The organism is Acinetobacter sp. ANC5681 (genome assembly GCF_023488045.1).
Taxonomy (GTDB): domain Bacteria; phylum Pseudomonadota; class Gammaproteobacteria; order Pseudomonadales; family Moraxellaceae; genus Acinetobacter.
In genome coordinates this window covers 1-57,671 of record NZ_JAMFKZ010000012.1, presented here as the reverse complement: position 1 = coordinate 57,671, position 57,671 = coordinate 1, and the positions used below count along the sequence as shown (strand labels likewise).

The window sequence follows — 57,671 nt, the reverse complement described above, 5'->3', positions numbered from 1 at the left end:
GAGTCAAAGAATAAGTCAAAACTTTCGGTTTTGATGGATTCTCTTTCGCAGCAGCCAGCATCACGTTTGCATGTGCATCGTCGATGTTAATTACAACGACTTTTAAAGTGGTAAATTTAAATAATAGCGCCTTAGCTTCTGCATAAGCCTCTAAAGTACCGTGATAATCCAAATGATCACGACTTAAATTACTATAAACTGCTATCTCAAGATCACAACCATTCAGACGACCTTGTTCCAGACCATGCGAACTCGCCTCAAGTGCAACAAAATTAGCCCCTTGTTTAGCGTAATCATGCAATGCCTGCTGTAAGTGCAGCGCATCTAAAGTGGTGTGGGTTGAGGGGGTCAAGTTTGGCAAGATACCATTGCCTGTTGTCCCCATCACTGCACAGCCTTGCCCTTGCGAACTAATTAACTCTGCAATTAAGCGTGAAATGGTGGTTTTACCATTGGTACCTGTGACTGCAATACCACGTAATGACTCTACAGGATCGACCGCTTGTAAATATTGCTGCTGCCATTCACCCATAAGAAAACGTACTTCAGGGCAAACCCATTCGTTCGCAAGCCCCAAACTTGTTTCACTAATGACCGCCAATGCCCCTGCATTCAGCGCATTTTGTGCAAATTGACGGGTTTTTTCAGGTTGGCTATAACTACTTAAAGCAATAAAAATCTGCCCAACTTCAATCTTACGGCTGTCTAGACAAAAGCCTTGAAAGGGCTGAGTGAACCAAGCCGCATCGATATGAATCGGATATATCTGCTGAAAACTAATCGACATAATCTACCTACGGATTGGATTTTATAGAGGTATCAAGTGGTTTATCTAAAGGTACATTCAGTAATCGTAGCGATTCTTGCATAATTCTCGCAAAAACGGGCGCTGCAACGAGACCACCATAATAACGACCTTGAGGATTTTCAACGACGACAATCATCGCCAGACGAGGATCACTCACTGGAGCAACCCCAGCAAATAAGGCACGATATTCATTACTCGAATAACCTTTACGGTCAGCTCGTAATTTATGTGCCGTACCTGTTTTACCACCCACACGATAACCAGGAATATTGGCCTGTGTAGCTGTACCACCAGGCATAGTAACCTGCTCAAGCATCAATAACACTTGATCTGCAATCTTAGGATCAAGCACTTGCTTACCTTGGGGTGCTTGATCTAATTTTCTAAGACTTAATGGCATTTCCACACCATGGTTTGCGAGCATCGCATAACCTTGTGCAACTTGGAGAATGGTTGCGTTTAAGCCATAACCATACGCCATCGTACCCAACTGAGAGGGGTTCAACTTATCACCCGAATACAACAGCCCTGCGCTCTCGCCTGGAAATTTCACATCAGAACGATGCCCAAAACCGACACGACGGAAGAATGATGGAATCGCATCTTTAGGTAACGATAACGCAAGTTTGGCTGAACCCACGTTAGATGATTTAACAATAATACCTGTCAGGGTTAATGCACCATAGTTGTGTGTATCACGAATGGTATGCCATCCCAACTTCATTGAACCTGGTGAGGTATTCACGATTGTGTTTGGCGTGTATTTGCCACTTTCCAAGGCAGCTGCAACAGTAAATGGCTTCATCGTCGAACCCGGTTCGAACATATCGATTGCACCACGGTTACGCATTGCATCTTTGTTGGCTAAACCATTTTTATCATTTGGGTTATATGACGGCCAACTGGTCATTGCTAAAATTTCACCAGTTTTTACATCTACAGCAATAGCGGTTGCCGAACGAGCATTATTTGCAACACCAGCAGCGGTCAATTCACGATACATAATATATTGCAAACGTGAGTCGATACTGAGCGTGACATTTTCACCTGACTCGACTTCTTTAATCACTTCTGAGACTTTAAGACGATTACCTTTTTTATCCCGAATAATTTTTTGTTCACCATCGACGCCTGACAACTGTTTATTCAGTTGCATTTCTAAACCTTCAACCCCAACACCTTCACTATTGGTTAAACCAATAATTTGTGCATTCGGCTGTGGTTGCGGATAGTAACGCTTATACGTCTTTTCAGCATAAACCCCTTGAAAGTTTCGCTTGGTAATGAGGTCAGCTTGCTGCGGTGGGATTTCTTTTTGTAGTACCAAATAACGTGAGCGTGGACGAGCTTCCATTTGCTTTTTGAGATCAGCACGGTCTACACCAACCGCATCTGCCAACTCATCCAAATTCAAGTTTTTATCAGGTAATTGACGTTTTAATTTTCGGTTATGTGGATCTTTTTTTAATTCGGCTGTGATTTCATCAAATTGCTGTTTCGTTTCCCAATAGTCTCTTGGATCAATCACAATTTTCATGATCGGTGTACTAATCGCTAAAGGCACTCCGTGGCGATCACTAATCACACCACGCATTGCTTCTAGGCGTTCCGTACGCAAAATATTGGCATTCGCTTTATTTTGTAAAAAGTCTTTATTGACCACTTGCACATAAAATGCACGCGCAATCAACACAATAAAGCACAGTAACACCGTGCCCCAAAGCAAATAAAATCGCCACATGTCTAAAGCAAGTGTTGGTCTTTCAGAAATAGACTGCTGTTTTTTTCGTATTGGTTTACTTCGCTTATCTGCCATACAGCATGCCTTATTTGTCTTGCTTTGAAGTCATAGGTAAAGAAATCACAACCGTTTGTGCTGCGGGTGGTGAAAACATCCGCAATTGTGTAACAGCACGAGAGCCAATCTGCGCAGTTGCACCAAACGTTTGTTGTTCAATCAGCAAGCGCCCCCATTCTGCATTCAGATCGTCTCTTTCACGCATATAAGCACTTAAATCACGATAATCATGACGATATTCAAACACTTGAAAGACCACCATCATTGCGCTTGTGAATACCATCGCAATCAGCACAGCATACACTACAACTTTTTTCAGTCCTTTCTTGCTGCTAGATATGATCTCATCATCATTCTTTTTATTCATTATCTGCCTTTCTGCTCTAAACGCTCTGCTACACGTAACCATGCACTACGTGAACGAGGATTTGCTTTTACTTCTGCTTCACTCGCACGAATACGAGACACTTTCTTTAAACGTCGCGTATCGATCTGTGTTTGAGGCATTCCCCAACCATGATCTTCCGCTAAAGTTGATTCTTTTTGAATAAATTGTTTAATCAAACGATCTTCCAAAGAGTGGAAGCTAATCACAGCCAACTGTCCTTGTACTTTCAACAATTCTACAGCTTGCGGTAAAAACGTTTCAATATCATCAAGCTCTTTGTTAATTGCGATACGAATCGCTTGGAAAGTACGCGTTGCAGGATGTTTATGCTTTTCCCACTTTGGATGCGCAACCTTAACAATTTCAGCCAATTGCGCTGTTGTGGTGATTTCGCCTGCCGATTTAATCGCTTTGGCAATACGGCGACTATAACGCTCTTCACCATACTGAAAAATAATATTGGCTAATTTTTCTTCTTCGATTTCAAGTAACCATTCCGCCGCAGTTAAACCTTGAGAATTATCCATACGCATGTCTAGTGGGCCATCTTGCATAAAGCTAAACCCACGTTCTGCTTGATCAAGTTGCGGTGAAGACACACCCAAATCGGCCATAATGCCGTCAACTTCGGTAATCCCAATATTTGTCAATTCCGCCTGAATATCGGCAAAACTGGCATGAATAATTTTAAAACGCGGATCTTCTTGTTCTAATTGTGCGGCAACTTCAAGTGCCTGAGGATCTTTATCAAAGGCGTAAACACGTGCATTTTGATCCAATTTGGAAAGTAAGAGCTTGGTATGCCCTCCTCGACCAAACGTTGCATCGACAAAAATACCAGTATCGCGACCTGCCAATACGCCATCAACGGTTTCATGAAGTAAGACAGAAATATGCGACATAACAATAGGATCAATAGCTAAAAATGTAACTGCACATTATCACCTTGTTTTATCCCAGTACCAAACGACTTTTTGTAGAGAATTCTTAACTTTTCATAGATAAAACCGTTTTCTTATCATTTTTTATACAACAAAAAAGCAAATACTCCGTGTATTTGCTTTCCCATATTCAATCACAAATTTTATATATAATTTATTTACTGTTTATCTGTATAAATTTGATCAAAAATCGCACCATTCACAAAGTGGGTTTTTTGCGCTTTTGCCCATCCACCAAATACATCATTAATACTGAAGAGTTTGATCTTTGGAAATTGTTTCGCATATTTTGCTGCAATTTGCGGATTACGTGGACGGAAATAATGTTTTGCCGCAAGTTCCTGCCCTAAAGGTGAATAAAGAAAATTTAAATAACCGCGCGCTAAATTGCGATTACCATCTTTATCCACGGTTTTATCTACAATCGCAACTGAAGGCTCAGCCAAAATCGAAATTGATGGATATACAATATCGTATTTATCTTTACCTAAACCTTGGGTCGCCAATAAAGCTTCATTTTCCCATGACAGTAACACATCGCCTATACCTCGCTCAGCGAATGTAGTTAAAGAACCTCGCGCTCCCGAATCAAGTACCTTGACATTTTGGTATAACTTTTTCACTAAATCACGGGCTTTAGTCTCATTACCACCAGGTTGTTTCAACGCATAGCCCCATGCCGATAAATAAATCCAACGCGGTGCACCCCCTGTTTTCGGATTTGGGGTAATAATTTCGACACCCTCTTTAGTGAGATCATTCCAATCACGGATATTTTTCGGATTTCCTTTGCGGACAAGGAATACAACCGTTGATGTATAAGGTGCAGAATTATTTTTAAATTGTTTTTGCCAATCTTTACGAATGAGACCTGCATTGGCAATTTCATCAATATCATTCGCCAAAGCCAATGTCACAACATCAGCCTGTAAACCATCAATTACCGATCTTGCCTGTTTGCCTGAACCACCATGCGATTGTTTAAAATCGACCTCTTGACCTGTACGCTGTTTCCAATATTGACCAAATGCTTGGTTATATTCTTGATAAAACTCTCGTGTTGGATCATAAGATACATTTAAGAACGTTGTAGCTGCCTGCGCTATGCTATTTAAACCCAAAGCAAGCAATGCTGCGGCGATCACTGTTTTCATTTATTATTCACTCATTTTCTGTATATTTATGACCACTATATTTATTTAAAAATAATTTACAATCAAATAGTTATATCAATAATTTAGAAATTATTCTTTTTTTTATATATCGTAATATTAAGGATGTATTGCAGTTAAAATACTAAGTGTTTATTCATGTTATTTTTATTTTGAGAAAAATTATCATTCTCCACTTTTTCTACACATTTGCTTGTTAGATTTGATTTGCAGATATTCTAGCCATCAGGCTTACAATACCCAAAAGCATGTTTATTTATTATTTTTTGTAAAAAGTGTGACATAGTTATATTTTTTATTAAAATTTATGTTTGAATCGTATGATTAAAGCAATACTATAGTCATTTAGTTAGTCTTGTAGACTCGAAGTCATGAAGGGGATGTTACCGTGCAAGCATCAAAACTTAAAAAAACACTATGCTTAAGCTTATTTTTGGTGTTTTCTATTCAAGTTGGACATGCAGCCGCAATTAAAGAAAACAATAATATTAAAACGATAGACAAATCGTCTTCGTTAATTGTGAAAGCGCTTGATCAACAAAAACGTAATACAGCCATGTTGCCTTCAACAGATGACGAATTAAAAATGTTGAATACGATCCGTACAACGCCAACGCAAACGTTCTTTGCAAGCCAACACGAACGTTTTTCACGCTTTGTTCAGACTGTTTTTCAACCGCACACATCTTGATCTTTTAAATATGTAACGCTCTACATGTTTAAATAAGCCTAGTCATGCTGTGACTAGGCTTTTTCGTTATAATAGTTTCAATTTTAATTTAAGCTTCGATAATTTATGAAAGTTCGTACCCGTATTGCGCCTTCTCCTACAGGTTTCCCTCATGTAGGTACTGCTTATATTGCGTTATTTAATTTATGTTTTGCTAAACAGCACGGCGGTGAATTTATTTTACGTATTGAGGATACAGATCAACTCCGTTCAACACCTGAATCAGAAAAGATGATTTTAGATTCTTTACGTTGGTTAGGATTGAACTGGTCAGAAGGTCCAGATGTGGGCGGCCCTCATGCGCCGTATCGTCAATCGGAACGTATGGGAATTTACAAACAATATGCCTTAGATTTGGTTGAAAAAGGACATGCTTTCTATTGTTTCGCAACAGCAGAAGACCTAGACCAAATGCGTACAGAGCAGCAAGCACGTGGTGAAACGCCAAAATATGATGGGCGTGGCTTAAAACTTTCACAAGAAGAAGTACAACAACGCCTTGCTGCGGGTGAACCACATGTCATTCGAATGAAAGTACCTGAAGATGGTATTTGTAAGATTAATGATTTGCTTCGTGGTGAAGTGGAGATTCCTTGGGCACAAGTTGACATGCAAGTGTTGCTAAAAACGGATGGTTTACCAACTTACCACCTTGCTAATGTCGTGGATGATCATTTGATGGAAATTACCCATGTATTACGTGGGGAAGAATGGCTGCCTTCAGCGCCTAAGCATCAGTTGCTTTACCAATATTTTGGTTGGGAAATGCCAACTTTATGTCATATGCCATTGTTACGTAACCCAGATAAATCAAAACTGTCTAAACGTAAGAACCCAACTTCTATTAACTATTATCGCGACATCGGTGTATTACCAGAAGCATTATTGAATTATTTAGGTCGCATGGGTTGGTCAATGCCTGATGAGCGTGAAGTATTCACATTACAGGACATGGTTGAAAACTTTGATGTACAGCGTGTTTCATTGGGCGGCCCAATCTTTGATGTTGAAAAACTTAATTGGCTGAACGGTCAATGGATCAAAGGCTTAACACCGAGACAACTTCTAGATCGCCTATTAACATGGAAAAGTGACCGTCAAACACTTGAAGACATTGCGGCTGCGATTCAACCTCGTATCAATCTACTCTCAGAAGCTGTGAATTGGGCTGGTTTCTATTTCAATCACATGCCACAGATCAGTAAAGAACAGTTTGAAAGCAAAAAATTGACCGAAGAACAAGTTCGTCAAAGCTTACAATTTGCAATTTGGCGCTTAGAGAGTCAGTTTACGTGGAATAATGATACTGTCAGCCAAACACTGATGGATTTAGCCACTCAAATGGAAGTTAAACTTCGTGACTTTATGCCAGCATTCTTTATTGCGATTGCGGGTTCAACGAGTTCAACGCCTGTGATGCAATCTATGGTAACACTAGGTCCTGATTTGACTTTTGCACGTTTACGTCATGCCTTAGAAATCGTAGGTGGGCCAAGCAAGAAAGAACTTAAAGTTTGGGAAAAATTAAACGAATCACTCAAACTGCCGAAAAATGATGCAAATAGTGAGAATTAATTCAGTTTAATCATTGACGTGTGAGCGCATTCGCCCTAATATTGCGCTCACACAGACTGGGGTCATAGCTCAGTTGGTAGAGCGCTACAATGGCATTGTAGAGGTCAGCAGTTCGATCCTGCTTGGCTCCACCAAACTTCAATTTGTGTTGCCTCAATAAGTCCCTATCGTCTAGAGGCCTAGGACATCGCCCTTTCACGGCGGTAACCGGGGTTCGAATCCCCGTAGGGACGCCATATTTTATGCAAAATAATTAAAATTATAATTTTCAACTAAACATTCATTCATTCAGATTGCACATTTCAAAATTTTACATAAAATACCCGCTTCTCCACGCTTGGACAAATTGTGGTATGCAATCTTCCAACTCAAATGCTACCTCTGAATCAAAAACATTAAAACGTGCAATGAGCACCCGTCACCTAGTTATGCTTTCATTAGGCGGTGCAATTGGTACAGGTTTATTTTTAGGTTCTGGCGAGGTCATCGCTCAAACAGGTCCTATCGGCGCAATTATTGCCTACTTTTTAGGTGGTTTAATTGCCTATATGGTCATGCTCTGTTTAGGTGAGCTCGCAGTACATATGCCTGTGGCTGGATCTTTTGGCGCATACGCTCAAAAATATATTGGCCCAGGAACGGGTTATATGATTTCTTGGCTGTATTGGCTGACATGGACCGCAACGCTTGGTACAGAATTTACTGCCGCAGCCTTACTCATGCAAGAATGGTTCCCTCATATTTCAATGTGGATTTGGACCATTATTTTTGCAATTACAATTTTAGGATTAAATTTAAGTTCAACCCGCATTTTTGCTGAATCAGAATTTTGGCTTGCATTAGTCAAAATCATTACCGTTATTGTCTTTATCCTTTTAGGTTTATGCGCAATTTTTGGTTTCATTCCATTCCAAGGCACTGAATCAGCACCATTATTTCATAACTTAACGGCACATGGTTGGTTTCCACAAGGTCTTTTTCCAATTTTCACCACGATGTTAATTGTTAACTTTGCCTTTTCTGGAACTGAACTTATTGGTGTTGCCGCAGGTGAAACCAAAAATCCAGCTGAAAATGTTCCGAAAGCAATTAATGCGGCAATTTGGCGACTATTAATTTTCTTTGTGGGTACGATTGTTGTTATTAGTGCATTACTTCCTTTCCATGTAGCTGGCCTAGGCGGTGATGGAGTGAGTAGCAGCCCTTTCGTAACTGTATTTAAATACATCGGTATTCCATATGCCGACGATATTATTCGCTTCGTGATTATTACTGCCTTATTATCCGCTGCAAACTCAGGTCTCTATGCGGCTTCTCGCATGATGTGGTCTTTATCTGATCAACGCCAACTGCCAAGCATATTCTCAAAATTGTCTAAGAGTGGTACGCCTATCATTGCGCTAGTGGTAACCATGTTTGGCGCAATTCCCGGATTGCTATCTGAGCATTTTGCCCCAGAGGAAATTTTCAAGAATTTACTCGGTGTTGCTGCATTTACCATGGTCATCGTATGGATGAGTATTTGTTGGAGTCAGTTTAACTTTAGACGCCAATGGTACAAGGCTGGACATTCAGCAAAAGATTTAAAATTTGCTGCACCACTTTATCCAATCGTTCCCATCTTAGGTTTTGTTTTCTGTTTAATTACAGGTCTCAGCATGGCATACGATCCTGAAATGCAGGCTGGTTTTATTGGATGCTTACTGTTTATTGCCGCTTGTTATTTAAGTTACTACGTTTTATACCGTGATCGTAAATAAAATGATAATGAATAAAAAATGCAGCTTAGGCTGCATTTTTTATTTAACTTAAATTAACTTGCTTGATAATTTTACTTTAACTTCTTTATTTTGATTATTTATTCTACGATATGTTTTATTTTTAGACACTCACAAGATTTTTTTAGATTTTCTTTGGAAAAGTGTTTGACACCCTATCCAATTCACCCTAATATACGCCCACCTCTGAAACGTCCCTATCGTCTAGAGGCCTAGGACATCGCCCTTTCACGGCGGTAACCGGGGTTCGAATCCCCGTAGGGACGCCAATATTTATTATTGTTTTCAGATGTATGCCTCATATAAGTCCCTATCGTCTAGAGGCCTAGGACATCGCCCTTTCACGGCGGTAACCGGGGTTCGAATCCCCGTAGGGACGCCAAATTCTAAAAAGCCACTGCATTGACAGTGGCTTTTTTATTGCTTACTCACTTCCAATTCCAACTTGGACTTCTAAACGTCCAGACTGAACACGTAAGCCTCGGATCTCAAATTGATCAACTAATTGTTGTACCAATTCGCGGCTCTCTTGCAAAATATTAAGTCCTGGCAAAATACTAAAATCAGTCAAGCTTAATAGCTTATCGACCATCCATGAGCGGTTATTAATGAAATCAATAAAACCCGCTTCTTCAAGGTCGATATACCACAAACGATGCCCTTCTTTTTGAATCCCTGGCACATCACGAATGAGGTGATTGATCAAAAATGGGATCGGTAAGGAATTAATCACTTCAAAGCTGATATTACCAACACGTCTTGCTGCCCAATTTGTTAAAGTACCACCATGACGAATTTGTAAATCCAGATGCTCATCGACCTGACAAAGACGTAAATATTTTTCCTGCCCAATACGACATTCTAAAACATTGAATTCTAAAGACAGACGATATAGGAAACGGCGATAGTGGCCATCTAATTCAATATGAAAGCGATCATTGCCACATTCAATTTTTATATCATCAATTTCAGAACGATCCATACGTTTCCGAATTTGATTATTGAGCAGCATTTCAGGCAAATACAAGGTGAGGCTACTTTTCCCTAACGATGCACGTGCCATTGCCAACGCAACTTGACGCGCTGCTTCACTGGTTTCTGATACCATATCACGAACAGTATTTCGCATCCCTTCAACACCACGTTTGGTATGATGGGTAACTTGATCTAAGGCATCTAAGGCGGCATCTGCAACACCTGCAATATTACGAGAGGTATCACTCGCAAACTCAACAGCATCTTGTGCGTGCTGTAATGTCTTATTGATTAACCGACGTGATAAAGACGGTTTTTCATCTGATGATTCTATATCTGCAGGCATAATATCGAACATTGCCTTTTTGTCATCTTGTCGATTCAAGATGTTCTCCCTCTTCCCTTTCTCAGCAACTCAATTTTGATATGAGCAACAATCTGTTTTATCAACTTATTGGCTGTTTTTATGTAGATTAGCATGCTATTTAGCGCAATTTGCGTCTTTTTGTTGCACACTTTTAAATTAATTTAATCGTCCATTTTCTAAATATGTTTCATTGGTTTTCAATTAATTTGATGAGTTGTGATGTATATAGAATATCTTCATCTGTCTGATGCTGGAATTTCCATTGCTTTGGCAAAGACATCTTAAAGAGCCGTAAAAAAGAAATTGACACTAAGATCAGGACTTTCCATGCTGACCAACATTAGCTTGTCTTGGGTCGAAAGATGTTCCTTTCCTTTTTCGATTCGTGATAAGCGTAATTTTAGAAGTTTGGTAGGCAGCATGCGATTCCTTGCGCATTATTCAACACATTCAGTTCACAAATTAGCATGGCTGATTGTAGTTTTTCCAACAGGTTTAGACGAGCTGCGACCGATATGGATTGCTCGAATCAACTTAATATTTTAAAGATAGTACAAAATAAGTAAGTTTATGTATTTGAACAACGTAGGATTTTAGCTTTTGCATAATTTTCGCTAAAATAAGCAAAATATTATAGGAAATCTTTATGCAATATCGTTGCCCTAAATGTCAAAGCGTGAAAATTATGCCTGTCAGTCAAGGTGCCAACAGCCCTCGCCCAAATGTACCTAAAAGCTTGGTACTTTTAGTGCCTGCTATTTTTATTTTACTGGTGCTGGTGTTAATTAGTGTTGGGAAGTGGATTTTTGGTAATGGTGCAGGACAAACACTGCAAATCGCAACCGTTGCAGTATTTGGTGTTTGTGTGATTGCAGGTGTTCTGTTCTGGCGTGACCTGCCAGATTTTAAAATCTCCATGCAGGCTTTTATGCAGGCACAAAAGCACTGGAAATGCCGTGACTGTAATCACGAATGGCAAAACTAACACGTTGCTCTAAATTCCGATTCACATCAGCTCAGTGCTGATGTGAATGAGTGTGTTGTTCATCTTCAACATGTTGATGAGTATGCTGACAATTCATTTCAGCATCATCTTCGATCTGCAAAGTCACTTCGACAATACCATGTTCATGCAATAACATTTCAATCGCAGCACGATGCAACTGATTACGGTCAACCTTAGGTGCAAACAGATGTACTGTGAGATGAATATTCTTCGACGTAATTGCCCAAACCTTCAATTGATGGATACTTTCAACGCCATCTAAAGCCAATAGATCAGTGCGTAACTTTTCAATATCAACCTCTTCAGGTACACCCTCTAATAAAATATTGATACTTTGTCTGAGCAAAATCCATGTTCTTGGTAAGACCCAAAAACCGATCGCGACCGCAATAATGGTATCGACCCAATACCAATTGGTGTAATAGATAATCACAGCACCAATAATCACACCGACAGAACCTAATGCATCACTCAGCACTTCTAAATAAGCACCTTTCATGTTCAAACTTTCAGTCGCACTCGACATTAGTATTTTCATGGAAATCAAATTAATGATGAGTCCTATTGATGCGACCACCAACATGCCTACACTCTGAATCTCAGGAGGTTGTGTAAATCGTTGATAAGCTTCGTAAAGGATATAGATTGCAACAAAAAATAGCATGGAAGCATTAAATAACGCCGCCAAGATTTCAAAACGCTGATAACCAAATGTGCGTTTATTATCTGCTGGACGTTTAGCGATTTTAATCGCAGCCAAAGCAATCGCGAGTGCTGCCGCATCAGTAAACATATGCGCTGCATCGGACAGCAATGCCAAACTTTGTGTAATTAAACCTGCAATAACTTCGACGATTAAAAATGTTGTTGTCAGCACCAACGCAATCGTCAATTTTTTTGCGTTGCCTTCAGTGACGACAGCATGACTATGATCATGCCCTTGATGTCCACTCATGTTGGACTCCTTATCATTATTAGCGTAAAACCCAATTAGTTTTACAAGTCAGCCAAAGTTGAAATGCTTTGGCTGGTTTAGTTTCTTCTTAATAAAATGCTTTACTAAGAAGATAACATAAATAGATTAAATGGTGCTTTCCTGACTTTTGCTGGATTTCATCTCATTCATCCAACGATAAACGATTGGTAAAATGAGCAAGGTCAGTAAAGTTGATGAAATAATCCCACCAATCACCACAGTTGCTAAAGGACGTTGCACCTCTGCACCAGTACCAGTCGCAATTGCCATTGGAATAAAGCCAAGCGAAGCAACAAAAGCCGTCATTAATACAGGACGTAATCTTAAGATTGCTCCCTGCCATGTGGCTTTATGCACATCAAACTGCTCACGAAGTTCTTTAATAAAACTCAGCATCACAAGACCATTCAATACAGCGACACCTGACAGTGCGATGAATCCCACACCTGCCGACATTGACAGTGGAATATCTCGAAGCCAAAGTGCAACCAAACCACCAGACAATGCGAATGGCACGCCGCTAAAGACCAATAAACTTTCTTTAAAATTATGGAACACAGCCATCAATAAAACAAAGATGGTAATTAACGCGAGTGGAATCACGATCTGCATACGTGCAGCAGCAGAAGCCAAATTCTCAAACTGCCCACCATATTCCAACCAATATCCCGCAGGCAAAGGTTGTTGTTTAAGGGTTGCTTGTAACTCTTGGACAAATGAACCCAAATCACGCCCTTCTACATTGGCAGTCACAATGACACGACGTTTACCATTTTCACGTCCGACCTGATTCATACCTGAAATGGTTTCCACCTTGGCAATATCTTGCAACTGGATCAAACCACCATTAGGCAATTGGATAGGTAGTTGAGCTAGGCTTTGTGCTGTACGTTGACTATCAGGTAAACGGATTTCAAAATCAAAACGGCGGTCACCTTGTAAAATCTGACCGACATTCTGACCACCGACACTCGCTGCAACAACATCTTGAATCGATTTCACAGATAAGCCATATTGCGCTGCAAGCGCATGATTGATATCTACATTTAACACAGGTAAACCACTAGTTTGTTCAACTTTGACCGCTGTTGCACCTGAGATCTTTTGTACTTTCTGAGCAATTGCTTGTGCTTGTGTATTTAGCACCTCCATATCATCGCCAAAAACTTTGATACCGACATCACTACGTACACCCGAAATCAACTCATTAAAACGAAGCTCAATCGGTTGTGAAAACTCACTGTTGTTGCCTGGAATATTTTCCAGAAATGCCTGCATCCGTGTCCGTAACTCATCAATAGTTTCCTTTGGATTTTCCCACTGATCTCGTGGTTTTAATAAAATCACCGCATCGGAAATATTGGGTGGCATTACATCCGTTGCAACTTCAGCCGTACCTGTTCGAGCAAAAACAGCTTTAACTTCTGAGAAATTCTTTAAGATTAGTTTTTCAGTGTTTTCCTGCATTCTTAAAGATTGTTCCAAACCTGTACTTGGAGAACGCATTTGCTGTAAAGCAAAATCCCCTTCACTCAATTGTGGTGCAAACTCACTACCAATTTGCGTGGTCAATACACCAGTCAAAACTAAAATACTCACCGCTAAAGTCACAACCACCATCTTAAATTGATATGCCCAATCTAAGATTTGTTGATATTTTCTTTTCAGCGCTTGCATCCAACGAGATTCTTTTTCTTTCACCTCACCTGTAATAAATAAAGCCACAGCCGCTGGAACAAAAGTCACCGATAAGATCATGGCACCAAGCAATGCCATCACCACGGTCATCGCCATTGGATGGAACATTTTTGCTTCTACACCTGTTAATGCAAAAATCGGCAAGTACACAACAATAATAATCGCCTGTCCAAACAGTAACGGCTTACGTGCTTGTTTGGCTGCAAGGAATACTTCTTTAAAGCGCTCACGACGTGTTAATAATCGACCTGCATGATGTTGTGCTTCTGCGAGCCGTCGAATACAGTTTTCGACAATCACCACTGCACCATCGACAATAATCCCGAAGTCCAATGCACCTAGGCTCATCAAATTGGCACTAATATTTTGCTCAGCCATTCCTGTTAAGGTAAACAACATCGAAAGTGGAATGACACAGGCCGTAATTAAAGCCGCACGGAAATTACCTAAGAACACAAAGAGAATCACGATGACGAGGATCGCACCCTCAACTAAGTTCTTTTGAACAGTTTTAATGGCTTTATTTACTAAACTGGTACGATCATAAACCGTTTCAATTTCAACCCCTTTCGGCAAAGTCGGCTGAATTTCTTGGATTTTTGCATCTACCGCTTGGGCAACAGTACGACTATTTTCGCCCATCATCATCATGGCGATACCTAATACCGTTTCTTCGCCATTATAGGTTGCAGCACCCGTACGTAAATCATGCCCAATCGCAACCGTTGCAATATCGGCTACACGTATGGGTAAACCATTTTTGACACTTACGGTAATATTTTGGATATCTTCAACAGTGCTCAACATGCCTGGAACACGGACAGTAAGCTGCTGACCATTTTCCTCAATAAATCCCGCACCACGGTTTTCATTATTTTCCTGTAGAGCTGTTTGAAACTCTGTCAGTGAAATTTGAAGCTGCTGCAAACGTTTTAAATCAGGAGAAACGATATAGGTTTTGTTGTAACCACCAATACTATTGATTTCAGCAACACCTTTCACTCGCTGCAATTGCGGACGCACAATCCAGTCTTGGATCTCGCGCAAATCCATAGCAGTATATGGCGTACCATCTTCTTTTTTGGCATCAGGTTTAGCTTTAATCACCCACTGGTAAATTTCGCCCAAGCCCGTAGAAACAGGTGACATGAGTGGATCAACTGCATCTGGCAACTGCCCATCGGCTTCTTGCAAACGTTGATTAATTAACTGTCTCGCCCAGTAAATATCAGTGCCATCTTTGAAAATAATAGTGACTTGCGATAAACCATAACGTGAAATTGAACGAGTTTGCTCTAAGTTTGGAATCCCTGCCATGGCGGTTTCAATCGGATAAGTAATCCGCTGTTCGACTTCGAGAGCTGTATAACCATTGGCTTGGGTATTAATTTGCACTTGGGTATTGGTAATATCTGGCACTGCATCAATCGGCAGTTTTTGATAACTCCATATCCCAACCGCAATCCACGTCATCACAAACAACATGACCCAAATCGCATTACGAATCGCAAATTGAATAATGCGATCAAATAAGCCCTCTGGCTTCGGCAATTGAGAGGAATTAGTGTCCATGCGCAGCCTCTCCTTTCTCAAGCTCTGATTTCAGCAAGAAGCTTCCTTCAGCCACATAAGATTGACCTGCTGTTAAACCTTGGGTAATTTCAACCCATTGTCCATCTTGGGTACGCTGTCCAACTTGCACAGGTACTGCAACAAAATCAAAGCCTTTGTTTTGATTTGCTTTTGCAACAAAAACGGTATCTTTACCTTCAACCTGTTGAATCGCCTGTGCACTGACGCGGATAGCCGACTGTTTTGAGCCTGCTTGTAGCTCTACATTCACCATCAAATTTGGACGTAATTCGGCTGCATTTGACAAAACTTTAGCACGCACTTGTAAACGCCCTGTTTGTGCATCGGCTTCAGTCGTAAGACTTTGCACTTGTGCGTTAAATTGATTGCCCGTTTGCAAAGATTTGAAGCGAATTTGTTGATTTGGCTGAACATTAACGTTCGCCACCGTTGGCATAACAAATTCCAACCAAAGTTGATCGAGTTGATCAATAGTGAACAACTGATCTGCAAGTTGGACATTTTCCCCAATCACAATATCTTTATTACTGATCACACCATTAATCGGTGCTGTTAGAGTGTAACGACCACTAGAATTCGAACCTGCACCAAAAGCTGTTAAACGTGAGCGAGCGGCTTGCACCTGAATTTGCGCTTGGCGATAAGCATTATAAGCACGCTGATAATCTTGTTTTGCAGAAATTCCCTGCGACCACAAACTGCGTTCACGTTCATAATCTTGTTTTGCCAAATCCAAATTTGTCTGCGCAATTTGTAAATTGGCTTGTTGATCGACTAAATCGGGTACCAACAAATTTGCTAGAGCTTGACCACGTTTGACTTGCTGGCCCAATTCAACATACACAGACTCCACTCGCCCTGCAAAACTCGGCGAAACGTGTGCTTGTCTATCCGTATTGACCATTATCTTTGCTGGAAAGGTCTGAACTTGATTGACTGCACCCAAAGCAACTTGAGCAAGTTTGACGTTTTGCTGTTGCATTTGCTCATTGGTCAGAGTGAGTTTTTCCTCGTCTTCCGCCTGCTCTTTTGCACCTTCAGCACCTTCTTTTTCATTTTCTTGATGGGCATGCTCTTGCTCTGCATTCTCTGTGGTTTCAGCTTTTGAACCCCATAACACAGCTCCAGCAAGTATTCCTGTGACAACAATAATGATGCTAATCCAAACCCATTGAGAACGTGTCTTTAATGTGTTGCCCATGTTTATTCTCCTAATTGGTTTGGAAATGAATTACTTTGTTGCCAAACACGTTGATTCAATTGCATCAGTGCATCTTTGGTTGTGATTTGCTCGACAGGAAGACCCATACGTGCACTTTGTACTTCCACATTCAATTGCCAAGCTTGTTTAAGAAGTTGAACTTTACGTAAACGGACATCCTGTAACTGAGTTGTGGCTTGTTGCACATCTGTAACAGCAAATTTACCTAAGCGAAAACCTTGCAAAGTCTTTTGCTGAACCTGTATCGCTAAAGGCACTTGTTGGTCATTTAACTGTTTAAATTGCGTTTGTAATCCACGTAGTTCAGCAAGACGAACATCAATATCCAACTGATTTTGCTGACGATAAAAACGTTGTTGTTGTTGAATCAGTGTTTGCTTCGCTTCCGCAATCTGAATGCCGTATTTTTGTGAGTTAAAGATATTGAGCGGAATCTCTACCCCTAAACGAATTTGATTTTCAGTATTTTGATCTGCCGAACGAGTTCGATTCACACCCAAAGACATAATCGGTTGAGGACGAGATTTTGCCTTGAGCTGATCAATACTGGCTTGTTGACGCTGAGTTTCTAATTGCAAACTGCGTTCAAACAAATTTTCAATTTGTTGTTGATCAGTTTTCACTTGTGTTGCACGAGACCAAAGCTCATTCGCACTTGGAGCAATCACAAATTGATTGAGGTCACTTCCCCAAAAACTCGCTAATTGCTGTTGTGCAATCCGAAGCTGTAAATCTGCCTGTTGGTAAATCCGCTGGTTTTCTAAATGTGCAATTCGAACCCGCTCCACATCGACTTGAGCAATACTGCCAGCTTGATAACGTTTTACAGTGGCATCTAAATTTTGTTGACTCACTTGCAACTGTTCTGCGATCAATGACTTTTCCAATTGGAATAAAGCCACTTGTGACCATGCGTATTGCACAATCAAATCAAGTTTCGCATTGTAACGTTGCTGTTCAAGGTCAACTTGTGTTGAGGAAAGTTGAGCAACTTTTTGTGCTGCTCGACGCTGACCAAAAAGATCCAAAGCTTGCGAAACACCAATTGCTAACTCTTGATCTTTGTTACTTTGTAAGCCTGTTTGTTCAACAGAAATACTTGGATTCGCCCACAAAGCGCTTTGTTTAAGCTGCGCACTTGCCATTTGTTGCTGTGTTTGCCAACTTGACTGATTCGCTTGATAGCTACGAATCTGTTCGAGAATTTGCTCAAAGTTAGCATTTGATTGCACTAGGCGTGCTGCGTTTTTATTTGCATTCAATAACGACTCAGCAGAAACAGATTGACCAACAGCCATCACAGTTAAAGCTGTAGCCAATATCGACCATTTGAATGCTGACAATGAAACTTGATTTTTTAGCGCCAGAGTGCGCTGATTTAAACTTAAAGACATTTTAAGCCCCGCAAATTAATAAGGTTGCGGTGGGCTATTTTTCGGCTACCCCACCTATAGCGGGGTTAATACAGGAGGAGGATTTAATCCTGATAAATGCGGGGATTGATAAAAATTTGACCAATAATATTGTTGTTCTGACTGCTGAACTCGTAAAACAGGTGTATCAAGCAGTTGTTGTGCTTCAGTAACAACCACATGAAAACATGATGGTAAATGATCGTGATGATCTTGCAAGCTCAAAGGCATTGGTAAATCAGTCGTATCCTGATTAATCGAATGGATATGCTGTTTCGTTACAACCTCAGCATTCGCAGGAAGATGATGACCAAAATGACTATCTAAGATTGACTGTTGACTAATATTTTCATGTCCGCAATACGCGGCAGCCACATTCCAAAGACTTTGGAATATGAACAAACTCAGCAAGACGGAAATGAAAAGACTAGAATGGCGCAAAAGTTTCTCTTTAGACAAAAATTTCTCAAATGGACTATAGCAAGTAAGTTCGATGTAATAAAATTACATTTAGCAAGATAAAAATAGAAAACAAAGTAAATCTGACTGCTTTAAAAAATAATTTAACTCATCAATATATTTATCTTCATGAATAGGAAACTGATTATTTAAATAATCAGTTTCCTAAAAAATTATTTACATTCACAACTTAAGTGAGAATGATGATGCTGCTTTGTAGTCTTGGTTTTCATTTCTTGCTGAGACTGAATATTTTTTCTAGAAAAATTAATCCGCCATCTGCATTTGCGAGGGTTGCAGAAAATAATAAAACTACTAAGCCTAATTTTACATTTAATTGAATAGACATACTCATTACCTCATTTAAATATTTCAGATTTATTTAAGGATTTAATCCAAAAATAAAATTAATTTGACTTATGCTTTCATCAACCGACCTTAGTACTCATTAAAAGGTCTAAAAAACATAAGGATTTCTTTGCTACTAAAACCAACTGAACAATGAAGGAAGCACACCATGTAAACGTAGCTCTTCAAAAAGCTGAACTAAAGCTGCAACCCAGATAAACCAAACCACTTGCCCCAAAAAAATACGGAAATGTTTTGGAGATACTTGATAAAAATCAGGCTCTTTAAAGTTTTTGAAGCTTGGTAAAAAGCGAGGGGTTGTGCTTACATAATCTGAATATCTTGTTCCATATTTTTTACTCAAGAACACTTCTTCTTGACGCATAACATAATGGTAATAACCAAGAAAATAGATCGTAAATAAGATTGGGAAGACAAACGTCTCTGTCAGAAACATGATGCCAACGCCGCCTAAATAACTAAATAGATATAGTGGATTTCTACAAAGAGAATATGGACCTTCGGTCACTAATTTTGCATTCTTAAATCCTGAAATATAAAGACTGCACCATATTCTCCCCATCACACCAATGCCTACAAATAGCCATCCGAAGAACCATAAAATATGTTCTATAAATGAAGACTGGAAATGCCATTCACTAGAACTCAATGCAAGAATAATCGCCAATGTAAATCCAATAACTCTTGAACTCACAGTCCTAACACGTGGGGAAAATAAAATATTCATTTTATAAACCTCAATGACTGCAAATCATTAAAGATGAAATAGGAACTTCATTAAAATGATATTTTTGCTGATGAGGAATGGAGGATGAATACTGGAACAAATTGGATTCATGAATGAAGGAAACGTTCCGTAAAGATTTACAAAATCTTGATAAAACTGTAGATAGCATCGTCTTATCAGCATAATGATGAGCACGTTTCAGTGAGTAATCTACAGAGAAGATCGTTGTACTGTATTTACAAGTATAATTAAGCATAGAATAACCCTTTGAAATAGATATATTTCTAGTGGGTTATTTTTTGGCTACCCCACTAATAGCGGGGTTGATTCAGGTGGTGGATTAAATTCAGACAAATAAGGGGATTGGTAGAAATCTACCCAATAATACTTTTGTTTTAATTCATGTGCTCTGAAAATTGGCTCATTTAGTTGTTGTTCTGAAGCTAAAACGACTACATTCGTACAGGTTGGCAGATGATCATGATGATCGGTGACATTAATAGATTTCGATGTATCTGAAACCTTTAAAACAACCTCAGCATCACTGCTATTTTTGGTTGAGCTTTCAGAAAAATGATGACCAAAATGCGAATCTGAGATAATTTGTTCAGTTGAATTTTCGTGCGTGCAATAAGCTGCAGCCACATTCCAAATGCTTTGGAATATGAACAAACTCAATAAGACTGTCATAAATACAGCAGAACGTCGCACGTTTGATCAACTGTTCAAAATTTATTGAAGCATAGCAACGAAAGCTTATGTAATAAAATTACATTATTAAGTGAGATTGTTTTAATTACGTAACCAATCTTATAAATCCATTTTTTGTCCTTCAAATGATAATCTAAGCAATAAAAAAACCAGCCCGAAAGCTGGTTTCTTTTAGTTTACGGGCAATTAACCTGTAATCTTCTTATATTTGGTGCGTTTCTGGGCCGCATCTTCACCTAAACGTGACTGACGGTATGCTTCATATTCCGCATAGTTACCTTCGTAGAACTCAGGCTGTTCATTTTCAAACGACAAGATATGCGTTGCAATACGGTCAAGGAACCAACGGTCATGCGATACAACCATTACCGTACCTGGGAATACAAGAATTGCATCCTCAAGCGCACGTAAAGTTTCAATATCAAGATCGTTTGATGGTTCATCCAGCAGGATCACGTTCGCGCCCATTTGCAGGATTTTCGCAAGTTGTAAACGGTTGCGCTCACCACCAGACAGTTCACCTACGCGTTTTTGCTGATCTTGGCCTTTAAAGTTAAAGCGACCGATATAAGCACGTGATGCGATTTCATAATCACCGATTTTTAAGATATCCAAACCGCCAGAAACTTCTTCCCATACAGTTTTGTTGTTATCCAGGGTGTCACGAATCTGACCGACATACGCAACTTTAACCGACTCACCCAAAGTCACCGTACCTGTATCTGGCTGTTGTTCACCAGTCATCATACGGAACAGTGTGGTTTTACCTGCACCGTTTGGACCCACAATCCCCACAATCGCTGTAGGCGGTACAGTAAACGTTAAGTTTTCGTAAAGTAAGCGACCATCGAATGATTTACTAATGCCTTCCACTTCCACAACTTTGTTGCCCAAACGTGGACCAGGTGGAATGTAGATTTCAGAGGTTTCATTACGTTGTTGGAACTCACGCGAGTTAAGTTCTTCAAAACGCTCCATACGCGCCTTGTTTTTCTTTTGCTGACCTTTGGCATTTGAACGAACCCATTCAAGTTCTTTTTTCAATGCTTTAGCAAAAGATTCTTCCTGTTTGTTTTCTTGCTCTAGACGCGCATTCTTCTGTTCTAACCAAGAAGAGTAGTTACCTTGATAAGGAATCCCCATGCCACGGTCAAGTTCAAGAATCCACTCAGCCACATTATCCAAGAAATAACGGTCATGCGTAATCGCAACGATCGTACCAGGAAAATCTTTCAAGAAACGCTCTAACCAAGACACTGATTCAGCATCTAAATGGTTCGTCGGTTCGTCAAGAAGTAACATGTCTGGCTTAGACAGCAACAAACGACATAATGCCACACGGCGGCGCTCACCACCTGAAAGCAATGATACATCTGCATCCCAAGCTGGAAGATTCAATGCATCAGCAGCAATTTCAAGCTGATTATTCAGGTTATGTGCATCCCAAGCATGGATGATCGATTCTAATTTTTCTTGCTCTTTTGCAAGTGCATCAAAATCTGCATCTGGATCTGCATATTCTGCAAAAACCTGATCAAGACGTTCTAAAGCATCAAGTGCTTCACGTACGCCATCTTCAACGTTTCCACGAACGTCTTTGGTTGGATCTAATGGCGGCTCTTGTTCTAAGTAACCGATTTTGATTCCTGGTTGTGCGCGTGCTTCACCTGAGAAATCTTTATCTACGCCAGCCATAATACGGAGTAAGGTAGATTTACCTGCACCGTTCAAACCAAGCACACCAATTTTTGCGCCTGGGAAAAATGATAAAGAGATGTCTTTTAAGATTTCGCGCTTCGGCGGAACCATTTTCGACACTCGATTCATCGTATAAATATATTGGGCCACGCAGGACTCCTCAATTGAAAAAACAATAAATCGCAAAAAGCGAAAAATAATCGCACGTATTATACGCTGAAAACGGGATTAACATGAAGTTAAGATCATCTTTGTTTCATCCAATCAAAGGATTTTCTTTTTCAAGACATTACACAATTTTGTCTTCAAAACAGAATCATGGCTTTCAATCGCTTATTATTTTGTTTATATGAATAAAAACGCAATAAATCGCATAAATTATGCACCATTTTGGATAACTTTTCGGCTACACTCGATCAGTATATTTAACTCACGTAGATGATGTAATCATGACCTATAAAGATGAAACTTTAGCCATTCATGCGGGATATTCACCAGAAGCCACTACAAAGGCTGTCGCTGTACCTATTTATCAAACCACGTCTTATGCATTTGATAATACACAACATGGTGCTGACTTATTCGATTTAAAAGTTCAGGGCAATATTTACACCCGTATTATGAATCCAACCACCGCCGTACTCGAACAACGCCTCGCAGCGCTTGAAGGTGGTATTGGTGCATTGGCTCTAGCCTCAGGTATGGCCGCGATCACCTATTCGATTCAAACGATTGCTGAAGCAGGTGACAATATTGCATCTGTATCCACTTTATACGGTGGTACTTATAACCTATTTGCGCATACATTGCCGAAACAAGGGATTGAAGTTCGTTTCTTTGATTATCAGAATCCCGAAGCTTTACGTTCTATTATTGATGATAAGACCAAACTGGTCTTTGTTGAGTCGATCGGAAACCCTCTTGGGAATATCATCGACCTAGAAGCAATCTCTAAAATTGCGCATGAATATGGTGTCCCTGTTATTGTAGATAATACTGTTGCAACTCCTGCTTTATTGAAACCATTTGAATTTGGTGCAGATATCGTGGTTCATTCTCTGACGAAATACATTGGCGGACATGGCAACAGTATTGGTGGTGTCATTATTGATAGTGGCAAATTCCCTTGGGGCAAATATCCTGAACGTTTTAAAGCGTTGAATACACCAGACCCAAGCTATCACGGCGTGAATTATGTTGAAGTTCTAGGTGAAGCTGCTTATATCGCACGTGCACGCGTTGTTCCGCTACGCAATACAGGGGCTGCGATTAGTCCGCTGAGTGTGTTTTTGATCTTACAAGGCTTAGAAACTTTAAGCCTTCGTATGGAGCGCCATACGGAGAATGCTCTGAAAGTTGCAAATTATTTGAAACAACATCCAAAAGTAAAATGGGTCAATTATGCAGGTTTAAGTGACCATCCACAGCATCATTTGGCACAAAAGTATGTGAAAGGTAAACCTTCAGCGATTCTTTCTTTTGGCGTACAAGATGGCTTAGAAGGCGGTACTCGTTTTATCGATGCATTACAACTGTTTACACGTTTGGTCAATATTGGTGATGCCAAAAGTCTGGCCTGCCACCCAGCAACCACAACCCACCGCCAGCTCAATGCAGAGGAACTTAAATCGGCAGGGGTCAGTGAAGACCTTGTGCGCTTGTCTATTGGCATTGAGCATATTGATGACCTGATTGCTGACCTTGAACAGGCGCTTGCTCAGGTTTAAATTCAATGAAATCAATGAGCCCTTAACATAGGGCTTTTTTTCTATGCAAAATTCGAAAAATATAATATCATTTTCAACTATAGGTTTATTTTTTTAGAGTTTTTACTCTAAAAAAATATTAAATTTCAAACATTTACACTAGACAAACAAAAAATATCGGTTAATATTAATACAAAATAAAGTGCAATGTTTAATCGCAATAAAAAAGCATTGCAAACAACAGCTTGATTAATGTAGGTAACTTACATGAACGCAAAACTCAAAAAACTTTTTCAACAAAAAGTCGACGGGAAAACTATTGTTGTCACTGGTGCATCAAGTGGCATTGGTTTAACGGTATCAAAATACCTCGCTCAGGCAGGTGCTCATGTCTTGTTGCTTGCTCGTACTAAAGAAAAATTAGATGAAGTCAAAGCTGAGATTGAAGCTGAGGGCGGAAAAGCTTCTGTTTTTCCATGTGACCTTAACGACATGGAATCAATTGATGCAGTTTCAAAAGAAATTTTAGCTGCTGTTGATCACATCGATATTTTAGTGAATAACGCAGGTCGTTCAATTCGTCGTGCTGTACATGAGTCTGTTGATCGTTTCCATGATTTCGAACGTACAATGCAATTAAATTACTTCGGTGCAGTACGTTTGGTATTGAATATCTTGCCACACATGATGCAACGTAAAGACGGTCAAATCATCAATATCAGTTCGATTGGTGTACTTGCAAATGCAACCCGCTTCTCTGCTTATGTAGCGTCTAAAGCGGCACTGGATGCATTTAGCCGTTGTTTATCTGCTGAAGTTCACTCACACAAAATTGCAATCACTTCGATTTATATGCCGTTAGTGCGTACCCCAATGATTGCACCAACTAAAATCTATAAATATGTACCGACGCTTTCTCCTGAACAAGCAGCAGACTTGATTGCTTATGCGATTGTGAAACGTCCGAAAAAGATCGCAACCAACTTAGGTCGTCTCGCATCAATTACTTATGCGATTGCACCAGATGTAAATAATATTTTGATGTCTATCGGCTTTAACTTATTCCCAAGCTCTACAGCATCTATCGGTGAGCAAGAGAAATTAAATCTTGTACAACGTGCCTATGCGCGTTTGTTCCCAGGTGAACACTGGTAATCTTGTGATTCCGATTTTAAAAACAGCGTATCTCTAGATACGCTGTTTTTTTATGATTTAAATAATTTGTGTGGATGTTGTTTGTTTCATCCAATCTGTTGTTTTTGTAATGGCATCCGCTAAATCCCCTGTCTGGATATCCTAACGCTGTCTAAATTGTTTAAGCGGTTCTAAGTCCAGTTATTCAGTCCTCAAAAAACTTAACATCTCAGCCGACATTTCTAATTGATTTGCCAACCATGTCCAATTCGAAATTAATCGTAAAATAGTCAGCGGCACATGTTGTTTCGGTGCAGAGACATTGAATTGTTGAGCAATCATTTTCGTCAATTCAGACAAAAGAATGTTCTGCTCTGGGGCCACTAATAAGGACTGGCTCACTAAACCTGAATCTGTTGCAGCTCGCACTATCACTTTGCATAGATCATCTACGCTCACCAAAGGCAGATAATGTTTTGGTGTTGCAGGAATTGCTCTCATTTTAGAGCATAATCTATATGCTCCCAATCTTTTAATTTAACTAATTCAACCAGAACACCAATCCATAAAAACACGCCAAACTCAGAATAATCGTCAACAAGGTATGTCTAACATTATACGCAATCACAATGGTTACAATCGTGGCCAGAAAATACGGATTCAGTAAAGTCGAACGAAATGCCCCCTGCTCATCCATAAACACAATCGGAGTCGCAATTGCCGTCAGTAAACACGGTGCAGAATATTGCAAAGACTGCTGAAACCATTTGGGTAAACGCAAAGGAAGATTAGGTTCAAGCAAGATATAGCGATTCATAAACACCACAATTGCCAGAATAATCAGGAGAAACCAACTCATACTGTACGCTCCCGAATATTCTGTAGGCAGGTTGCGGTCAACATACCAATTACACCTGCCATGATTGCGGCACTTTTAATGCCCAGACTTAGAAAAACAACGGTTAAAAGCACCGAAACCAGTACACCCACCAACGTATTCAGGTTTTTAATAAAGGGAATCACAATGGCAATAAAGGTTGCAACAATGGAAAAATCGAGATGATATTGATCTAAATTTGGCAGAGAGGAAGCCAACACAATACCGCCTATACTAAACAATACCCAAGCCAAATAGAAAAAACTGCCAGCCCCAAGCAAAAAATAAATATAATATTCACGCTTATGAATACCAACAGCAAACAATTCATCAGTCAGCAAAAAACCAAATAACAAACGCTGTTTTAATGGCAGTCTGGCAATTTCTTCACGAAAATATAGAGCATACAAATAATGCTGTGTGGTAATCAAAAATACTGAAATGATAATGGTGAGTGCAGGTGTACCCGCCACAACCAAACCCAGTGTCATCAACTGCGCTGCACCAGCAAAAACCAATGCAGACATTCCTATGGCTTGCCCAGTGGTCAGGCCAGCCTGAATCGCCATTGAGCCTGCCAGCAAGCCCCACGGCAATACCGCGAAACATAGCGGCAGTATTTTGATCACTCCTTGTAAAAAAGCATGCTGGGGGGAAGAAAGATTTTCAGTAGAATCTGGGGACATAAGAACAACAAGTTTGCGTTGGGAACTGAGGAATTATAATAAAGTTCAACATAAAAAGCGGAAAAATCATCTATTTTGAATGTAAAAAACCTCCCCGAAGGAAGGTTTTGTAAGTAGATTAAATTAGGTTATTTAGAACCTTTAATCCCTGCTTGTAATAACAACGCACCTAAACCACCGATTTTTTGCTCTTGTGGTTTTTCAGTTTTTGGCTTGTTATTTTGTGGACGCTTAAAGTCACCTTCTTTACGTGGCGGACGTTGACCTTGAGGCTTACGTTCTGAACGCTCAGTACGCTCTTGCTGTGGACGCTGCTGCTGACGTGGTGCTTTAGTAGGCGCAGAACCTTCAGCACGCATACTCAAGTTCACACGATTACGTTCAACATCAACTTGCATCACACGAACTTGCACGATCTGACCTGGTTTCACGACTTTGTGTGGGTCAGAAACGAATTCATTTGCAAGTTCAGAGATATGCACTAAACCATCTTGGTGTACACCTACGTCCACGAATGCACCGAAGTTGGTTACATTGGTTACAACGCCTTCAAGCTGCATACCTTCAGTGAGTTGTGCAACTTCGGTAATGTCTTCACGGAACTTCGCTGTACGGAACTCAGGACGAGGGTCACGACCTGGTTTTTCCAATTCTGCTAAAACGTCTTGAATCGTCGGCAAACCGAATTTGTCATCGACAAACTCTTCTGCTTTTACTTGGCGAATAATTTCTGTATTACCAATGATGTCTTTTACAGTTGTTGCTTTTGCGGCAACAATTTTCTCAACCAAGCCATAACTTTCAGGGTGAACAGCAGATGCATCTAATGGCTCAGAACCATCTTGAACACGTAAGAAACCAGCTGATTGTTCAAAAGTACGCTCGCCTAAACGTGGAACTTTCTTCAATGCTTGACGATTATCAAAACGTCCGTTTTCTTTACGATATTCAACGATTTGTTGTGCAATCGCTTTGTTTAAACCTGCGATATAAGCCAAGATCGCTGGAGATGCTGTATTGACATCCACACCCACCGCGTTCACACAGTCTTCAACAACTGCATCTAGTGTTTTTGCTAAACCTGTTTGGTTTACATCGTGTTGGTACTGACCTACACCAATTGATTTTGGATCAATTTTTACAAGCTCTGCTAATGGATCTTGTAAACGACGAGCGATTGAAACCGCACCACGAATAGATACATCAAGCTCTGGAAGTTCTTGTGCAGCCAATTCACTTGCAGAATAAACAGATGCACCTGCTTCACTCACAGTAATACGTGTTAATTTCAGATCCGTATTTGCCGCCATCATTTCAGCAACAACTGCTTCTGTTTCACGGCTTGCTGTTCCATTACCAATAGCAATAAGTTCCACGTGGAACTCTCTGCACAAACGCGCAAGCTCCGCAATCGAACCTTCTTTATCTTCTTTCGGTGCAAATGGATAGATTGTGCTGTGTGCAAGGACATCACCAGCTTCACTAATCACTGCCAGTTTTACCCCTGTACGAATACCAGGATCAACACCTAAAGTAACACGTCCACCTGCTGGTGCAGATAGAAGTAAATGACGCAAGTTCTCCGCAAATACATCCATTGCTTCAGCTTCAGCAGATAGACGCTTATCTGTTAGCAATGAGTGTTCAATCTGCGGACGAATCTTACCTAGCCAGAATAATTTTGCAGTTTGCTTTAAATAATCTTGACGGCTCTGTGGTTGTACTTGGTCTAAGTTGTATTCAGTTTCAATACGCGCCAATGGTGCATCATCTTCACCATCCACTTTTAAACCTAATACATTTTCTTGACGACCACGTAGCATCGCTAACAAACGGTGTGAAGGAACTTTGTTTAAGTTTTCAGAGAACTCAAAGTAATCACGGAATTTCTTACCAACTTCTTTTTTCTCTTCAGATGCCACAGCACTCTTTAGCACAGCAGTTTTAGAAAAAGTTTGTTTTAATTCAGTGGTTAACGCAATATTTTGCGCCCAATCATCAATTAAAATATGCTGAATCGCATCCAACTGACTTTCAATATCTGGGTAATCTTCATGGCTGAAGCCTGATAATGCTTCTGTAGGATCAACTTGTTCAGCAAAAATCTTTTCTGCGATCGTCCCTAAACCCGCTTCTTTCGCTTTGAAAGATTTGCTTGTGCGTTTTGGACGATACGGCGCATAAATTTCTTCTAATGCATTCTTGGTTTCAGCCGCATTTACACGTGCAAGTAAATCATCACTTAACTTATCTTGTTCTTGTAAAGATTGAATCACTTTCTCACGACGTTCGTACAAATCACGTAGGTAAGCCAAACGTGTGTCGAGTTGACGCAATTGAGTATCGTCTAAGCCTTGCGTGACTTCTTTACGGTAACGTGCAATAAAGGGAACACTGGCGCCTTCATCAATTAAACGAATAGCAGCTTCTACTTGGTTTGGACGTACGGCAAGTTCATTTGCCAACTGCTGAACTAAGTCAGTCATCGTGATTGATTCCACAAGGGTTAATTCTAAAAGCACTGATTATAAAGTCCACGGCTATAAAATCCACCATTGTTTTTTTGAAAATTTTACGAGTAGATTATGCAAATTGATCAATGTTTCTAAAATCCCAAGATTTTTTCAGCTAAATATTGAAAAATAGATTGATTGTCATAATTTTACCTGTATATGTTTGGTATCTATCTCTTGATTTTATTGGCAATATTTGTTGCTTTATAACATAGCCAAACCTGTGCAATGAATCGTATACTGCCTGACATTGCATAATTACGATGACAATAAACGATAAAGGAGCACATCATGAGTTTAGTTGTACCTGCTGAATCGACGGAAACCGTACACCATGAGACAGACCGAGTCGAACGCATTTTAGTGGTCGATGACGATGTGCGTTTGCGTACGCTTTTGCAACGATTTTTAGAAGATAAAGGTTTTGTAGTCAAAACTGCTCATGACGCGACACAAATGGATCGTTTATTACAACGTGAATTGTTTTCGTTGATCGTTCTTGATTTCATGCTTCCTGTCGAAGATGGCTTAAGTATTTGTCGCAGATTACGCCAATCTAATATTGATACTCCAATTATCATGTTGACGGCACGTGGAAGTGACTCTGATCGCATTGCAGGTTTGGAAGCTGGCGCAGACGATTATTTACCGAAACCATTTAACCCAAATGAACTTTTAGCTCGTATTCGTGCTGTGTTACGTCGCCAAGTGCGTGAAGTACCGGGTGCACCGAGTCAACAAGTTGAAGTCGTTAGCTTTGGCCCATGGTCGCTAGATCTTTCAACTCGCACACTTACTCGTGAAGGTCAAGTCGTGACTTTGACGACTGGTGAATTTGCTGTATTAAAAGCACTGGTTCAGCATCCACGTGAACCTTTGACCCGTGATAAATTGATGAATTTAGCACGTGGTCGTGAATGGGGTGCAATGGAACGTTCGATTGATGTTCAAGTGTCTCGTTTACGCCGTTTAATCGAAGACAACCCTGCCCGCGCTCGCTATATTCAAACCGTTTGGGGTGTAGGCTATGTTTTTGTTCCAGATGGTGCTGAGTAAGTTCAGGAATTTCAACGTTGAAACTGGAACCCATTGACCCTCAAGCTTTTACTGAGTTTGTATCTTACTCTGAACGACCACGTACCAAGTGGGAACGTTTTTTAGATAAGATCAAACCACGTTCCACTGCGATGCGTACCACTATTTTGGTACTATTCACCGTATTCTTCAGCTTATTTATGTCTTTGTGGTTCTTCTGGCGAACTTTGTATTTGCCAGAGTTACAACAACATGCACGCTATCTCGCAATTGAATTAGAGCTGGTCAATAATCCTGATATTCGAATTTTGCATCGTGATACAGAAATCGATATTGATACATGGTTAAAAAACCGTATTGGTATCGAATACATCACTGATCCGAAAGAATTTCCAAAGATTGAAGACAAATTTCTAGCTGAATTATTTACTGATGAAATCGAAGCCAAACTTGCCAAAGAGTTAGGTGTTGATAACGTCACCGTTTATTTTAAATTTAAACCAATTCCTCGTATCTGGATTCAAACTCCAGAGATGAATGGTAACTGGGTGCGTGAACCACTAAAAACCTATACCAATTACAGTGTTGAACTGATTGCAACATGGTTGTTTGGTGTACCGATCTTATCTTCAATTATTATTCTAACCTTGGTTCGCCAAATGAATCGTCCATTGCGTCGATTACAAAATGCCGCCAATAGTTATAGTAAAACAGGTAAAGCACCTTATTTAGATACTAATCACGGGCCTTTAGAAATTCGTCAGGTCAACCAAGCTTTTAACCATATGATTTATACGCTTGAACAAACTGAGCGAGACCGTCAAATTATGTTGGCTGGGATTTCTCACGATTTGCGTACACCATTGACGCGTATTCGTCTCACTGCAGAAATGCTACCCGATGAATTCTTTCGTGAAGGTCTAATTTATGATGTTGATGATATGGATGCGATTCTTAACCAATTCATTTCGTACATGCGTGATGGATCGGATGAAGAACTCACTGATACCAATATCAACACATTGCTGCAAGAACTTGTCATTCAATTCAAACCATTAGATATACGTTTTGAAATGCAGGATTTACCTATTATTCCTGCTCGTAGTCTCTCTTTAAAGCGTCTGATCGCCAATTTAATCAATAATGCGAAACGCTATGGTGCCGAACCGATTGAACTTTCTGCAAGTCATGTAGATGATCATATTCTGATTACCGTCGCTGATCATGGTGAAGGTATTCCACCAGATCAAGTTGAAGAACTCATGCAACCCTTTGTACGTGGTAATTCAGCGCGCACTGTTCAAGGTAGCGGACTTGGCCTTGCAATCGTAAAACGTATTGTGGATATTCATCAGGGTAAAATTAGCATTCGCAATCGTGAGCAAGGTGGTTTAGAAGTTGTGATCTCTTTACCAATCGTGACTCCTCATGTTGAAGAGACTGAGAAAAATACGATTAGCAAGATTAAACAAACACTTAGTGAACACTTCTAATTCAATACAAGATCAATCAAAAATGTCTCGTATTTTTGCTCGCAAATCATCTTCTATTTCACATATTAGACCTTAGCCGTAGTCCAATTCCCTTTTGCTTTTTTAGCGCTAAAATCCATATCTAATGAAAAAGCAATATTGAGAATGGATGATGTCTTTAAGTCGTATTCGCCTTGCGTCTCTACACGACAAAGTGATGAGTGCAGAACAGGCTGCTCGCTTTATTGAAAATGATATGACGGTTGGTATGAGCGGATTTACTCGTGCAGGAGAAGCGAAAGCCGTTCCTCAAGCACTGGTTGAACAAGCCAAAAAAAATCCGTTAAAAATCACGTTAATTACTGGTGCAAGTCTCGGAAATGACTTAGACAAACAACTGACGGAAGCAGGTGTACTTGCGCGCCGCATGCCATTCCAAGTTGACAATACCTTACGTCGTGCAATTAATAACGGCGAAGTGATGTTTATTGACCAACATTTATCTGAAACCGTTGAACAAATGCGTAATCAGCAGCTCAAACGTCCAGATGTAGCTGTGATTGAAGCGGTCGCTATCACTGAAGATGGTCACATTGTTCCAACAACATCAGTTGGTAACTCTGCAAGCTTTGCAATTTTCGCGGAAAAAGTGATTGTAGAAATCAACACATCACTCAGCGAAAACTTTGAAGGCTTACACGATATTTACATCCCAACCTATCGTCCAACGCGTACGCCACTGCCTTTAACTCAAGTGGATGATCGTATCGGCTCTACTGCGATTCCAATCGATCCTGCAAAAATCGTCGGTATCGTGTTCAACGATACAGCTGACTCACCTTCAACAGTGACGGCGCCAGATGATGAGACTCAAGGCATTGCGAATCATTTGATTGCATTTTTTGAGAAAGAAGTTGCTGCTGGTCGTTTAGCGAAAAACTTGGGTCCTTTACAAGCGGGTATTGGTTCTATTGCAAATGCTGTTCTCACTGGTTTGAAAGATTCAAACTTCGAAGATCTTGTGATGTACTCTGAAGTACTTCAAGACTGTACGTTTGAGTTGATCGATGCAGGTAAAATGAAGTTTGCTTCTGGTAGCTCAATTACACTTTCAGCTCAGTGTGGCGAGCGTGTATTTGGCAATCTAGAGCACTACAAAGATAAATTAGTCTTACGTCCACAAGAAATTTCAAATCACCCTGAAATTGTGCGTCGCTTAGGTATTATTGGGATCAACACTGCCCTTGAATTTGATATTTATGGCAATGTGAACTCAACTCACGTTTGTGGTACCAAGATGATGAATGGTATTGGTGGATCAGGTGATTTTGCACGTAATGCGCACTTGGCAATCTTTGTCACCAAGTCAATCGCAAAAGGTGGAGATATTTCTTCGATCGTGCCGATGGTGAGCCATGTTGATCACTGTGAACATGATGTTGATATTCTAGTGACAGAACAAGGCTTGGCTGACCTTCGTGGTTTAGCGCCGCGTGAGCGTGCACGTGTGATTATCGATAATTGTGTACACCCACTCTACCAAGCAGCATTAAACGATTATTTTGATCGTTCATGTGAGCGTGGTGGACATACGCCTCATATTCTTCGTGAAGCATTGTCATGGCATGCAAATTTTGAAGAAACAGGTCATATGCTATCGAACGGTTCTTTAGCTAAAACAGCTTAAATTTCCTTTGTAGCAAATAAAAGGCTGAATCTGTTGATTCAGCCTTTTTCTATTTAGAACTTCACACCGTAAGATATACCTAAGATATGTTGATCCATTTCTAGATTTGCCTCACCCCCACCAAATGCTGTCGGGATAGACTGATTGCCTTTTACGGTTTCTTTTAAACCATAGGTATAGGCAACACTTAACTCTTGCGCTCGGTCAATATCCCACGTCGCGCCTAGACTAATATGATCTTTAATCACACCTGGTGCTAGAATATTTAAGAAAGTCTGATCTTGTGGGATAGGCTGATCATTATGGCTATAACCAGCACGCACTGTGAGTTGTGGATTGACTTGATAGCTTGCTCCCAACTTATAGACGTTAATATCTTTCCAACCGAAACCCTGTCCCTTTTCTGATCCGAAAGTATTCCCTTGCATCACAGAAGCTAAACTAAAAGGATTACCGACCGAATCAACATCCGAATAATTGATTCGCTGTACATCCGCTAATACAGTCAAAGCAGGGGTTAACCTGAAGCTCGCTCCAATCCCGTAACTCTCAGGAACATCAAAATCACCCGATTCAGCAAATAAACCGCGATACTTATCAAATTTATCTGCATCAATTTTTGACGCATAGTTTGCTCCGACAGTAACGACATCATTTAATTTCGCACTCCAGCCCACTCGCACCCCAATCCCTGTAGCAGAGTCTTTACCTTTATTGCTTAGATTTTTTCCATCATTTGAAAATGGGGCAAAACCAGAAATTCCTTTCGCTTCAAAACGTTGATAAAGAAAATTTGTCGCAATCCCGATTGATTGATTTTCACTATAGCGCCATGCAACCGTTGGAGAGACAAATATCTGAGATAAATCAACACCCGCTTCGCCTGTATTACCAAATTCAGCATAAGGATTGCGTTTATAGGTCGTATTCATACCACCATTGCCATAAATCGCTAAGCCTAAAGCAACGCTATCATTTACTTTCTTATTGATCGCAAATTCAGGCAGTACAAAGTATTCACGACCATTACCGCTGTATTGTCCATTGGCACCTGCTAAGTTCCCCTCAATCTCAGCAGAGCGTTTAGGATTAAATAGGGTCGCACCAACATCTACACGGCTATCAATCCAGCTCAAACCTGATGGATTACTCGCTATAGTGAGCGCATCGTTAAATGCAGCGATAGAGGCACCAGCTTGACCTTGGGCTTTCACGCCATAACCATGCATAAAATAGCCTGTAGTCGCAGATGCGTGCTGTGCTATACCCGATAAAAGAACAACTGGAAGAGCTACCCCAATAAACTTTTGCATAACTTATCTTCAATAAAAATAATATATTCACAAGTATATTGTTTTTCTTTTATTCATATAACTAAGTAAAATTGAGATGCATATTCTTTTTATTCATAAAGAGTTTTTAATATAGAACTTAGAAAGACTTAAATATGAATTACGCATAATTTAACCCATAAAAAAACCCCAAACATTAGTTTGGGGTTTTTGAATATGGTGGCGTGACCCAGGATCGAACTGGGGACACACGGATTTTCAATCCGTTGCTCTACCTACTGAGCTATCGCGCCAATGGCGTGTATTAAGCCGTATCTACAGCAAATAGTCAACAATTATCCTGAGCTTTTGATTTGATTGCCCATTTTTCACGCAATCAATTTTGGGTAAAAAAAATCCCCGATGGGATCGGGGATTGAAAATACAAATTATGGTGGCGGGACCCAGGATCGAACTGGGGACACACGGATTTTCAATCCGTTGCTCTACCGACTGAGCTATCGCGCCAAAGTGGGCGTATTAAACAATGTTTACCCACGTGCGTCAAGCAAATTTGTGGATTTTTCTATCAAACGTCTAATTTTACTGCAAATCGCAAACCAATTAGACTTTAATTCTAGATTTTGCCCAAATGTGATAAACAACGATGAATTGCACCACAACCTGGTTCAAAATGCTTTACACCTTGTCCCTCTTCCATACGGCACACTTCTTCAACCAAACGCTCTGCAACCCCACGTCCACGATTGGATGGATGTACGACAATATATTCTAAAACACGGCTTTCACCTTGTCCTGTTGCCCAAATTGCACCTATAATTTTGGTGTTAAATTCAGCGGTATAAACTGTGGTATATTGCTGTAGATTTTGCGCAAGTTGCTCCATTGCATCTTGCCCATCACCAAACTCTGGGCTGGTATCGTAGAGTCGCTCGAGCTGAGTACGAATTCCTAGATTATCTAGTGTACTGTAAGCATGTACGGTAATAGGCATTGATAAACCCTCCTGAGCAAACTATGATGCTGTCACTTTTTCGTCACAGCGAAATATTGGTTTTTAATTCAATCATTTTTGACGTTTTTTGAGGAACGTGTCCATGACGCAACGTATCAGTGAAGTGGTAAGAAATACCAACGAAACCAAAATTCGAGTTCGTCTCAATCTCGATGGTACAGGTCAAGGCACACTCAACACTGGAGTTCCATTTTTAGACCATATGATTGATCAAATCAAGCGTCATGGTTTATTTGATATCGATATTCATTGCGATGGTGACTTAGAAATTGATGATCACCATACTGTTGAAGATTGTGGAATCACCTTGGGACAAGCCTTTGCGCAAGCTTTAGGTGATAAAAAAGGCTTACGTCGTTATGGTCATTTTTATGCACCACTTGATGAAGCACTTTCTCGTGTTGTTGTTGATCTATCTGGTCGTCCGGGTTTATTTATGGATATTCCATTCACTCGCGCTCGTATCGGAACGTTTGATGTCGATTTGTTCTCTGAGTTTTTCCAAGGTTTTGTCAACCATGCGTTAGTGACCCTGCATATTGACAATCTAAAGGGTAAGAATAGCCATCACCAGATCGAAAGTGTGTTTAAGGCATTGGCTCGCGCATTGCGTATGGCATGTGAAATTGATCCACGTGCAGAAAATACCATTGCTTCGACCAAAGGTAGCTTGTAATGACACGTATTGCTTTACTTGATTATGGTATGGGTAATTTACACTCTGCAGCAAAAGCTTTAGAGCATGTGGGTGCAACTGTCGATGTGACCAATGATCCAAAACTGATTGCTAAAGCAGATAAAATTGTATTTCCTGGTGTAGGTGCCATGCGTGATTGTATGCAAGGCATGCATGAAGCAGGGATCGATGAAGTGGTACGTCAAGCCGCGTTTAACAAACCTGTATTAGCCATTTGTGTCGGCATGCAAGCACTACTGCAAAGTTCAGAAGAAAATGGCGGTGTCGATGCCTTGGGTATTTTTGACGGTGTTGTGAAACACTTTCCAGAAATTCCAAACTTGAAAGTACCTCACATGGGCTGGAATCAAGTCCATCAACTTAATCCAAGCCATCCGATGTGGAATAACATTGAACAAGATGCACGTTTCTACTTTGTGCATAGTTACTATGTAGAACCAAAAGATCCAGCGATCACGGCAGCAACTTGTGATTATGGCGTGAATTTTTGTACGGCGATTCACAAAGACAATTTGTTCGCGACCCAATTCCATCCTGAGAAAAGTCATACCGCTGGTTTGCAGTTGCTGAAAAACTTTGTGGAATGGAATATTTGATCATCCACACGACTTTAGTTTTTGATAATAAAGCCAATTTTAAGTTGGCTTTATTTTTTTTAGTTTTATTTTCTATTTATTTACCTTTATTTTTTGCATATCATGCAAATGTTTTGAATAAAAATCAAACAACACGTTGTTTCAAAATTAATTTTAAAAAATCAGTGACTACAGGAAAATAATATGTCATCTAGTTTTCAAGCAAATGATTCGGGTTTGAGTGCAAATGGGCGTTTTGGCAGACTATCCTATCTAGGATGGAACATGTTACTTGGCTTGTCTTTAGTATTGGTCGGTATTATCGCTGCAATATTAATCCCTAGTTTTTATAGCTCCTCAACAGGTACAGGTGCTCTCTTTTACATATTTGCTGGTTTTTTTATTATTCTTTATATCGCTGTCATCTACTATAGCTTTATTTTCTCTATTCGCCGTTTGCATGATAGAAATCAAACAGGTTGGTTATCTCTTTTAATGCTAATACCACTTTTTAATTTATTCTTTTTTATTTATTTAAGCTGTGCAAAAGGTGATGATAATTCAAATGATTATGGCTCACCACGTATAACAAAAGGATGGGAAAAAGTTTTAGCGTGGATTTATATTATTCTCTTCCCAATTAGTATTTTAATACTCGCGGCGACTGCTATTCCAGCGTATCAAAGTTATATACAGAAAAGCCAGCAACTGCAATTTGAACAACAACATTCTTATACAGAATAAATATTTCACTTCATTAAAAAGCCAAGTTGTATCACTTGGCTTTTTCATTGCCACAAAACCGTTTAAGCTCAACCAAAAGTTTTGAGTTTCAGAAATGGAAATGCAGCAAGCAACAGCTCATTTAAGCAAAGAACAAATCCGTGCATTACCTGCATTTCAAAATCTAAGTGCTGAAAATATTTTAGTGATTCAAACACTCGAACAATGCATGGCAATTCAAACTGAACTTCACGCCATTGCTGTGTTCGGATTTGATACCGAATCTAAACCGACCTTCAAAGTCGGTGAGAAATCTACAGGCCCCCATTTAATTCAACTTTCAACACATGAAAAAGCCTATCTGTTCCAAGTAAAGCCTGACATTCTTAATTTCTTAAAGCCTATTTTAGAAAATGAACATCAACTCAAAGTTGGTTTTGGTTTAAAAAATGATGTGAGTAGTTTTCGCCGTAAAGGGATTGAACCCAAATCACTGATTGAACTTTCCAAGAGTTTTTCGAGTTTTGGTTATAACGCTCAAGTCGGTGTACAAACTGCGATTGCTCTACTTTTCCAACGCTATTTTGTCAAAAACAAAAAAATCAGCACTTCAAACTGGTCTGTCAAACAGCTAAGTCCTCAACAAATCAATTATGCTGCCGCCGATGCTTATGCCGCATTGTTGATATACCAATACCTATATCATCAGCAGTTACTACCTCCTCAAATTCAACAACAAATAGTAAGAATACTTCAAGGTTCAGCAGACAAGGCTTAGCGATTGATCAATACTTTGTTAATATGTAGCCAATTTAAACTTTATGATGACGCTAGGAGCGAAAGCATGCTAATCATCCCTGCAATTGACCTGAAAGATGGTAAATGTGTTCGTTTAAAACAAGGACGTATGGAAGACGATACCGTTTTCTCTGATGATCCTGTCGCAACTGCACAACATTGGGTTGATGAAGGCGCACGTCGTTTACATTTAGTTGATTTAAATGGTGCTTTCGCAGGTACGCCAATTCATAAACCTGTGGTGGAAGCGATTGCACGTGCACAACCAGAACTTCCAATTCAAATTGGTGGTGGTATTCGCTCACTTGAAACCATTGAGCACTATTTGGAAGCAGGCGTATCTTTCGTCATCATTGGCACAAAAGCAGTAAAAGAACCTGAATTTGTTGAAGATGCATGCAAACGCTTTGCAGGTCATATCATTGTTGGTATTGATGCCATCAATGGTATGGTTGCGACAGATGGCTGGGCAAATGTAACTGACGTGAAGGCAACTGATCTTGCAAAACGTTTTGCAGATGCTGGTGTTTCAAGTATTGTGTATACCGATATCGCACGTGATGGCATGATGCAAGGTGTTAACGTTGAGCAAACGGTTCATTTAGCACAATACTCTGGCTTACCTGTGATCGCTTCAGGTGGTGTGACCAATCTGGATGATGTTCGCAACTTAAAAGGTCAGCAAGGTATTTTAGGTGCAATTACAGGTCGCGCAATTTATGAAGGCACATTAAACCTTCGTGAAGCACAGCTCTTGTTGGATGATAATCGTCTTTAATTCAGTACAAAAGAAGCTATCTTTTCGGTAGCTTCTTTTTTATTTAATACAACACATTACGAATAAATTTTAATACGCTTGTACCACGATTAATATAACGATAGCTCACATCACTTTCAAAAAGCATTGACTGACCTGCGCAAATCACACGAGTTTCATTTTCAAACTCAAGGCTTAACTCACCTTCTAAAACATAAATGAGTTCTCTCCAGCCGATTGGATCTGCATCAGCACAATATTCCTCTCCTACCGCAAGTGACCAATTCCACAACTCAGTTTGGGTATGTGTTGGTACAGCAGCCAAAAGAGTAGCATGGCTGTCTTGAGCTTTTCCTTGCCATGCAAGCGCATTCACAATTGCGTTTTCACTAAGCTCAGGATTACTCACAAGTCTTTTAAAATCGACAGCCAAAACAGCAGCAATCGCATCTAACTTGGCTAAACTAATATTTACTTGTCCTGTTTCCAAGGCAGCAATAGTCCGCCGACTCACACCTGCCCGATCTGCTAATTCTTGTTGGCTGAGTTGTGATTGATCGCGGAAATAACGAATATTTTTTCCTACATATTGCAGAACAGTATCAGCTTGGCTCATTTACATTCGTAATCAAATTAATTTAAGTGCAATATATTGCACAAAACTATAAAATAATACAATATGTGCAATATATTGCACTCTCATATTAGGTTTGTTGTTGTGACAACTTTATCTCAATCTCCCAAAGCAGCTCAATTTGCACTTATTTTCATTACCATGATTTGGGGTGGAACATTTCTAGCGGTGCAATACGCCCTGAATTTTAGTAGCCCTATGTTTTTTGTGGGCTGTCGTTTTGCTATCGCAGCCTTGGCGATTTTTTTAATCTCAATGAAATCAATGCGTGGATTAAATCTAAAAGAGGTTTTAGCAGGAACGGCGATTGGTACCGTGATTGCGATTGGTTATGGCACCCAAACCATTGCATTACAAACGATTTTAAGTAGTGAATCTGCTTTTCTAACCGCACTGTATGTACCTCTCGTCCCAATTTTAATGTGGGTTATTTTCCAAAAAAGACCTTCTCTCATGACATGGTTAGGGACAGCACTCGCTTTTATTGGACTAGTTCTTTTAACTGGCAATGGTATCTCCAATATCAGTCTAAGCTATGGACAAATGCTTACATTAATTTGTGCTTTTGTGATTGCACTTGAGATTATTTTGATTGGTTATTTCGCAGGAAAAGTTAATTTAAGACGAGTCACCGTTATTCAATTGGCTGTTGCATCATTCTTATCATTTGCCAGTATGCCATTGGTTGGCGAACATAATATTCCTAGTTTTTCATGGCAATTAAGCATTCTAGTGATTAGTTTGGGTTTAGCCAGTGCACTGATTCAATTTGTAATGAATTGGGCACAACGAATGGTCGATCCAACCCGTGCTGCAATTATTTATGCAGGTGAGCCTGTTTGGGCAGGTGTATTTGGAAGAGTCGCAGGCGAGCGATTACCGTTATTGGCTTTATTCGGTGGGTGTTTAGTGGTGCTTGGTGTTTTAGTCAGTGAATTAAAATTCAAAATATTAGAAAAGAAAAAGAGAGCTAAATAGCGCCCCCTTTCTATAATCTATGCTGCTTTCTTTTTTAACAACATCTGTGGCTGATAATATTCAACCGTTGGTATCTGTTCATAGAATGGGTGCAATAATGTTTTCCACTACTGATATTCAGGAGATTTCCTAAAACCTTCAGTATGATTTTCGACACGATCCCAAAAGACCATCAAAATATAGCGATGCTGGTCTTCGACATGTTTAATGAGCTGTACAGCATTCAAACCTTCCATTGGATAAATAATCTCTTTGGCTTGCTGAAAAGCCAATTCAAAAGCTTCACATTGATCAGGCTTAATATTTAAATGCACATGCGCAATAATCATGGTTGATCCAATTTATTGATACATTGGCTTATTATCATTTAATGCAATTAAACCTCGAATTGCTCGATATACAATCCACACCCATGCAGCAAAAATCACGAACCCACAAAATATAGTACTTGAGAGTGCGACACCTGCAAAAGCATTGGCATTATCGCCTGTAAAAAACAGAAAGAAAAATGGGATAAATGCAATGATATTCCAAGCCAAATACCACCAAAAGGTACGAATTTGCCAAGTAAAATGACTCTCAAAAATTGAACCTTGCACATCACTACGTTTTACATAGTTAATAATCAAAGCAATAATCGCCAACAAACCACCACTAAAAATCGCAATGATATAAAGGACATAGAGAACCAAAGTTAAGGTGCGGTTTGGATCTTGATCAACGGAATAATTCATTTTTATTTATCTCCAAAAACTCCCCTCCCAATCAATAAAACACATTGAGTGGAGAAATTAACCAACATATCAACAATATATGAAAGACTATGGTACAGAAATAAATCTTACGAAACGGTTGTTTTTGTGTTTTATGTCTCAGTTTTTGCTGAGCAAGCCACGCTCCACACCAACCACCCAAAGAATCCACGATATGCAAAGTCTGCTCTGGAACACGGCGATTTCCCAATTGTGCTGCTTCTTTGTCTTGCGCATACAACCAATAACTAACGACATTCATCAAGCTAACAAACAGCAAAGTATACGGCGGCAGCAATTTACTAAAACTTGCAATCAGCATAAATACAATATAAATCACAATACCAATCTGCATCGCTGACCAACGCTTGGCAGATGTCGGCTGAGCAGGTTTGCTGCGATGCTCAATTACTTGTGATGCTTTTAAATAAGTTGCTTGCTGAGCGCGATAACGACCGCGCTCATCCAAAATGACTAAATATTCCAAGGCACACCCCACGATTGGACGCGGCCCTGTGCGAGCAAAGTCTTTGATATGGATAAAAACACGATCTTTATGTGCATCATTCGGTTGAATAAAGCCATAGCCTTTATCATCGAACCATTCAACTAAACGCCCTTGATCTCGCATATTCCTACCCTAAACCTAAAACTTGTTGTAAACGGTTTTGTAACATCATGCGCATTTCCATGGGGTCTTTTTGCAAAATATCTTCACCTGTGCGCCCTTCTGCTGCATTTTTCTGTGCAACCTGTAAACGCATACTCCAAAAACGACAAGCAGCCATTGCCAGAAAAATATCCAGACAAGCCAATTCATCTGGTGTTAGTGGGCGAATGCTTTGATAAGCACTTAAAAACGCCTCAGCTTTTTCCATGTCCAAATGGGCTTGTGGATAAGCGGTACAGAAGTCATTGATACTAATCGTAATATCAAATAACCATTCATCTTGATTCAGTTCATAAAAATCAAGAATGCCTTGTAATTGGTCACCCTCAAACAAGGTATTATCCCGAAATAAATCGGAATGAATAAAGCCTGTTGGTCGGTTTGGGTATGCTTGTGTAATCACTGCAAATAACTGAAAGACCTGATTTAAAAGTTGTTGATCTGCTTGAATCAATTGAGGACGTAATTGGCTTGCCACTTCAGACCAGTATTGATGATTGCGATTAAAATCACGTTCCAAAGGAAAGCCCTGCAAAGCCAAATGCAATTTTGCCTGCGCTTGAGCAATCGCCTGTACTTGTTTAATACTGGCTTGTTCAGGATGTTCACCCATCAAACGAGGTGCAATCTGAGCAGGTTTATCTGCAATGCTATGAATCGCCTGCCCATTGTATTTTAAGGGCACCGCCACAGGTACGCCTGCCTTACCCAAACAATCCAGTACAGGTACCAGTTCACCTGCCCCCTCAGCATCTAATTCTTCAAAAACCGTTAAAACATAGTGTTGTTTTGATTGATCCACCAAAAAATAATTGGTGTTTTGAATACCGCCCTGGATTGGAATCAGGTCAATGATCGCTAAACCATAAGGCTCAGCGAATGCTTGAACTTCTTCTAAACTCAACGGGGTATAAACCGACATGGAAAACCTGCAAAAAATAGCTGTGAAGTTTGATAGAATACCTGTTCCCTCCATGAAGGTGTAGCACCCCTTTCTTTATTGGCGATTTTTTGGAAAATTTTATGCTCGCAAAACGTATTATCCCTTGCTTAGATGTTGATAATGGTCGAGTCGTCAAAGGCGTTCAATTCCTTGATATTCGTGACGCAGGTGACCCTGTCGAAGTCGCACGTCGCTATAACGAACAAGGCGCCGATGAAATTACCTTTTTAGATATTACTGCTACCCATCATGGACGCGATACAACTTACCGTACGGTAGAACGTATGGCTGAAAGCGTGTTTGTACCTTTAACTGTAGGTGGTGGTGTCCGTAAAGTTGAAGATATTCGCCTATTACTAAATGCGGGTGCTGATAAAGTCAGTATCAACTCGGCAGCAGTATTTACGCCTGAGTTTGTTCAAGAAGCTTCTCAACGTTTTGGCGCACAATGTATTGTGGTCGCAATTGATGCGAAAAAAACTGGCGAAAATAAGTGGGAAATCTTTACCCACGGCGGTCGTAAGCCAACAGGAATTGATGCGATTGAATGGGCTGTGAAAATGGCTGACTTCGGTGCGGGCGAATTGCTGATTACCAGTATGGATGCGGATGGAACCAAAGCGGGTTATGACATTGCCTTGATGCGTCAAATCAATGATCGTGTCAATATTCCGACCATCGCATCAGGTGGCGTAGGTAATTTACAACATTTGGCTGACGGAATTTTGAAAGGTGGTGCAGATGCGGTACTGGCTGCTTCAATTTTCCATTTTGGTCAACACACAATTCCTGAAGCTAAGCAATATTTGGCTGAGCAAGGGATTGAAATGCGTCTTTAAACGCGAGTATTACTCAAAAAACCAACCTCTCAAAATCATCGTTTGAGAGGTTTTTTATTCACGCAATATTTCCTCAGACAAAAAAATACCTTGCGGAGCAAGGTATGGAAACTGCGTTTATACAACGCTAGAGGGTAAACGTGAATTTTGTCATTTTGATTAAATTATGAGCACTCTCAATGCTTGAGCTAAGATAACGGGATAACACATAAAAATATTGCCATTAAAAACTCATTTTATTGACAATTCACGACATGACTCATGAAAGCATCGTCACGATTCGTCACAATGCTTATGCTTTATGGTCACATGTCGCATTTTCCTCTAAGCCACTGATTCTTGTTGCTCAGTTTCTACTACAGGTGCTTTGACTAATTTTAGTTTTTGCTCAACCCATTTCGCTGGAAAAACCGACTCGATCGCTTGCGTCAATGCTTTTGAAAGTGGTGCAGGTAACGGTAGACCGAGTGGATTGGCTTCTTTTAAATCAGCCGAGGACACCACACGCGTTCCCATCACATAATCAAACCATGGTCGCGTTACACACCAATTCGCATCTTGATTCGAATTCATATGATGATCGTAATGCCAAGGAATGGTACGCTTTGCCCAATCAGGTTCTAAGTGCGCACGGCGATGTACATAATAATAATTACCAGCACTATAAACTGCTGCCAACGCCATGCCTTTTGAAAAGGGATAAAACACGACACTAGCTACACCTGCCACAACAGCAAGTGACATTAATTCATTTCGAGTACGCCAGCTATCCAAACCTTCAACATAACAATCATCGGAAAACTCTTGCTTACGAACCTCACGATGATGTGCCCAGTGTGATTCCATCTGTTTTGGCGTTGGACTGAAACGTGGCTTGCCTTTACGGTGTACCCCATGCAATAGATATTTATGAGCAAACCATTCATATGCATTTGCAACTGCCAAACCTGCAACAAAACCCTTCAACATGGTTTTCTCCAAATGTTTCCTTATTTTTTTTAAAGATATAAATTTTTGTAGGCGAAGTATTGACGATACGATATATTTATATTGATAAAACACGACAGAATAAGGAGTAGACAGGATGTCCCAACTCAAGAACTATACAGGCTCTGTTTATGGCGGATTAGGGCATTTATTAAAGGCTTATTGCGAAACAAAAAATATTGAAATTCCTGAGCAATTACAACAAGTCCAAAATCTTGAACGTTTTGATTACGTCGTTTGGCGTGACTTACTTGAAGATCTTAATCGTTTAAATCCCAAGACAGGTTTAGGCTTAGAAATTGCAGAGCACGTACAACCTAAACATTTAGGAATTATTGCTTATCTCGCACTGTCATGTGAAAACTTGGGCGAAGCATTGGCGCGTTATCATGATTTTCATCGCTTAATTTATGATGGTAGCCCTCTCGTCGTTGAATTTAACCCACCCTACGCATCAATCCGCTGGGAAGCTCCAGAACCCAACCCAACCCAATTAACAGATGAAATTGCAATTGCGTTGATGGTGCAATTCCTTAAGTTATTTATGTCAGGTGAAGATCTCAATGTACACGAAGTGCATTTTGTGAATACCGCACCGAAAAACATTATGGTTTATGAGCAGTATTTCCGTTGTAAAGTCCGTTTTGATCAGCCTAAAACTCAGCTACTCCTACCTGTTACCGAAGCCTTTAAGCCACTTCGAACAGGCGATCACACTTTACAGCAATTGTTGCTACAACAAGCTCAAGCTTTATTGGATAAGCTTCCCAATTCCACTCAACTCGATCAACGTCTGCAACATGCAATTTTGACTGGATTACAAAAAAATCAATATCAAATCGATTTTATTGCAGAAAAATTAGGATTATCGGTAAGACAATTGCAACGCCACTTACAACAGCAAAACACCACCTTTCAAGAACGTGTGCAACAAGTACGTTTTATGCTCGCAACGGAATATTTAAAAGATCCGCATTTGAGCCTACAAGAAATTGCCTTACTACTTTGCTATTCGGAACAAAGTGCTTTTCAGCGGGCATTTAAGCTTTGGACTGGTTTAACTCCACAACAGTGGCGCAAGAACAATACCATTTATAGTTCTTAATCAAATTGATAAGGAAACGATGGCTTCTTAAAGCATGTTTTATAGAAATGGATTTTCAATTTCTTGTTCTGGCTTACGCTCAATCTGTTCAGGCAAGCTCTGTGCTTCTAACACCATGACCACTTCGTTGATAAAACTCTGTAAAGCTTTCGCTGCCTTTAAACCTGCTTGATCTTTTGTGATTTGCAAATTGCCATATAGACTTACACAGTCCACTTGATTTTCCAAAGTCAGATCATAAATTGCCGAAGACTGATCGCCTTGTTCAAAAGGTTTAAACATCTTTTCCTCTCATTGTTCTTTTCTGTTTTAGGCTATTTGAGTTAAGCATAACCACATTAGGATGCCTGCGAAATTAGCGCAACAATTGTAAGAAATACTGAACCAATGCATCAATCAATTGCTTGATTAAAGCTTGTTTGGTTTCCTCATCAATCTGCGGCAAATTAGTCTCATCAGTTTGTGTCTTCCCAGAAGAGAATTGCTGCTGTTGTGCTTGAATACTTGCCGTGGTTGCTTCTTCAGCACATTGACTTTGTCTATCCCAACTCACATAGCTAATTTCTTTATTGGCTTTAACTTGTTGTGCCGATGTAGGCAATTGATAAACATTACGCTTTTGTTGTTCTGTGAGTTGTGGAAATAAATTAATTCCTAACTTTTCTTCTAAATAGCAGATGCTCACCACTTTAACCTGTAATGAATCATTATTCGGTGCATAGTACGCCCCAATAATCCCCTGTTTAGGTAAATACACGGCTTTGTATACCGCTGTAGGAACTATTACGCCATTCCCTATGGTTTTTAAACGCTTATCTTCAAAGATCGGTCCAGTCACAACATAAGCATCTTTATGCTGTTTAGTCACAATAGAACGCACTGCTTCTTCGAGTTTACGCCAAACTTCCTGATTATTCTTCGGTGATTGTGGCACCATATTGGCTAAAGAAAAACTGTCATGTTGTGCCGCAGTGTTATTCATATCACCATTCGGTGCCATATGTCCACGATCGTACCCAGAACCACGGTAGTCCGCTAACAATGCACGATGAGCGAGAGGCACTCGTGTTTCTTCGTGAAAACTATCTTCGCGCTTGATTTTAATACTTAAACGATCTGGGGTAAGGTATTCCGCTGACCACAATGGTGTTTTTGAAATACCTGAATACATCACATTAAAATCATTAAAACACAAAGCATAACTATCTTTTTTTAGACTTTCTTTTGTAAGTAAAGGAGGAACATCTCGATAAAATTGTTCTAAGCAAGCACCATGACTCGATGGCAAAGGAATTAATTTAGAAATTTTTTCATTACCAAATGCAATCGCGAAACTGCCTGTTGCGATCAAAGCAAGAACAATTTTTCCAAAATTTTGGCTCAAAAAAGCAAATTGTGTTTTACTCTTTTTGGTTGTTTTCTTCGCCATAACTAAATCAAAATCAATATGAATGCGAAGCTTAGCAATTCCATATTCAACTGTATATTGAGATAAAGCAAAGAACGACACTTTATGTCGCAAAACTGTTCACTTGATCACCAGATAATAGAAAAGGCACTCTAAAGTGCCTTTTTTTATGTTACCTAGATTTCAATTTGACTGCCTAACTCCACAACACGGTTGGTTGGAATTTGATAGAAGTCACTCACAGGGCTAGTATTACGTTGCATTGAGATAAATAAGCGTTCGCGCCACGGAGACATACCATCTCCCACACTATGAACAATACGATCACGTGAAATAAAGAAGCTAATTTGCATCAAATCGTATTCAAAGCCTAATTCTTCGTAAGCTTGAATCAAGGCTTTTGGCACATTAGGTTCATCTTTAAAACCGTAGAAAATTTTGATGCGATAGAAATGTTCATTCAACGTTTCAACACTAATTCGCTCCTCTTGAGGAACAAATGGAACATCTTCAATCACAACCGTGACTAAAATATTACGCTCATGTAGTACTTTATTGTGCTTAATATTATGCAGCATCGCATGCGGAACAACATTAGGCGTTCCGGTTAAAAAGACTGCATCGCCAGGTACCCGATGAACATTGTCCCCAATACTTTTCACAAATAAATCGAGTGATAGGGTGTCATGTTCAAGCTTAGCAAAAGTAAGCTCACGCCCACGTTTCCACGTCATCAGGATCATAACCGCGACTGCACCGATCAATAACGGTACCCAACCACCTGAGAACATTTTTAATGATGCTGCTGCAACCAGTACGGATTCCAAAATAAAGAATGGAATAATCAACAGCATCACTTTTGGTAAGCTCCATTTCCATGCATAGTATATGAATACAGCAACCAAAATTGTGTCACATAACATGGTTAAGGTCACAGCCAAGCCATAAGCACTTGCAAGGTTTGAGCTGGTTTTAAAAATTAAAATTAAGATGACAATCGCGATCAGCAATAACCAATTCAGAAATGGCACATAAATTTGTCCTTCTTCAGAATCAGAAGTATGTTTAATGCCTAAACGTGGTAAATAACCCAATTGGATTGCTTGACGAGCTAAAGAGAAAACCCCAGAAATAACGGCCTGTGATGCAATCACAGCTGCCATCGTTGCCAAGATAATCATTGGGTACAAAGCCCAACTTGGGACTAGTAAATAGAATGGATTTTCAATCGCCGCAGGATTGCGAAGTAACAGCGCACCTTGTCCAGCATAATTTAATACAAGGCAAGGCAAAACGACACTAAACCAACCGAAACGAATTGGACGCGGTCCAAAATGCCCCATATCTGCATATAAGGCTTCACCACCTGTGACCGTCAGAACAACAGCACCCATAATAAAAAATGCTTGTACAGGATGAGTGAAAATAAACTGAATTGCCCAATGAGGACTAACCATACCGAGTACGATTGGTGTTTGCACGACGCTAATGACACCCAAGATCCCCAATGACAAAAACCAGAGTAGCGTAATTGGCCCAAAAAATTTACCAACAAACGCGGTTCCGTGTTTTTGCATTAAAAATAATGTCGTTACAATCACGATTGCAATTGGCACAATAAACGGATCAAGTACATTGGTTGCAATTGATAGACCTTCAACAGCGGAAAGTACTGAGATTGCAGGCGTAATAATACCGTCACCAAAAAATAGCGATGCCCCAACAAAACCAATCGCAATTAAATAAATCTTCTTACTATCGGATATTTTTGCTTTGCGTAGATTCAAAGCAAGTAAAGCCATGATTCCACCTTCACCATTGTTATCCGCACGCATAACAATCGCGATGTATTTAATACTGATAATCAGCATTAAACACCAAAAAATAATCGACAAGATTCCTAATACATTTTCAGGTTGAATTCCTAAGCCATGTGCAGCATGGAAGGATTCTTTCAAAGCGTACAGAGGACTGGTTCCAATGTCTCCAAACACCACCCCTAATGCTGCCAATGCAGTGGCAGGTAAGGCTGCTTTTTTTGCAGTACTTTGCATATATTGTCTTCAATATAGAACGTTATATTCCTTAATATTATCATTAGCCAAGAAGTTTTTCTGCAAATCTGTTCGACTACAACTTGGCAGTCTGCTTTTTTTTAGTTACTATCGCACACCTTGGTGAGGTGTCCGAGTGGCTTAAGGAGCACGCCTGGAAAGTGTGTATACGTTTGCGCGTATCGAGGGTTCGAATCCCTCTCTCAACCGCCAAGATTATTTCAGACGACATCCGACGATGTCTGAAAAGCTTAAACCTAAAGGGTTTAGGCTTTTTTTCTTGCCTTATGTTTTCCAATTGACCCTATTGAATCCTGATATAGTTGGGGGTATAACTGGGGGCATAATAAATTACCCCTATTTTATTACCCCCAAATTTCAATGGAATTAGCTTCAAATCTTAGGTTGAAAGCTATTTAAAACCATTGATTGATTGGAATTTACTGCGGTCAATTTGGGGAAAATTGATAAAAAAATCAACAATCAAATTAAATTTATCTGTTTGCTCATTTTTTCGCTTGTTTTTTTAAATAGATTCTGTAGAATTCTCGCCACGTTGCCGGCATAGCTCAGTTGGTAGAGCAACTGACTTGTAATCAGTAGGTCCACAGTTCGAATCCGTGTGCCGGCACCATCAAATTCAAAAAAGGCTTAATTTTAAAGATTAAGCCTTTTTTATTGCCTAATTTTTAACTGCGCTGACCTGAATATAATGCACTAAACCATCTTGATAGAGTTTTCTACATAACTTTGCTGTCATATCAATTTTCAATTGTGCCAAGTCAAAATGTTTCCTTTGTTTTCTCTTATTTTCAATATAGACAGCAAAACCATTTAAAACAGGTTCGGAAAAATCCTGAATTTCAATCTGGGTAAATCCTTTTTGTATAAGCTTTTGTGTTAATTGTTGTTCACCCATTAAATTTTGCCAATTTACATCAGCGCTTTTGAGCAAATAACGGTATTGTTGTTTTTTTAAATTTGAACACTCTCGCCAAGCATCTGACCACATCAAATAATGAAATGCAATTCGACCTTTTGAATTCAAAACCAAAGATGTTGAATTGAGAAATGAATTCAAATCACTGTGATAAGCTGCATCTATACACAGCACTACATCAAATAAATTTAAAAGTTGCAGTGCGTTTAAATTCAAAAATGATCCACAATGAATTTGAACTTGGGCTAATTGTTTTTGAATTCGTTTGGCATATTCTGGCTGTAGCTCAACCGCACTGAGTTGTTGAATCTGATAATACCTAAGCCAATGTAAAAGACTTGCTCCCTGTCCACAGCCCAGATCTAAAACATGATCAGATTGTTTGAGTTGAATAGAAGCAGCGATTTGATCCGCTAGGCTTTGGCAAGCCTGTGGGTAATCATCATATTGGTTCTGCCAATAACCTAAATTACTCCAAGCAAGTAGAGAATCATCTCCGAGACGTTTTGCATCTATCGCATATTTATGTCCGAAAACTTTCTCAATCCATCCTTGCTTGGAGTAAGCCATATTTAATAACCCAGTTCTGGCGCAACTGAAACTTTCGGTTTAAGCCCAACGAAAGGCAATGGCGCACCTAAAATTTCAGAAATATGCATCGCCGAGGTCACCGCAGATTCTAAAATTGGTAATCCATCACATGACCACGAACCACAATAAAATACTTTACGATTGAGGTCTAAATGACGTTTTTGAATTTGTTTATTCAACGCAACCGTCTCTGAATCAACAACAGCACGGGTGAGCTGTACCTTAGAAATAATTTTCTTAGGGTCAATATCAATTACAGGGCACCAAGTTTGGAATACGGCATTTTTGCCGACTAGGCTTGGTTCGATTGAATTAATCCACACAGTGAATTGCTGGCGGCTAAAATTCCGATCCATCATATAACTTAATACTGCCCAATCTTTACGGCGTTGTGGCATCACGATTGGATCAGTGTGAATAACCAAATCACCTTGTTCAAAACGGAACTTTTTCAGTAATGCAATATCATCTGCAAATTGTGGTTGCTTGAGAAAATTTTCAATGGCTGGTGTTGGTGTTGCAATAACAACTCGATCGAACAATTGGCTTGCACCTTGTCCATTTTCTACCAAAATCTTATCGCCTTGTTCTTCTACTTTTTCAACAGGTGAGCCACTATGGATAGCAATTCCATCAATCAGTCGATTCACGAGTGCAGGTGTTCCCCCTTTCATTCGCAATAAAGCTTCACCTTCTGTGAGTTGGCGAATAAACTCTAATAGGGGCTTGGCTGGCCACTCACCAATCGTTTTTGGATGGCATGTGCAAATGGTATAAAGCACTGGCATTACCGTACCATGCCAGAACACTTCCTCAATATGGTATTGATTCATGAACTCAGCTAGGGTGATGTCTTGATTATCTGATTTGAAAAATTGATGTACAGCTGTTTTGAGTTGTAGCATCCCTTTTACCAGACGCCAGCCATATTGCTGTATCCCTTTACGGTTATTAATAATTGGGAAATTTCCAATTCGGCTACGTGAAGTTGTTAGCCAAGTATCTGTTTTATCTTCAAATAACCAACTACAAGCCATAAATGTACGCACAGGGAACGTTTCTATTCCCAAATAGCTGGCTAAACTTAAAGTATTTTTCCAAAGTTTTGGGTTCATCACACGTAATGGTGCATCAATTAAGCCCCCATCAAAGTCTATACTGTGACTGTCCATGCCGCGCCCAGCAAGTGCTTCGAATATCGTTACGTTATGTCCTGCATCATGTAGGATTCTGGCTGAGGCAAGTCCTGCCATACCACTGCCGATAATTGCAATATCCAAAATTATGTCCCATCAGTTGATGATTTTTCTTGATTATGACTGATAGTTAACCTAAATACGGTATTAAAAAATACCATATTCTGCATTTAAGCTAGACTTTTGTCTTAATGTGTCCATTCACTTATTGTTACATTTTAACACACTTCTTATTTTAAGCTTAAATCAATGATAATATTAACTATATTATTTTATACATTAAATAAATATACATAACATTCTTTATTTTTCCATTTTTACCCTGTTAGGGACTTTGCAAAGCTGAAATTTAGCGCTATTGTGATTAAACAATAATCAGAATCGAGTCACGTAACAAACTGGATAATAATAAGTGACCTAATATTAAAACAATCAATAGAGAGCCTTATAGCGAAAGCCCATAACTTTAAAGGAGTTATGGGCTTTCTTATATGTGTCTGTATATAAGGAAAATTAAGCTTTACATGCTGCCAAATTTACCACGATTGAAATCATTGATCGCATCTTTAATCTCAGCTTTGCTATTCATAACAAATGGCCCATAACCTTCAATCGGTTCATTCAAAGGTTGACCTGTTAAAATCAAGAATTTACTGTCTTGCTCAGCCTTGATCGTAAAATCAATTTCTTCACGGCTCAGTACAACCAAGCTTAGTGCTGCAATGTCTTGAGCATCATTTAAAATCACCTCACCAGAAAGTAGCACCAACAATGTGGTATGTCCTTCGGTCACATAAAACGTGTGTGCTTGACCCGCCACAATTTTACCATCCCAAACATTGACTGGACTGAATGTTGTAGCTGCACCAATTGTCTCTTGATATTGCCCAGCAATCACACGCAATTCACTCCCTACATCATCCAAGTGAATGCTTTGGATATCTGTTGCTTCAATGGCTTGATATTTTGCAGGCGTCATTTTCGAATGAGCTGGCAAATTTACCCATAGTTGTACCATTTCAAACAAACCACCTTGATAAGCAAATTCAGGGGAATGAAATTCTTGATGTAGAACACCACCTCCAGCTGTCATCCATTGCACATCACCAGCTTTAATTGTACCACCGCCACCACTTGAATCCTTATGTGTCACTTCACCTTGATAGGCAATCGTTACGGTCTCAAAACCGCGGTGCGGATGGGTACCCACTCCTTGTTGAGCAGTGGTTGGTTCAAAACGGTACGGCGCTGCATAATCTAAAAGTAAAAATGGGCTAATCGCTTGTCCCAAACGATCATAAGAAAACAAATTGTACACAGGGAAACCATCACCAACCCAGTGCATATTTTTATTTTGATAGATACCAAGAACTTTCTTCATTTAGTTTCTCCTATTCAGGTAGAAATTCTTTTCTTGAGACTCATTTTACGCCTTGATGATCAACGCTTATAGATATGGATTAACAACAAATTATTCCACAAACAGGACAATCTTAAATTTTATAGATAATTTAATACTAAATTAGGGTCTGTTGACATTTGCTGTATAAAAAATAGCGAGTAAGTAAAATTCAATATTTTTTAAAAATAAAAAAAGTAAGAACCTAATCTAAATCAGGTTCTTACTTTATATTAAATACAATATTTAGTTATTGTATAGTCTCAGAACGGATATATATACTAAAAACAAATATATTCTTATATTACAATCGATTATATTGAAACGTAAAGCATTTTGTCAATTTTTTTATTGTAAATTTAACAAAACTACTTACTGCACAATACGACTAATATGTCACAAAGACACCTCCATAAAATTAGTGTTAATTAAATGGTCGTTTTCTTTACATTTAAAACATGATCCTAGAATTACATTTCTTATTCAAAATAACGTAAAGAAATTGCGATAATAAATCTATGTAAAGTTTAGGTACGTTTTATTATGATTATTGGATATGCTCGGGTCAGTACACATGACCAAAATCTAGATTCACAATTAGATGCACTCCAAAAGGCAGACTGTGAACAAATTTTTCAGGAAAAGATAACTGGAAAATCTAAGGATCGTCCTGAATTGTTAAGTTGCTTGAAAGCCCTAAGAAAAGGTGATGTTCTGATTGTGTGGAAACTTGATCGCCTTGCCCGTTCATTAAAAGATTTAGTCGAGATTATTACTGACTTAAATCAGCGTGAGATAGGCTTTAAATCGCTTACAGAGGCAATTGATACCACCTCTGCTACTGGCAGGCTAGTGTTCCATATTTTTGGAGCATTAGCTGAATTTGAGCATAGTTTAATTCGTGAACGTACCATAGCAGGTTTAGATGCAGCGAGAGCAAGAGGACGTAAAGGTGGACGCAAACCATCCATGTCTGAAAAAGATATTAAAAAGGCCCAAGCTATGTTACGAGATCCTCAAATTACTAAAACAGAGGTAGCAAAACATTTTGGAGTAAGCCGAGTCACGCTGAATAACTCACTGAATAAATCTTAGAATTGTTCTTAGTTGCTATCTAACAAGAATTTCATATATTGGGGATGTATTTTCTTAATATCTATTCCTAACCCTTGGAATAGTAAACTAATTGCATCTTCCTTTTCTTTTTGCAGTCTATTATTAAAATCTTTTAAATTTTTGGAATCAGCATCACTATAACAATGCTGATAGCCTGAAACTATTTGCTCCATCCTAGTTATAGTTTTACTAAAGTTTAGCTTCATTTTAATATTACTATTGATATTCGTTAGATGACTTAGATTATCTCTAACATTTTCAATAACATGAGGTGGAATATACCAATCATATTTTGAATTCTCATATCGTAAGTCTAATCCTAAAAAATTTACTGTTTCATTTTCAGAAATAATCTGTGTTTTTGACTTTTCATCAATTTCAGGAAGTGTTAAACCTAAGTTACTCAATTCTTGGAAAACTAATTCAAATACCTCTTTACACTGCTGTTCGGAATCAAGAAAAAATATCAGATCATCCGCATAACGGACATGTTTATATTTTTGCTTAATAAGCCAATTATCAAAATCATTTAAGTAAAATGATGCCAGTAAAGGTGATAGAGGCATCCCTTGTCTGACACCTTTCCCAATCTTAGACTCAATTAGCTTTTTATGCGTCTTTGCATATTCATGAGGAATACTTGGATCGCAGCAAATTATGGATTCAAACAAATAGAGTATGTCAGTTGGTATATTTTCTCGTATTTCCTTTAGCAAAGTTGCCCGAACTAAATTATCAAAAAACGATGCAATATCTGTTTTTAAAACAAAGGGCTTTGTATTTCTTAAATCTTTTGCCTTTTGTCTTGCTCGAAATATACCTACACCTGAAACAGAAAAATCGTTAGATTTAAGTACAGCTAACTCATGTTTTAAGTTCTGGGCAATGTAATCAATTAAAATCATCTGCACTAGACGATCTCTAACGGTTGGTATGCAAATTAAACGTGGCTTTTTACTAGGATTCTTTTTATTCTCTATAATTACAGGATACAGTTTTTGAAATCTATAGCTTTGAGTTTCAATTAATTTTATTAAAGACTCTAATTGAACATTTAAATTATTCTCAAATTCTTTAATTGAAACATAGTTGGTATGATATTTTTTATCATAATTTTTAATATTTTTTTGTTTGAAAATTTTAAATTTTTCATCAAAATTTTCTTTAACAAAGTCTTTAAAAAACATAATTTTATATCTCTTTCTTCTCCATTGCGTCCTTGTAAAGCTATCTCGCAACGGTTAAAAAGGGACACATCCATTCAAATGGTAATAGCTCTTCTCATCGGTGATAAGACTAGCCAGTCCATCCTCATGGTTCTGTTCTGATGCACATTTCTGTGTTGTCGAGCGAACCAATGGTTTACAACAGTGTGAGCAATTTATTGCCATCTTTTTTCTTGAAATGCTGCTATCAGTATAACATAAAACAACATCGAGAATCAACACGAAAAACTCCACAATTATCAACATAACCACCTGATTTTCCTGATAATTTTTTGACAAAAATATCAAAACCAACTGAAATAACCACTTGACAATATAGAGAATATCGGTTCTCCAAACCGCCCGTAGCCCCACGCCCACCATCTTGAAAAAGCCAAGTACCCCCCAAGTAATGATAGCAAGGGGACTGTTACATCCATTCAAATGGTAATAGCTCTTCTCATCGGTGATAAGACTAGCCAGTCCATCCTCATGGTTCTGTTCTGATGCACATTTCTGTGTTGTCGAGCGAACCAATGGTTTACAACAGTGTGAGCAATAGTAGGGTTTTAACCGACCATTTAGATATTTGAAATATATAAGAGTATTTTTATATCAGCAACATACAATAAACAAGGAACTGTAATAAATAGTAAAAAAAGCCATTTAAATAAATCTAAATGGCTTTATACATTTTAAATATCCAACTTTGGTAAACTTCTCACAATCTTCATTGTTTCCAAACTTACCGTTATCACACGTAAAAACAAATTCAATGGATATTTAGCATCACCCATCGTTTCAATTGCCCAATCGTTTGCATCATTCTCGATACCACTTTCTTTGTGTGTAGAAACACCTTGACGATCCATAACCCATTCAAGTGCTGACTTTCCATTTACAATATAATCATAAGCTTCTAGAGGTATTTCACGAATAGTAATAGAGCTATTGTAAATTACAGTATCTTTAATTTTTTCTTTCCCTTTTTTAGCAAATGTCATATTAGTTACATAGAAGTCCTTATCTTCTAATTGTTTTACTGATTTACTACCTAAATCCAATTTTGCTTTGTATGGTTCTACAGTTTCGTAGGTTAAATGCCAATGTGCTAAATCACGACCCGCTTTTGAGAACGTCCAAAAATCTTCAGCTTTTTTCACACATGGGATACGTGGCAGTTCTTTGGTAAGGTTGTCAGCATAACGACTACGATAATCTTCACTGTGCAATAAGCCGTACACATAGTAGAAAATATCTTCCTTGCTAATCGTTTCAGTCCGGTAGGCATCTTGAAAATACTTTAAACCCGCATCACTAATGGCATCTTTACGAATATATTTATCATTTACAGTTTGAGAATCAGTTTGACTAAATAAATCATCAGCATTATTTTCTGTTGTGATGTGTGCTGAATTAGCAGGAGACTTTCACTTGGGAGATTCTAGGCAGCTAACCGATAAAAGTCTTCTGCCATTTGATTT

50 protein-coding genes, 8 tRNA genes and 3 pseudogenes (1 of these 61 running past the window's edge) are annotated in these 57,671 nt (G+C 39.3%); 24 read left to right on the top strand and 37 right to left on the bottom strand.

What is annotated here, in order from left to right:
- The 5 genes and pseudogenes from M5121_RS08920 to M5121_RS08900 all read right to left on the bottom strand — a co-directional run.
- A protein-coding gene (locus M5121_RS08920; protein WP_249570967.1) for a UDP-N-acetylmuramoyl-L-alanyl-D-glutamate--2,6-diaminopimelate ligase crosses the window boundary here: on the bottom strand, positions 1-787 show its 5' portion. 713 nt of this gene lie to the left of the window's left edge; 787 of the gene's 1,500 nt are visible here — the first part of the coding sequence; its start codon is at positions 785-787; the stop codon falls past the left edge of the window.
- Positions 788-790: 3 nt separating this feature from the next.
- Positions 791-2,624, bottom strand: a pseudogene (gene ftsI / locus M5121_RS08915) (penicillin-binding protein PBP3).
- Between the two features lie 10 nt (positions 2,625-2,634).
- Complete coding sequence (gene ftsL, locus M5121_RS08910) at positions 2,635-2,973, bottom strand: cell division protein FtsL (RefSeq protein WP_004660120.1); 339 nt, start codon at positions 2,971-2,973, stop codon at positions 2,635-2,637.
- Positions 2,973-3,896, bottom strand: a complete 924-nt coding sequence (rsmH, locus tag M5121_RS08905; protein ID WP_249570966.1) for a 16S rRNA (cytosine(1402)-N(4))-methyltransferase RsmH — start codon at positions 3,894-3,896, stop codon at positions 2,973-2,975. The genes ftsL and rsmH overlap by 1 nt, the downstream gene beginning before the upstream one ends.
- A gap of 197 nt (positions 3,897-4,093) precedes the next feature.
- Positions 4,094-5,089, bottom strand: coding sequence for a sulfate ABC transporter substrate-binding protein (locus tag M5121_RS08900; RefSeq protein ID WP_249570965.1), 996 nt, complete (start codon positions 5,087-5,089; stop codon positions 4,094-4,096).
- A 463-nt stretch (positions 5,090-5,552) separates the two neighbouring features.
- Between M5121_RS08900 and M5121_RS08895 the strand changes: the two genes are divergently transcribed.
- From M5121_RS08895 to M5121_RS08865, 7 genes are all read left to right on the top strand, one after another.
- Positions 5,553-5,798, top strand: coding sequence for a DUF4179 domain-containing protein (locus tag M5121_RS08895; RefSeq protein ID WP_371924477.1), 246 nt, complete (start codon positions 5,553-5,555; stop codon positions 5,796-5,798).
- 105 nt (positions 5,799-5,903) lie between these two features.
- Positions 5,904-7,412: a glutamate--tRNA ligase gene (gltX, locus tag M5121_RS08890; RefSeq protein WP_249570963.1), complete on the top strand. Its 1,509-nt coding sequence runs from the start codon at positions 5,904-5,906 to the stop codon at positions 7,410-7,412.
- A gap of 58 nt (positions 7,413-7,470) precedes the next feature.
- Positions 7,471-7,546: transfer RNA gene (locus tag M5121_RS08885), tRNA-Ala, on the top strand.
- 26 nt (positions 7,547-7,572) lie between these two features.
- A tRNA-Glu gene (locus M5121_RS08880) sits at positions 7,573-7,648 on the top strand.
- Positions 7,649-7,765: 117 nt separating this feature from the next.
- The gene (locus M5121_RS08875) at positions 7,766-9,172 is read left to right on the top strand and encodes an amino acid permease (protein ID WP_249570962.1); all 1,407 of its coding nucleotides are present in this window, start codon (positions 7,766-7,768) and stop codon (positions 9,170-9,172) included.
- A gap of 211 nt (positions 9,173-9,383) precedes the next feature.
- Positions 9,384-9,459 (top strand) — tRNA-Glu (locus tag M5121_RS08870).
- A gap of 37 nt (positions 9,460-9,496) precedes the next feature.
- Positions 9,497-9,572: transfer RNA gene (locus M5121_RS08865), tRNA-Glu, on the top strand.
- A 42-nt stretch (positions 9,573-9,614) separates the two neighbouring features.
- On the opposite strand, the gene M5121_RS08860 is transcribed toward M5121_RS08865, so the two are convergent.
- Both M5121_RS08860 and M5121_RS08855 read right to left on the bottom strand, forming a co-directional pair.
- Positions 9,615-10,550, bottom strand: a complete 936-nt coding sequence (locus M5121_RS08860) for a hypothetical protein (RefSeq protein WP_004660107.1) — start codon at positions 10,548-10,550, stop codon at positions 9,615-9,617.
- A gap of 172 nt (positions 10,551-10,722) precedes the next feature.
- Positions 10,723-10,954: pseudogene (locus M5121_RS08855) on the bottom strand (hypothetical protein); the annotation flags it as partial.
- Between the two features lie 224 nt (positions 10,955-11,178).
- Between M5121_RS08855 and M5121_RS08850 the strand changes: the two are divergent.
- A complete protein-coding gene (locus M5121_RS08850) occupies positions 11,179-11,517 on the top strand; it encodes a zinc-ribbon domain-containing protein (RefSeq protein WP_249570961.1) in 339 nt (112 codons plus the stop codon).
- 31 nt (positions 11,518-11,548) lie between these two features.
- Here the strand turns inward: M5121_RS08850 and M5121_RS08845 are convergent, their stop codons facing one another.
- From M5121_RS08845 to ettA, 8 genes are all read right to left on the bottom strand, one after another.
- Positions 11,549-12,493, bottom strand: a complete 945-nt coding sequence (locus tag M5121_RS08845) for a cation diffusion facilitator family transporter (protein ID WP_249570960.1) — start codon at positions 12,491-12,493, stop codon at positions 11,549-11,551.
- Between the two features lie 126 nt (positions 12,494-12,619).
- On the bottom strand, positions 12,620-15,784 hold the full coding sequence (locus M5121_RS08840) for an efflux RND transporter permease subunit (protein WP_249570959.1): 3,165 nt from the start codon (positions 15,782-15,784) through the stop codon (positions 12,620-12,622).
- Complete coding sequence (locus M5121_RS08835) at positions 15,774-17,006, bottom strand: efflux RND transporter periplasmic adaptor subunit (protein ID WP_249570958.1); 1,233 nt, start codon at positions 17,004-17,006, stop codon at positions 15,774-15,776. The genes M5121_RS08840 and M5121_RS08835 overlap by 11 nt, the downstream gene beginning before the upstream one ends.
- A gap of 2 nt (positions 17,007-17,008) precedes the next feature.
- Positions 17,009-18,421 (bottom strand): TolC family protein, encoded by a 1,413-nt coding sequence (locus M5121_RS08830; RefSeq protein ID WP_249570957.1) that lies wholly within the window; start codon positions 18,419-18,421, stop codon positions 17,009-17,011.
- Positions 18,422-18,475: 54 nt separating this feature from the next.
- On the bottom strand, positions 18,476-18,880 hold the full coding sequence (locus M5121_RS08825) for a cation efflux protein, CzcI-like (RefSeq protein ID WP_349628955.1): 405 nt from the start codon (positions 18,878-18,880) through the stop codon (positions 18,476-18,478).
- A 502-nt stretch (positions 18,881-19,382) separates the two neighbouring features.
- Complete coding sequence (locus M5121_RS08820) at positions 19,383-19,994, bottom strand: methyltransferase family protein (protein ID WP_004678818.1); 612 nt, start codon at positions 19,992-19,994, stop codon at positions 19,383-19,385.
- 303 nt (positions 19,995-20,297) lie between these two features.
- Positions 20,298-20,705: a cation efflux protein, CzcI-like gene (locus tag M5121_RS08815; RefSeq protein ID WP_349628954.1), complete on the bottom strand. Its 408-nt coding sequence runs from the start codon at positions 20,703-20,705 to the stop codon at positions 20,298-20,300.
- 186 nt (positions 20,706-20,891) lie between these two features.
- Entirely contained in the window at positions 20,892-22,553 is a 1,662-nt protein-coding gene (ettA, locus tag M5121_RS08810) for an energy-dependent translational throttle protein EttA (RefSeq protein ID WP_249570955.1), read from the bottom strand.
- A 299-nt stretch (positions 22,554-22,852) separates the two neighbouring features.
- Here ettA and M5121_RS08805 point away from each other — a divergent pair, with 299 nt between their 5' ends.
- Positions 22,853-24,130 (top strand): O-acetylhomoserine aminocarboxypropyltransferase/cysteine synthase family protein, encoded by a 1,278-nt coding sequence (locus tag M5121_RS08805; RefSeq protein ID WP_249570954.1) that lies wholly within the window; start codon positions 22,853-22,855, stop codon positions 24,128-24,130.
- A gap of 246 nt (positions 24,131-24,376) precedes the next feature.
- Positions 24,377-25,264, top strand: coding sequence for an SDR family NAD(P)-dependent oxidoreductase (locus M5121_RS08800; protein WP_249570953.1), 888 nt, complete (start codon positions 24,377-24,379; stop codon positions 25,262-25,264).
- Positions 25,265-25,444: 180 nt separating this feature from the next.
- On the opposite strand, the gene M5121_RS08795 is transcribed toward M5121_RS08800, so the two are convergent.
- The 4 genes from M5121_RS08795 to M5121_RS08780 form a co-directional block, all read right to left on the bottom strand.
- The gene (locus M5121_RS08795) at positions 25,445-25,744 is read right to left on the bottom strand and encodes an NAD-dependent epimerase/dehydratase family protein (RefSeq protein WP_249570952.1); all 300 of its coding nucleotides are present in this window, start codon (positions 25,742-25,744) and stop codon (positions 25,445-25,447) included.
- Between the two features lie 40 nt (positions 25,745-25,784).
- Positions 25,785-26,102 carry an AzlD domain-containing protein gene (locus tag M5121_RS08790; protein ID WP_005156654.1) on the bottom strand — a complete coding sequence of 106 codons (318 nt, stop codon included), beginning with the start codon at positions 26,100-26,102 and terminating at the stop codon, positions 25,785-25,787.
- The gene (locus M5121_RS08785) at positions 26,099-26,806 is read right to left on the bottom strand and encodes an AzlC family ABC transporter permease (RefSeq protein ID WP_249570951.1); all 708 of its coding nucleotides are present in this window, start codon (positions 26,804-26,806) and stop codon (positions 26,099-26,101) included. The genes M5121_RS08790 and M5121_RS08785 overlap by 4 nt, the downstream gene beginning before the upstream one ends.
- Before the next feature lie 128 nt (positions 26,807-26,934).
- Positions 26,935-29,292, bottom strand: coding sequence for a Tex family protein (locus M5121_RS08780; RefSeq protein WP_249570950.1), 2,358 nt, complete (start codon positions 29,290-29,292; stop codon positions 26,935-26,937).
- 318 nt (positions 29,293-29,610) lie between these two features.
- On the opposite strand from M5121_RS08780, the gene ompR reads away from it, so the two are divergent.
- From ompR to scpC, 3 genes are all read left to right on the top strand, one after another.
- Positions 29,611-30,375 carry an osmolarity response regulator transcription factor OmpR gene (gene ompR / locus M5121_RS08775; RefSeq protein ID WP_004657337.1) on the top strand — a complete coding sequence of 255 codons (765 nt, stop codon included), beginning with the start codon at positions 29,611-29,613 and terminating at the stop codon, positions 30,373-30,375.
- Between the two features lie 17 nt (positions 30,376-30,392).
- Positions 30,393-31,847, top strand: coding sequence for an ATP-binding protein (locus M5121_RS08770; RefSeq protein WP_249570949.1), 1,455 nt, complete (start codon positions 30,393-30,395; stop codon positions 31,845-31,847).
- A gap of 151 nt (positions 31,848-31,998) precedes the next feature.
- Positions 31,999-33,513, top strand: coding sequence for a succinyl-CoA:acetate CoA-transferase ScpC (gene scpC / locus M5121_RS08765; RefSeq protein ID WP_004964686.1), 1,515 nt, complete (start codon positions 31,999-32,001; stop codon positions 33,511-33,513).
- A 53-nt stretch (positions 33,514-33,566) separates the two neighbouring features.
- Here scpC and M5121_RS08760 read toward each other — a convergent pair whose 3' ends face one another.
- The 4 genes from M5121_RS08760 to M5121_RS08745 all read right to left on the bottom strand — a co-directional run bounded on the left by M5121_RS08760 (position 33,567) and on the right by M5121_RS08745 (position 35,799).
- A complete protein-coding gene (locus M5121_RS08760; protein WP_249570948.1) occupies positions 33,567-34,826 on the bottom strand; it encodes an OmpP1/FadL family transporter in 1,260 nt (419 codons plus the stop codon).
- Positions 34,827-35,022: 196 nt separating this feature from the next.
- Positions 35,023-35,098, bottom strand: a tRNA-Phe gene (locus M5121_RS08755).
- A gap of 138 nt (positions 35,099-35,236) precedes the next feature.
- Positions 35,237-35,312, bottom strand: a tRNA-Phe gene (locus tag M5121_RS08750).
- A 109-nt stretch (positions 35,313-35,421) separates the two neighbouring features.
- Positions 35,422-35,799 carry a GNAT family N-acetyltransferase gene (locus tag M5121_RS08745; RefSeq protein ID WP_249570947.1) on the bottom strand — a complete coding sequence of 126 codons (378 nt, stop codon included), beginning with the start codon at positions 35,797-35,799 and terminating at the stop codon, positions 35,422-35,424.
- Between the two features lie 103 nt (positions 35,800-35,902).
- On the opposite strand from M5121_RS08745, the gene hisB reads away from it, so the two are divergent.
- The 5 genes from hisB (at position 35,903) to hisA (ending at position 39,391) form a co-directional block, all read left to right on the top strand.
- Complete coding sequence (gene hisB / locus M5121_RS08740; RefSeq protein ID WP_249570946.1) at positions 35,903-36,496, top strand: imidazoleglycerol-phosphate dehydratase HisB; 594 nt, start codon at positions 35,903-35,905, stop codon at positions 36,494-36,496.
- Positions 36,496-37,113: an imidazole glycerol phosphate synthase subunit HisH gene (hisH, locus tag M5121_RS08735; protein ID WP_249570945.1), complete on the top strand. Its 618-nt coding sequence runs from the start codon at positions 36,496-36,498 to the stop codon at positions 37,111-37,113. Before hisB ends, hisH begins: the two co-directional genes overlap by 1 nt.
- Positions 37,114-37,296: 183 nt before the next feature.
- Positions 37,297-37,836: a DUF805 domain-containing protein gene (locus M5121_RS08730; protein ID WP_087543651.1), complete on the top strand. Its 540-nt coding sequence runs from the start codon at positions 37,297-37,299 to the stop codon at positions 37,834-37,836.
- 94 nt (positions 37,837-37,930) lie between these two features.
- Positions 37,931-38,593 carry a 3'-5' exonuclease gene (locus M5121_RS08725; protein WP_249570944.1) on the top strand — a complete coding sequence of 221 codons (663 nt, stop codon included), beginning with the start codon at positions 37,931-37,933 and terminating at the stop codon, positions 38,591-38,593.
- Positions 38,594-38,659: 66 nt separating this feature from the next.
- Positions 38,660-39,391, top strand: coding sequence for a 1-(5-phosphoribosyl)-5-[(5-phosphoribosylamino)methylideneamino]imidazole-4-carboxamide isomerase (gene hisA, locus M5121_RS08720; RefSeq protein ID WP_087543648.1), 732 nt, complete (start codon positions 38,660-38,662; stop codon positions 39,389-39,391).
- Between the two features lie 43 nt (positions 39,392-39,434).
- Here the strand turns inward: hisA and M5121_RS08715 are convergent, their stop codons facing one another.
- Entirely contained in the window at positions 39,435-39,986 is a 552-nt protein-coding gene (locus tag M5121_RS08715; RefSeq protein ID WP_249570943.1) for a helix-turn-helix domain-containing protein, read from the bottom strand.
- A gap of 102 nt (positions 39,987-40,088) precedes the next feature.
- On the opposite strand from M5121_RS08715, the gene M5121_RS08710 reads away from it, so the two are divergent.
- Entirely contained in the window at positions 40,089-40,982 is an 894-nt protein-coding gene (locus M5121_RS08710) for a DMT family transporter (protein ID WP_249570942.1), read from the top strand.
- Between the two features lie 17 nt (positions 40,983-40,999).
- Here the strand turns inward: M5121_RS08710 and M5121_RS08705 are convergent.
- The 4 genes and pseudogenes from M5121_RS08705 to M5121_RS08690 form a co-directional block, all read right to left on the bottom strand.
- Positions 41,000-41,311: pseudogene (locus M5121_RS08705) on the bottom strand (antibiotic biosynthesis monooxygenase family protein).
- 12 nt (positions 41,312-41,323) lie between these two features.
- The gene (locus M5121_RS08700; protein ID WP_005156704.1) at positions 41,324-41,716 is read right to left on the bottom strand and encodes a DUF4870 family protein; all 393 of its coding nucleotides are present in this window, start codon (positions 41,714-41,716) and stop codon (positions 41,324-41,326) included.
- 31 nt (positions 41,717-41,747) lie between these two features.
- Positions 41,748-42,365: a DUF1294 domain-containing protein gene (locus M5121_RS08695; protein WP_249570941.1), complete on the bottom strand. Its 618-nt coding sequence runs from the start codon at positions 42,363-42,365 to the stop codon at positions 41,748-41,750.
- Positions 42,366-42,369: 4 nt separating this feature from the next.
- Entirely contained in the window at positions 42,370-43,326 is a 957-nt protein-coding gene (locus M5121_RS08690) for a homoserine kinase (RefSeq protein ID WP_249570940.1), read from the bottom strand.
- Between the two features lie 101 nt (positions 43,327-43,427).
- Here M5121_RS08690 and hisF point away from each other — a divergent pair, with 101 nt between their 5' ends.
- Positions 43,428-44,186 (top strand): imidazole glycerol phosphate synthase subunit HisF, encoded by a 759-nt coding sequence (gene hisF / locus M5121_RS08685; RefSeq protein ID WP_004659983.1) that lies wholly within the window; start codon positions 43,428-43,430, stop codon positions 44,184-44,186.
- Positions 44,187-44,510: 324 nt separating this feature from the next.
- Here the strand turns inward: hisF and M5121_RS08680 are convergent, their stop codons facing one another.
- Entirely contained in the window at positions 44,511-45,155 is a 645-nt protein-coding gene (locus M5121_RS08680; protein WP_249570939.1) for a sterol desaturase family protein, read from the bottom strand.
- Positions 45,156-45,270: 115 nt separating this feature from the next.
- Here M5121_RS08680 and M5121_RS08675 point away from each other — a divergent pair, with 115 nt between their 5' ends.
- On the top strand, positions 45,271-46,278 hold the full coding sequence (locus tag M5121_RS08675; protein WP_249570938.1) for an AraC family transcriptional regulator: 1,008 nt from the start codon (positions 45,271-45,273) through the stop codon (positions 46,276-46,278).
- A 39-nt stretch (positions 46,279-46,317) separates the two neighbouring features.
- Here M5121_RS08675 and M5121_RS08670 read toward each other — a convergent pair whose 3' ends face one another.
- From M5121_RS08670 to M5121_RS08660, 3 genes are all read right to left on the bottom strand, one after another.
- Positions 46,318-46,560 (bottom strand): hypothetical protein, encoded by a 243-nt coding sequence (locus tag M5121_RS08670; protein WP_087543638.1) that lies wholly within the window; start codon positions 46,558-46,560, stop codon positions 46,318-46,320.
- A gap of 73 nt (positions 46,561-46,633) precedes the next feature.
- Positions 46,634-47,707 (bottom strand): DNA/RNA non-specific endonuclease, encoded by a 1,074-nt coding sequence (locus M5121_RS08665; RefSeq protein WP_034602596.1) that lies wholly within the window; start codon positions 47,705-47,707, stop codon positions 46,634-46,636.
- 155 nt (positions 47,708-47,862) lie between these two features.
- Positions 47,863-49,740 (bottom strand): potassium transporter Kup, encoded by a 1,878-nt coding sequence (locus M5121_RS08660; RefSeq protein WP_005219379.1) that lies wholly within the window; start codon positions 49,738-49,740, stop codon positions 47,863-47,865.
- 122 nt (positions 49,741-49,862) lie between these two features.
- Here M5121_RS08660 and M5121_RS08655 point away from each other — a divergent pair.
- Both M5121_RS08655 and M5121_RS08650 read left to right on the top strand, forming a co-directional pair.
- Positions 49,863-49,953, top strand: a tRNA-Ser gene (locus M5121_RS08655).
- A 345-nt stretch (positions 49,954-50,298) separates the two neighbouring features.
- A tRNA-Thr gene (locus M5121_RS08650) sits at positions 50,299-50,374 on the top strand.
- Positions 50,375-50,422: 48 nt separating this feature from the next.
- Here the strand turns inward: M5121_RS08650 and M5121_RS08645 are convergent.
- The 3 genes from M5121_RS08645 to M5121_RS08635 all read right to left on the bottom strand — a co-directional run bounded on the left by M5121_RS08645 (position 50,423) and on the right by M5121_RS08635 (position 53,848).
- Positions 50,423-51,250 carry an SAM-dependent methyltransferase gene (locus M5121_RS08645; protein ID WP_087537024.1) on the bottom strand — a complete coding sequence of 276 codons (828 nt, stop codon included), beginning with the start codon at positions 51,248-51,250 and terminating at the stop codon, positions 50,423-50,425.
- A gap of 2 nt (positions 51,251-51,252) precedes the next feature.
- Entirely contained in the window at positions 51,253-52,551 is a 1,299-nt protein-coding gene (locus M5121_RS08640; protein ID WP_005156769.1) for an FAD-dependent oxidoreductase, read from the bottom strand.
- Between the two features lie 436 nt (positions 52,552-52,987).
- The gene (locus tag M5121_RS08635; protein WP_249570937.1) at positions 52,988-53,848 is read right to left on the bottom strand and encodes a pirin family protein; all 861 of its coding nucleotides are present in this window, start codon (positions 53,846-53,848) and stop codon (positions 52,988-52,990) included.
- Positions 53,849-54,409: 561 nt separating this feature from the next.
- Here M5121_RS08635 and M5121_RS08630 point away from each other — a divergent pair.
- The gene (locus tag M5121_RS08630) at positions 54,410-54,961 is read left to right on the top strand and encodes a recombinase family protein (protein ID WP_107908897.1); all 552 of its coding nucleotides are present in this window, start codon (positions 54,410-54,412) and stop codon (positions 54,959-54,961) included.
- An 8-nt stretch (positions 54,962-54,969) separates the two neighbouring features.
- On the opposite strand, the gene M5121_RS08625 is transcribed toward M5121_RS08630, so the two are convergent.
- Together M5121_RS08625 and M5121_RS08620 are read right to left on the bottom strand one after the other, a co-directional pair.
- A complete protein-coding gene (locus M5121_RS08625) occupies positions 54,970-56,169 on the bottom strand; it encodes a reverse transcriptase domain-containing protein (RefSeq protein ID WP_107908896.1) in 1,200 nt (399 codons plus the stop codon).
- 713 nt (positions 56,170-56,882) lie between these two features.
- A complete protein-coding gene (locus tag M5121_RS08620) occupies positions 56,883-57,593 on the bottom strand; it encodes a type ISP restriction/modification enzyme (protein WP_349628958.1) in 711 nt (236 codons plus the stop codon).
- Positions 57,594-57,671: the final 78 nt, after the last annotated feature.

Bases quoted from the DNA above. Each gene is read 5' to 3' on its own strand.
- ftsL (WP_004660120.1), bottom strand. From the start codon at position 2,973: ATGAATAAAAAGAATGATGATGAGATCATATCTAGCAGCAAGAAAGGA.
- rsmH (WP_249570966.1), bottom strand. From the start codon at position 3,896: ATGTCGCATATTTCTGTCTTACTTCATGAAACCGTTGATGGCGTATTG.
- M5121_RS08900 (WP_249570965.1), bottom strand. From the start codon at position 5,089: ATGAAAACAGTGATCGCCGCAGCATTGCTTGCTTTGGGTTTAAATAGC.
- gltX (WP_249570963.1), top strand. From the start codon at position 5,904: ATGAAAGTTCGTACCCGTATTGCGCCTTCTCCTACAGGTTTCCCTCAT.
- M5121_RS08875 (WP_249570962.1), top strand. From the start codon at position 7,766: ATGCAATCTTCCAACTCAAATGCTACCTCTGAATCAAAAACATTAAAA.
- M5121_RS08850 (WP_249570961.1), top strand. From the start codon at position 11,179: ATGCAATATCGTTGCCCTAAATGTCAAAGCGTGAAAATTATGCCTGTC.
- M5121_RS08845 (WP_249570960.1), bottom strand. From the start codon at position 12,493: ATGAGTGGACATCAAGGGCATGATCATAGTCATGCTGTCGTCACTGAA.
- M5121_RS08840 (WP_249570959.1), bottom strand. From the start codon at position 15,784: ATGGACACTAATTCCTCTCAATTGCCGAAGCCAGAGGGCTTATTTGAT.
- M5121_RS08835 (WP_249570958.1), bottom strand. From the start codon at position 17,006: ATGGGCAACACATTAAAGACACGTTCTCAATGGGTTTGGATTAGCATC.
- M5121_RS08830 (WP_249570957.1), bottom strand. From the start codon at position 18,421: ATGTCTTTAAGTTTAAATCAGCGCACTCTGGCGCTAAAAAATCAAGTT.
- M5121_RS08820 (WP_004678818.1), bottom strand. From the start codon at position 19,994: ATGAATATTTTATTTTCCCCACGTGTTAGGACTGTGAGTTCAAGAGTT.
- M5121_RS08805 (WP_249570954.1), top strand. From the start codon at position 22,853: ATGACCTATAAAGATGAAACTTTAGCCATTCATGCGGGATATTCACCA.
- M5121_RS08800 (WP_249570953.1), top strand. From the start codon at position 24,377: ATGAACGCAAAACTCAAAAAACTTTTTCAACAAAAAGTCGACGGGAAA.
- M5121_RS08795 (WP_249570952.1), bottom strand. From the start codon at position 25,744: ATGAGAGCAATTCCTGCAACACCAAAACATTATCTGCCTTTGGTGAGC.
- M5121_RS08790 (WP_005156654.1), bottom strand. From the start codon at position 26,102: ATGAGTTGGTTTCTCCTGATTATTCTGGCAATTGTGGTGTTTATGAAT.
- M5121_RS08785 (WP_249570951.1), bottom strand. From the start codon at position 26,806: ATGTCCCCAGATTCTACTGAAAATCTTTCTTCCCCCCAGCATGCTTTT.
- M5121_RS08780 (WP_249570950.1), bottom strand. From the start codon at position 29,292: ATGACTGACTTAGTTCAGCAGTTGGCAAATGAACTTGCCGTACGTCCA.
- ompR (WP_004657337.1), top strand. From the start codon at position 29,611: ATGAGTTTAGTTGTACCTGCTGAATCGACGGAAACCGTACACCATGAG.
- scpC (WP_004964686.1), top strand. From the start codon at position 31,999: ATGTCTTTAAGTCGTATTCGCCTTGCGTCTCTACACGACAAAGTGATG.
- M5121_RS08760 (WP_249570948.1), bottom strand. From the start codon at position 34,826: ATGCAAAAGTTTATTGGGGTAGCTCTTCCAGTTGTTCTTTTATCGGGT.
- M5121_RS08745 (WP_249570947.1), bottom strand. From the start codon at position 35,799: ATGCCTATTACCGTACATGCTTACAGTACACTAGATAATCTAGGAATT.
- hisB (WP_249570946.1), top strand. From the start codon at position 35,903: ATGACGCAACGTATCAGTGAAGTGGTAAGAAATACCAACGAAACCAAA.
- hisH (WP_249570945.1), top strand. From the start codon at position 36,496: ATGACACGTATTGCTTTACTTGATTATGGTATGGGTAATTTACACTCT.
- M5121_RS08730 (WP_087543651.1), top strand. From the start codon at position 37,297: ATGTCATCTAGTTTTCAAGCAAATGATTCGGGTTTGAGTGCAAATGGG.
- M5121_RS08725 (WP_249570944.1), top strand. From the start codon at position 37,931: ATGGAAATGCAGCAAGCAACAGCTCATTTAAGCAAAGAACAAATCCGT.
- hisA (WP_087543648.1), top strand. From the start codon at position 38,660: ATGCTAATCATCCCTGCAATTGACCTGAAAGATGGTAAATGTGTTCGT.
- M5121_RS08715 (WP_249570943.1), bottom strand. From the start codon at position 39,986: ATGAGCCAAGCTGATACTGTTCTGCAATATGTAGGAAAAAATATTCGT.
- M5121_RS08700 (WP_005156704.1), bottom strand. From the start codon at position 41,716: ATGAATTATTCCGTTGATCAAGATCCAAACCGCACCTTAACTTTGGTT.
- M5121_RS08695 (WP_249570941.1), bottom strand. From the start codon at position 42,365: ATGCGAGATCAAGGGCGTTTAGTTGAATGGTTCGATGATAAAGGCTAT.
- M5121_RS08690 (WP_249570940.1), bottom strand. From the start codon at position 43,326: ATGTCGGTTTATACCCCGTTGAGTTTAGAAGAAGTTCAAGCATTCGCT.
- hisF (WP_004659983.1), top strand. From the start codon at position 43,428: ATGCTCGCAAAACGTATTATCCCTTGCTTAGATGTTGATAATGGTCGA.
- M5121_RS08680 (WP_249570939.1), bottom strand. From the start codon at position 45,155: ATGTTGAAGGGTTTTGTTGCAGGTTTGGCAGTTGCAAATGCATATGAA.
- M5121_RS08675 (WP_249570938.1), top strand. From the start codon at position 45,271: ATGTCCCAACTCAAGAACTATACAGGCTCTGTTTATGGCGGATTAGGG.
- M5121_RS08670 (WP_087543638.1), bottom strand. From the start codon at position 46,560: ATGTTTAAACCTTTTGAACAAGGCGATCAGTCTTCGGCAATTTATGAT.
- M5121_RS08665 (WP_034602596.1), bottom strand. From the start codon at position 47,707: ATGGCGAAGAAAACAACCAAAAAGAGTAAAACACAATTTGCTTTTTTG.
- M5121_RS08660 (WP_005219379.1), bottom strand. From the start codon at position 49,740: ATGCAAAGTACTGCAAAAAAAGCAGCCTTACCTGCCACTGCATTGGCA.
- M5121_RS08645 (WP_087537024.1), bottom strand. From the start codon at position 51,250: ATGGCTTACTCCAAGCAAGGATGGATTGAGAAAGTTTTCGGACATAAA.
- M5121_RS08635 (WP_249570937.1), bottom strand. From the start codon at position 53,848: ATGAAGAAAGTTCTTGGTATCTATCAAAATAAAAATATGCACTGGGTT.
- M5121_RS08630 (WP_107908897.1), top strand. From the start codon at position 54,410: ATGATTATTGGATATGCTCGGGTCAGTACACATGACCAAAATCTAGAT.
- M5121_RS08625 (WP_107908896.1), bottom strand. From the start codon at position 56,169: ATGTTTTTTAAAGACTTTGTTAAAGAAAATTTTGATGAAAAATTTAAA.